The 57314-nt window shown below is 62.1% G+C and carries 51 protein-coding genes (1 of these 51 running past the window's edge); 28 read left to right on the forward strand and 23 right to left on the reverse strand.

The features are described 5' to 3' along the window. Nucleotides 1-456 precede the first annotated feature (456 nt). A complete protein-coding gene (locus tag AC19YY_RS09180) occupies nt 457-1950 on the reverse strand; it encodes a CoA-acylating methylmalonate-semialdehyde dehydrogenase (protein WP_432755002.1) in 1494 nt (497 codons plus the stop codon). Nucleotides 1951-2024: 74 nt separating this feature from the next. After that, complete coding sequence (gene aptA / locus AC19YY_RS09185; protein WP_029297539.1) at nt 2025-3374, reverse strand: omega-aminotransferase AptA; 1350 nt, start codon at nt 3372-3374, stop codon at nt 2025-2027. Between the two features lie 125 nt (nt 3375-3499). Between aptA and AC19YY_RS09190 the strand changes: the two genes are divergently transcribed. The 6 genes from AC19YY_RS09190 (at nt 3500) to AC19YY_RS09215 (ending at nt 9573) form a co-directional block, all read left to right on the forward strand. Further along, a complete protein-coding gene (locus AC19YY_RS09190; RefSeq protein WP_169957154.1) occupies nt 3500-4420 on the forward strand; it encodes a LysR family transcriptional regulator in 921 nt (306 codons plus the stop codon). Between the two features lie 86 nt (nt 4421-4506). Then, on the forward strand, nt 4507-5901 hold the full coding sequence (locus tag AC19YY_RS09195) for a uracil-xanthine permease family protein (protein WP_500604091.1): 1395 nt from the start codon (nt 4507-4509) through the stop codon (nt 5899-5901). An 87-nt stretch (nt 5902-5988) separates the two neighbouring features. Next, nucleotides 5989-6648, forward strand: coding sequence for a TetR/AcrR family transcriptional regulator (locus AC19YY_RS09200; RefSeq protein ID WP_169957152.1), 660 nt, complete (start codon nt 5989-5991; stop codon nt 6646-6648). Between the two features lie 13 nt (nt 6649-6661). Beyond that, nucleotides 6662-7243, forward strand: coding sequence for an IMPACT family protein (locus tag AC19YY_RS09205; protein ID WP_169957150.1), 582 nt, complete (start codon nt 6662-6664; stop codon nt 7241-7243). A gap of 46 nt (nt 7244-7289) precedes the next feature. After that, nucleotides 7290-7976, forward strand: coding sequence for an SDR family oxidoreductase (locus AC19YY_RS09210; RefSeq protein ID WP_169957148.1), 687 nt, complete (start codon nt 7290-7292; stop codon nt 7974-7976). Nucleotides 7977-8217: 241 nt separating this feature from the next. Further along, complete coding sequence (locus AC19YY_RS09215; RefSeq protein ID WP_169957147.1) at nt 8218-9573, forward strand: 8-oxoguanine deaminase; 1356 nt, start codon at nt 8218-8220, stop codon at nt 9571-9573. Here AC19YY_RS09215 and AC19YY_RS09220 read toward each other — a convergent pair whose 3' ends face one another. After that, a complete protein-coding gene (locus AC19YY_RS09220; protein WP_432754999.1) occupies nt 9574-10662 on the reverse strand; it encodes a calcium:cation antiporter in 1089 nt (362 codons plus the stop codon). A gap of 194 nt (nt 10663-10856) precedes the next feature. On the opposite strand from AC19YY_RS09220, the gene AC19YY_RS09225 reads away from it, so the two are divergent. Beyond that, complete coding sequence (locus AC19YY_RS09225; protein WP_170042552.1) at nt 10857-11810, forward strand: adenosine deaminase; 954 nt, start codon at nt 10857-10859, stop codon at nt 11808-11810. Nucleotides 11811-11841: 31 nt separating this feature from the next. Here the strand turns inward: AC19YY_RS09225 and AC19YY_RS09230 are convergent, their stop codons facing one another. Continuing rightward, nucleotides 11842-12540, reverse strand: coding sequence for an ArsR/SmtB family transcription factor (locus AC19YY_RS09230; RefSeq protein WP_169957143.1), 699 nt, complete (start codon nt 12538-12540; stop codon nt 11842-11844). 134 nt (nt 12541-12674) lie between these two features. Next, nucleotides 12675-13604: a transcription regulator VimR gene (gene vimR / locus AC19YY_RS09235; RefSeq protein ID WP_170058653.1), complete on the reverse strand. Its 930-nt coding sequence runs from the start codon at nt 13602-13604 to the stop codon at nt 12675-12677. A 122-nt stretch (nt 13605-13726) separates the two neighbouring features. Between vimR and AC19YY_RS09240 the strand changes: the two genes are divergently transcribed. Together AC19YY_RS09240 and AC19YY_RS09245 are read left to right on the forward strand one after the other, a co-directional pair. Beyond that, nucleotides 13727-14740, forward strand: a complete 1014-nt coding sequence (locus tag AC19YY_RS09240; RefSeq protein WP_169957140.1) for a zinc-binding alcohol dehydrogenase family protein — start codon at nt 13727-13729, stop codon at nt 14738-14740. A gap of 149 nt (nt 14741-14889) precedes the next feature. After that, nucleotides 14890-15069, forward strand: coding sequence for a hypothetical protein (locus tag AC19YY_RS09245; RefSeq protein ID WP_032859764.1), 180 nt, complete (start codon nt 14890-14892; stop codon nt 15067-15069). Nucleotides 15070-15077: 8 nt separating this feature from the next. Here the strand turns inward: AC19YY_RS09245 and AC19YY_RS09250 are convergent, their stop codons facing one another. After that, complete coding sequence (locus tag AC19YY_RS09250; protein WP_169957139.1) at nt 15078-16271, reverse strand: multidrug effflux MFS transporter; 1194 nt, start codon at nt 16269-16271, stop codon at nt 15078-15080. A gap of 86 nt (nt 16272-16357) precedes the next feature. After that, nucleotides 16358-16555, reverse strand: coding sequence for a heavy-metal-associated domain-containing protein (locus tag AC19YY_RS09255; RefSeq protein ID WP_169957137.1), 198 nt, complete (start codon nt 16553-16555; stop codon nt 16358-16360). Nucleotides 16556-16702: 147 nt separating this feature from the next. Between AC19YY_RS09255 and AC19YY_RS09260 the strand changes: the two genes are divergently transcribed. The 3 genes from AC19YY_RS09260 to cueR all read left to right on the forward strand — a co-directional run bounded on the left by AC19YY_RS09260 (nt 16703) and on the right by cueR (nt 19763). Further along, entirely contained in the window at nt 16703-17083 is a 381-nt protein-coding gene (locus AC19YY_RS09260) for a hypothetical protein (protein ID WP_169957135.1), read from the forward strand. An 80-nt stretch (nt 17084-17163) separates the two neighbouring features. Next, complete coding sequence (locus AC19YY_RS09265) at nt 17164-19365, forward strand: heavy metal translocating P-type ATPase (protein WP_169957134.1); 2202 nt, start codon at nt 17164-17166, stop codon at nt 19363-19365. Beyond that, a complete protein-coding gene (gene cueR / locus AC19YY_RS09270; protein ID WP_169957133.1) occupies nt 19362-19763 on the forward strand; it encodes a Cu(I)-responsive transcriptional regulator in 402 nt (133 codons plus the stop codon). Before AC19YY_RS09265 ends, cueR begins: the two co-directional genes overlap by 4 nt. Before the next feature lie 54 nt (nt 19764-19817). Here cueR and AC19YY_RS09275 read toward each other — a convergent pair whose 3' ends face one another. Both AC19YY_RS09275 and AC19YY_RS09280 read right to left on the reverse strand, forming a co-directional pair. Then, nucleotides 19818-20714 carry a PA4780 family RIO1-like protein kinase gene (locus tag AC19YY_RS09275; protein ID WP_076961462.1) on the reverse strand — a complete coding sequence of 299 codons (897 nt, stop codon included), beginning with the start codon at nt 20712-20714 and terminating at the stop codon, nt 19818-19820. A gap of 174 nt (nt 20715-20888) precedes the next feature. Then, the gene (locus AC19YY_RS09280; RefSeq protein WP_500604092.1) at nt 20889-22166 is read right to left on the reverse strand and encodes an acetyl-CoA C-acetyltransferase; all 1278 of its coding nucleotides are present in this window, start codon (nt 22164-22166) and stop codon (nt 20889-20891) included. A 106-nt stretch (nt 22167-22272) separates the two neighbouring features. On the opposite strand from AC19YY_RS09280, the gene AC19YY_RS09285 reads away from it, so the two are divergent. The 4 genes from AC19YY_RS09285 to AC19YY_RS09300 all read left to right on the forward strand — a co-directional run bounded on the left by AC19YY_RS09285 (nt 22273) and on the right by AC19YY_RS09300 (nt 28388). Continuing rightward, the gene (locus AC19YY_RS09285; protein WP_432754993.1) at nt 22273-23625 is read left to right on the forward strand and encodes a 3-oxoacyl-ACP reductase; all 1353 of its coding nucleotides are present in this window, start codon (nt 22273-22275) and stop codon (nt 23623-23625) included. Nucleotides 23626-23627: 2 nt separating this feature from the next. Next, nucleotides 23628-24476, forward strand: a complete 849-nt coding sequence (locus AC19YY_RS09290; protein ID WP_500604093.1) for a MaoC family dehydratase — start codon at nt 23628-23630, stop codon at nt 24474-24476. Nucleotides 24477-24788: 312 nt separating this feature from the next. Then, nucleotides 24789-26537 (forward strand): collagen-like triple helix repeat-containing protein, encoded by a 1749-nt coding sequence (locus AC19YY_RS09295; RefSeq protein WP_500604094.1) that lies wholly within the window; start codon nt 24789-24791, stop codon nt 26535-26537. Nucleotides 26538-26705: 168 nt separating this feature from the next. Next, nucleotides 26706-28388 carry a ShlB/FhaC/HecB family hemolysin secretion/activation protein gene (locus AC19YY_RS09300; RefSeq protein WP_170058647.1) on the forward strand — a complete coding sequence of 561 codons (1683 nt, stop codon included), beginning with the start codon at nt 26706-26708 and terminating at the stop codon, nt 28386-28388. A 370-nt stretch (nt 28389-28758) separates the two neighbouring features. Here the strand turns inward: AC19YY_RS09300 and AC19YY_RS09305 are convergent, their stop codons facing one another. From AC19YY_RS09305 to AC19YY_RS09315, 3 genes are read right to left on the reverse strand one after another with little or no spacing between them, the layout of a single operon-like run. Further along, nucleotides 28759-28947, reverse strand: a complete 189-nt coding sequence (locus AC19YY_RS09305) for a Flp family type IVb pilin (RefSeq protein WP_169951996.1) — start codon at nt 28945-28947, stop codon at nt 28759-28761. Between the two features lie 44 nt (nt 28948-28991). Continuing rightward, entirely contained in the window at nt 28992-29384 is a 393-nt protein-coding gene (locus AC19YY_RS09310) for a response regulator (protein ID WP_169951998.1), read from the reverse strand. Nucleotides 29385-29439: 55 nt separating this feature from the next. Next, entirely contained in the window at nt 29440-29628 is a 189-nt protein-coding gene (locus AC19YY_RS09315) for a Flp family type IVb pilin (RefSeq protein WP_038445716.1), read from the reverse strand. A 326-nt stretch (nt 29629-29954) separates the two neighbouring features. Between AC19YY_RS09315 and cpaB the strand changes: the two genes are divergently transcribed. The 8 genes from cpaB to AC19YY_RS09355 are packed head-to-tail and all read left to right on the forward strand — an operon-like array spanning nt 29955 to nt 37384. Next, the gene (gene cpaB / locus AC19YY_RS09320) at nt 29955-30902 is read left to right on the forward strand and encodes a Flp pilus assembly protein CpaB (RefSeq protein WP_169952000.1); all 948 of its coding nucleotides are present in this window, start codon (nt 29955-29957) and stop codon (nt 30900-30902) included. A 15-nt stretch (nt 30903-30917) separates the two neighbouring features. Next, nucleotides 30918-32120 carry a type II and III secretion system protein family protein gene (locus AC19YY_RS09325; protein ID WP_169952002.1) on the forward strand — a complete coding sequence of 401 codons (1203 nt, stop codon included), beginning with the start codon at nt 30918-30920 and terminating at the stop codon, nt 32118-32120. Continuing rightward, nucleotides 32117-33310: a CpaE/TadZ family protein gene (locus AC19YY_RS09330; RefSeq protein ID WP_169952004.1), complete on the forward strand. Its 1194-nt coding sequence runs from the start codon at nt 32117-32119 to the stop codon at nt 33308-33310. The genes AC19YY_RS09325 and AC19YY_RS09330 overlap by 4 nt, the downstream gene beginning before the upstream one ends. Beyond that, on the forward strand, nt 33307-34578 hold the full coding sequence (locus tag AC19YY_RS09335) for a TadA family conjugal transfer-associated ATPase (RefSeq protein WP_169952006.1): 1272 nt from the start codon (nt 33307-33309) through the stop codon (nt 34576-34578). The genes AC19YY_RS09330 and AC19YY_RS09335 overlap by 4 nt, the downstream gene beginning before the upstream one ends. 10 nt (nt 34579-34588) lie before the next feature. Continuing rightward, a complete protein-coding gene (locus tag AC19YY_RS09340; RefSeq protein WP_500604095.1) occupies nt 34589-35470 on the forward strand; it encodes a type II secretion system F family protein in 882 nt (293 codons plus the stop codon). 1 nt (nt 35471) lies between these two features. Next, on the forward strand, nt 35472-36359 hold the full coding sequence (locus tag AC19YY_RS09345) for a type II secretion system F family protein (protein ID WP_169952010.1): 888 nt from the start codon (nt 35472-35474) through the stop codon (nt 36357-36359). Nucleotides 36360-36369: 10 nt separating this feature from the next. Next, complete coding sequence (locus AC19YY_RS09350) at nt 36370-37092, forward strand: tetratricopeptide repeat protein (protein WP_169952012.1); 723 nt, start codon at nt 36370-36372, stop codon at nt 37090-37092. Nucleotides 37093-37111: 19 nt separating this feature from the next. Continuing rightward, nucleotides 37112-37384 (forward strand): DUF3613 domain-containing protein, encoded by a 273-nt coding sequence (locus AC19YY_RS09355; protein WP_169952014.1) that lies wholly within the window; start codon nt 37112-37114, stop codon nt 37382-37384. Nucleotides 37385-37627: 243 nt separating this feature from the next. Here the strand turns inward: AC19YY_RS09355 and AC19YY_RS09360 are convergent, their stop codons facing one another. Further along, a complete protein-coding gene (locus tag AC19YY_RS09360; RefSeq protein ID WP_170042540.1) occupies nt 37628-38410 on the reverse strand; it encodes a response regulator in 783 nt (260 codons plus the stop codon). A gap of 126 nt (nt 38411-38536) precedes the next feature. Then, complete coding sequence (locus AC19YY_RS09365) at nt 38537-39010, reverse strand: prepilin peptidase (RefSeq protein WP_169952018.1); 474 nt, start codon at nt 39008-39010, stop codon at nt 38537-38539. Between the two features lie 72 nt (nt 39011-39082). Between AC19YY_RS09365 and AC19YY_RS09370 the strand changes: the two genes are divergently transcribed. Both AC19YY_RS09370 and AC19YY_RS09375 read left to right on the forward strand, forming a co-directional pair. Further along, nucleotides 39083-39520 carry a TadE/TadG family type IV pilus assembly protein gene (locus tag AC19YY_RS09370; RefSeq protein ID WP_169952020.1) on the forward strand — a complete coding sequence of 146 codons (438 nt, stop codon included), beginning with the start codon at nt 39083-39085 and terminating at the stop codon, nt 39518-39520. Beyond that, on the forward strand, nt 39517-42261 hold the full coding sequence (locus AC19YY_RS09375; RefSeq protein ID WP_500604096.1) for a PAS domain-containing sensor histidine kinase: 2745 nt from the start codon (nt 39517-39519) through the stop codon (nt 42259-42261). Before AC19YY_RS09370 ends, AC19YY_RS09375 begins: the two co-directional genes overlap by 4 nt. Here AC19YY_RS09375 and AC19YY_RS09380 read toward each other — a convergent pair. The 6 genes from AC19YY_RS09380 to pbpC all read right to left on the reverse strand — a co-directional run bounded on the left by AC19YY_RS09380 (nt 42258) and on the right by pbpC (nt 49432). Next, nucleotides 42258-44270, reverse strand: coding sequence for a pilus assembly protein TadG-related protein (locus AC19YY_RS09380; RefSeq protein ID WP_500604097.1), 2013 nt, complete (start codon nt 44268-44270; stop codon nt 42258-42260). The two genes, AC19YY_RS09375 and AC19YY_RS09380, sit on opposite strands and share 4 nt — an antisense overlap. 394 nt (nt 44271-44664) lie before the next feature. Continuing rightward, on the reverse strand, nt 44665-45222 hold the full coding sequence (locus AC19YY_RS09385) for a DUF4136 domain-containing protein (protein ID WP_170042537.1): 558 nt from the start codon (nt 45220-45222) through the stop codon (nt 44665-44667). A gap of 45 nt (nt 45223-45267) precedes the next feature. Then, nucleotides 45268-45870, reverse strand: coding sequence for a DUF4136 domain-containing protein (locus tag AC19YY_RS09390; RefSeq protein ID WP_029297619.1), 603 nt, complete (start codon nt 45868-45870; stop codon nt 45268-45270). 24 nt (nt 45871-45894) lie between these two features. Beyond that, nucleotides 45895-46644, reverse strand: a complete 750-nt coding sequence (locus tag AC19YY_RS09395; protein ID WP_170042536.1) for a methyltransferase — start codon at nt 46642-46644, stop codon at nt 45895-45897. Then, the gene (locus AC19YY_RS09400; RefSeq protein ID WP_133713881.1) at nt 46637-46945 is read right to left on the reverse strand and encodes a MazG-like family protein; all 309 of its coding nucleotides are present in this window, start codon (nt 46943-46945) and stop codon (nt 46637-46639) included. The genes AC19YY_RS09395 and AC19YY_RS09400 overlap by 8 nt, the downstream gene beginning before the upstream one ends. 156 nt (nt 46946-47101) lie before the next feature. After that, the gene (pbpC, locus tag AC19YY_RS09405) at nt 47102-49432 is read right to left on the reverse strand and encodes a peptidoglycan glycosyltransferase PbpC (protein ID WP_169952030.1); all 2331 of its coding nucleotides are present in this window, start codon (nt 49430-49432) and stop codon (nt 47102-47104) included. Between the two features lie 99 nt (nt 49433-49531). Here pbpC and AC19YY_RS09410 point away from each other — a divergent pair, with 99 nt between their 5' ends. Then, nucleotides 49532-49825, forward strand: coding sequence for a hypothetical protein (locus AC19YY_RS09410; RefSeq protein ID WP_057437585.1), 294 nt, complete (start codon nt 49532-49534; stop codon nt 49823-49825). Between the two features lie 156 nt (nt 49826-49981). Here the strand turns inward: AC19YY_RS09410 and AC19YY_RS09415 are convergent, their stop codons facing one another. The 3 genes from AC19YY_RS09415 to AC19YY_RS09425 form a co-directional block, all read right to left on the reverse strand. Next, complete coding sequence (locus AC19YY_RS09415; RefSeq protein WP_500604098.1) at nt 49982-54877, reverse strand: alpha-2-macroglobulin family protein; 4896 nt, start codon at nt 54875-54877, stop codon at nt 49982-49984. 135 nt (nt 54878-55012) lie between these two features. After that, on the reverse strand, nt 55013-55960 hold the full coding sequence (locus AC19YY_RS09420) for a LysR substrate-binding domain-containing protein (protein ID WP_170058638.1): 948 nt from the start codon (nt 55958-55960) through the stop codon (nt 55013-55015). Further along, the gene (locus tag AC19YY_RS09425; RefSeq protein ID WP_170058637.1) at nt 55960-56808 is read right to left on the reverse strand and encodes an EamA family transporter; all 849 of its coding nucleotides are present in this window, start codon (nt 56806-56808) and stop codon (nt 55960-55962) included. The genes AC19YY_RS09420 and AC19YY_RS09425 overlap by 1 nt, the downstream gene beginning before the upstream one ends. 480 nt (nt 56809-57288) lie before the next feature. Between AC19YY_RS09425 and AC19YY_RS09430 the strand changes: the two genes are divergently transcribed. After that, nucleotides 57289-57314: the beginning of a DUF6124 family protein gene (locus tag AC19YY_RS09430; RefSeq protein WP_170042570.1), read on the forward strand. The gene runs 274 nt beyond the window's last position; 26 of the gene's 300 nt are visible here — the first part of the coding sequence; the start codon lies at nt 57289-57291; its stop codon lies beyond the right edge, outside the window.

Consider the following 57314-nt stretch of genomic DNA (forward strand, 5'->3'; position numbering starts at 1 on the left):
CTCCACAAGCACCCACACGAATTGCTTGATTCAGTTGTTAAAGAGCGGTTGGTTAAGATCTTTCGTCTCAACCGAGGCGCGCATTCTACAGCAGCCTCATTTGCTGTCAAGTGATTATTTTCAGAAGTTTCGAGATTTTCCTCAACAACTTCAACCACTTGCGCCTTCGATCTCTCGTCAGCGGGAGGCGAATTCTACAGCGTTACACGCTGCTGTCAACACCTCTTTTTCAACTTCCTTTTGGCTTCGATGAACTGAAGCAACCTGCTGCCGAAAACTACATAACTCTTTGTTTACCAAGGAGTTTTCCGTTTCGACTGCGCCGGAAGTGGGGCGAATTATAGACAGATATAAATCGCCGTCAACCGTTACTTTCACAATTCTGTCATATCGCTCAAAAAAGCCCCGAAAACGCAAAGGCCGACCCCAAGGGGCCGGCCTTCTGCTCATCCAACCTTACAAACTAGGGAACGCGAACTGCGACGCCTCATGGCTGGCACGCTGCGGCCAGCGCTGGGTGATCGCCTTGCGGCGGGTATAGAAACGCACCCCATCCGGCCCATAGGCGTGCAAGTCGCCAAACAGCGAACGCTTCCAGCCGCCGAAGCTGTGATAAGCCACCGGCACTGGCAATGGCACGTTAACCCCTACCATGCCTACTTCAATCTCGTCACAGAACAGGCGCGCCGCCTCACCGTCACGGGTAAAGATGCAGGTGCCGTTGCCATATTCGTGATCATTGATCAGTTGCATCGCCGCTTCCAGGCTATTCACCCGGACGATGCACAGCACTGGGCCAAAGATCTCTTCCTTATAGATGCGCATTTCAGGTGTCACGCGATCAAACAGGCAGCCACCGAGGAAGAAGCCTTCCTCATGACCACTAACGCTCAAGCCACGCCCATCGACCACCAGCTCAGCACCCGAAGACACACCGTCTTCGATATAGCCGCTGACCTTGTCCCGCGCCTGCGCAGAAACCAGCGGCCCCATGTCCAGGCCACAAGAAGTACCCGCACCAATCTTCAGCGCCTTGATCTGCGGTACCAGCTTGGCGATCAGAGCATCCGCCACCTGGTCACCCACACACACGGCCACCGAGATCGCCATGCAACGCTCGCCGCAGGAACCGTAGGCTGCGCCCATCAAGGCACTGACCGCGTTGTCCAGGTCCGCATCCGGCATCAGCACCGCATGGTTCTTCGCCCCGCCCAGCGCCTGTACACGCTTGCCGCGCTTGGTCGCTTCGGAATAGATGTACTCGGCAATCGGCGTCGAACCGACAAAACTCAAGGCCTTGACCTCAGGCGCCTCGATCAGCGCATCCACCGCGCCCTTGTCACCATGCACCACGCTCAACACGCCTTTGGGCAAACCGGCTTCCTGCAGCAACTGCGCAATCAACAGCGTCGAGCTTGGGTCGCGCTCCGATGGCTTGAGGATGAAGCAGTTACCGCAGACGATAGCCAGTGGATACATCCACAGCGGCACCATGGCCGGGAAGTTGAACGGTGTGATACCCGCCACCACACCCAGCGGCTGGAAGTCGGACCAGGCATCAATGTTCGGGCCGACGTTACGGCTGTACTCGCCCTTGAGGATTTCCGGCGCCGAGCACGCGTACTCAACGTTTTCGATACCGCGCTTCAACTCACCGGCGGCGTCTTCCAGGGTCTTGCCATGCTCTTCGCTGATCAACTGCGAGATGCGGGCTTCGTTCTGCTCCAGCAATTGCTTGAAACGAAACATCACCTGGGCACGCTTGGCCGGTGGCGTATTGCGCCAGGCCGGGAATGCCGCCTTGGCCGAGTCGATCGCCTGTTGAATGGTTTCACGGCTGGCCAATGGCACCTGGTGAATCACCTGGCCAGTAGATGGGTTGTAGACGTCGGCGCTACGACCGCTATCGTTAACCAGTTCGCCGTTGATCAAATGCTGGATAAGGCTCATGCAAGGCTCCTGAAAAGTTGTCCACAGGCGCGACACGCGTCGCGCCCGACAGTTGTTCTATATAGAAGGAGAAATCAGTCGATCTTGTTCAGCACTTCGCCGACCGCATCGAACAAGCGATCCAGGTCCTGCGGCTTGCTGTTGAAGGTTGGGCCGAACTGCAGGGTGTCGCCGCCAAAACGCACATAGAACCCGGCCTTCCACAACGCCATGCCTGCTTCGAATGGGCGCACGATGGCATCCCCATCACGCGGGGCGATCTGGATCGCACCGGCCAGGCCGTAGTTACGAATGTCGATCACATTCTTGCTGCCCTTGAGGCCATGCAGCGCATTCTCAAAGTGCGGCGCGACTTCGGCCACGCTCTGCACCAGGTTTTCCTTCTGCAACAGATCCAATGCCGCCAACCCGGCTGCGCAAGCTACCGGATGTGCCGAGTAGGTATAGCCGTGTGGGAATTCCACCGCGTACTCAGGCGTCGCCTGGTTCATGAACGTCTGATAGATCTCGCTGCTGGCAATCACCGCCCCCATCGGAATCGCCCCGTTGGTGACTTGCTTGGCGATGCACATCAGGTCCGGCGTCACACCGAAGCTATCGGCACCAAACATCGAGCCGGTCCGGCCAAAGCCGGTGATCACTTCGTCGAACACCAGCAGGATGTTGTGCTGGTCACAGATTTCACGCAGGCGCTTGAGGTAGCCCTGGGGTGGCACGAGCACGCCAGCCGAGCCTGCCATCGGCTCGACGAACACCGCAGCGATGTTCGAAGCATCATGCAACTCGATCAGCTTGAGCAACTCGTCAGCCAGGGCAATACCGCCCAACTCCGGCATGCCGCGGGAGAAGGCATTACTGGCCAGCAGGGTATGGGGCAGGTGATCAACATCCATCATCGCCTGACCAAAAATCTTACGGTTGCCGTTGACGCCGCCCAGGCTGGTACCGGCGATGTTCACCCCGTGATAACCACGGGCGCGGCCGATCATCTTGGTCTTGGTTGCCTGGCCCTTTAGACGCCAGTACGCACGCACCATCTTCACCGCCGTGTCGGCGCACTCGGAGCCGGAGTCAGTGAAAAACACATGATTCAGGTTGCCTGGGGTCAGGTCGGTAATCTTTTCTGCCAACTGGAAGGACAAAGGATGACCGTATTGGAAGCCTGGCGAGTAGTCCAGGGTGCCCAGTTGCTTGGCGACCGCTTCCTGGATTTCCTTGCGCGTGTGCCCTGCGCCGCAGGTCCACAGCCCCGACAGCGAGTCATAGACCCGACGCCCCTTGTCATCGATCAACCAACTGCCTTCGGCACCCACGATCAGGCGTGGGTCGCGCTGGAAGTTACGGTTGGCGGTGTAAGGCATCCAGTGGGCATCCAGCTTCAATTGGCTGGCCAGTGTGGATGGGGCGTTTTCGGGCATGTTCATCAGCAAAACCTCGCAGGGCAAAAGGCAGCGTCGGGATTGAAAAGCGTTGTTGCAGCTAAATTGCCACGGGGATAAAGTCTAGGAAATGCAACTCTTCTAACCTTCAGTCAGGCATTCACTAAACTATGAGCAGCCGTCGACCCGACCCGCTAGCCCAAGTCAGCGACTTCGATATCCGCCTGTTGCGCATCTTCCGCAGTGTGGTGGAGTGCGGAGGCTTCTCGGCGGCGGAAACCGTGCTGGGCATCGGCCGTTCGGCCATCAGCCAGCAAATGAGCGACCTCGAACAGCGCCTGGGCCTGCGCCTGTGCCAGCGCGGGCGCGCCGGTTTCTCCCTGACGGAAGAAGGCCGCGAGGTCTACCAGTCCGCACTGCAACTATTAAGTGCGCTGGAGAGTTTCCGCACCGAGGTCAACGGCCTGCACCAGCACCTGCGCGGCGAACTGATCATCGGCCTGACCGACAACCTAGTGACCCTGCCCCATATGCGCATCACCCATGCCCTGGCGCAGTTGAAAGAACGCGGCCCGGACGTGCAGATCCAGATCCGCATGATCGCCCCCAACGAAGTGGAACAAGGTGTGCTCGACGGACGCCTGCATGTCGGCGTGGTGCCCCAGGCCAGCGCACTGTCGGGCCTGGAGTACCAACCCCTGTACAGCGAGCGTTCGCTGCTCTACTGCGCGGTGGGCCATCCGCTGTTTTATGCGGACGATAAGCAACTGGACGACCACCGCATCAATAGCCAGGACGCCATCGCACCAACCTTCCGCCTGCCCGCCGATATCCAGGCCCATTATCAGGCGCTCAACTGCACCGCCAGTGCTTCCGACCGCGAGGGCATGGCCTTCCTGATCCTCACCGGGCGCTATATCGGCTACCTGCCCGACCACTACGCCAGCCTGTGGGTGCAACAAGGCCGACTGCGTGCGCTGAAACCGCCTACACGTTTTTACGATTTAAGCCTGGCTTCGGTCACCCGCAAGGGCCGCCGCCCCCATTTGGTGCTGGAAAGCTTTCTCGACAGCCTGGCCGCGACCCGCTGATACGGGCCCCACACAAAACCTGAGCAAGTGGACAGCTTTTTGCAAGGCACAGGGACCATGAACCGTCAGCCCCGAGTCCACATGCCATGCCACCAGAATCCTCCAGCGCCAGCGACCTGATCTACGGCCTCAACGACCGTCCCAAACCACTGCCCGCATTGCTCGCGGCCCTGCAACATGTGCTCGCCAGCTTCGTCGGCATCATCACCCCGCCTTTGATCATCGGCTCGACCCTGGGCCTGGCCGCCCACCTGCCCTACTTGATCAGCATGGCGTTGATGGTTTCCGGTGTCGGCACCTTCATCCAGGCCCGTAGGCCGTTTGGAATTGGCGCGGGGATGATCTGCCTGCAAGGCACCAGCTTTGCCTTTCTCGGCGCAGTGTTATCGGCGGGTTTCCTGGTCAAGCAGCGCGGCGGCAGCCCGGAAGACATCCTGGCGATGATCTTTGGCGTGTGCTTTTTCGGCGCGCTGGTGCAGGTCGTGTTGAGCCGTTTTATCGGCCAACTGCGCCGGGTCATCACGCCGCTGGTAACCGGGATTGTGATTACCCTGATTGGCATCAGCCTGATCAAGGTGGGCATCACCGACCTGGGCGGCGGCTTCAATGCGCCGGACTTTGGCGCGCCAACTAACCTGGCCCTGGGCCTGTTCGTGGTGCTGACGATTATCCTGCTCAATCGCTCGAATACGCCGTGGGTACGCCTGAGCGCAATCATCATCGGCCTGCTATTGGGCAGCCTCGCCGCCTGGTTCAGCGGCAAGCTGGTGCCCCAGCCCCTGCCCGACCTGCCCTTGATCAGCCTGCCGACGCCGTTCCATTTTGGCTTCAGCTTCGACTGGAGCGCTTTCCTGCCGGTCGCGCTGATTTATCTGATCAGCAGCATCGAAACCGTGGGCGACCTCACCGCCAACTGCATGATCGCCCGCCAGCCCATCAGCGGCCCTTCCTATATAAGCCGGCTCAAGGGCGGCGTGCTGGGGGATGGCGTCAGTTGCATGATCGCCGCCACTTTCGGCGCGTTCCCCAACACCACCTTTGCCCAGAACAACGGCGTGATCCAGTTGACCGGCGTCGCCAGCCGCTATGTGGGCCTGTACATCGGCGTAGTGCTGTTTTGCCTCGGACTGTTTCCACTGATTGGCGCGGTATTGCAGCAAATCCCCAAGCCGGTGCTCGGCGGCGCGACACTGGTGATGTTCGGCAGCGTGGCCGCCGCCGGCGTGCGCATCCTGGCCCAAGCCCCGCTGGACCGCCGCAGCATGCTGATCATCGCCACCTCGTTTGGGGTCGGCCTGGGCATCGCCGCGCAACCGAACCTGTTACACCTGATGCCAACCCTGGTGCAAAACCTGTTCGATTCAGCCATCACCAGCGGCGGGCTGACGGCGATTGTGTTGTGCCTGATCCTGCCGGAATCCAAGGCGACAACGCCTGCCGCAAATCCACTCGTGGAAAACGACACGCTGGAACCGCTTTGACGCTTTTATCGTATCGGGACTTGTCTGAGGCTTGAGGGTGGGTTATCTGTGCAGCAATCGCATTCATCGATCTGCACGGAAACCTCCATGAGCCTCGAAGTTCCTGCCCACAACAGCCACGCCGGAAAACCCGCCAGCCGCATTCGGCAAAAGAACGAACAAGCGATCATCCAGGCCGCTGAAGACGAATTCGCCCGGCATGGCTACAAAGGCACCAGCATGAACACCATCGCCGCGAGCGCCGGGCTGCCGAAGGCCAACCTGCATTATTACTTCACCAATAAGCTGGGGCTGTATATCGCGGTGCTGAGCAATATCCTCGAACTGTGGGACAGCACCTTCAACACCTTGACCGCCGAGGATGATCCTGCCGAGGCGCTGACCCGCTATATCCGCACCAAGATGGAATACTCGCGGCGCCAGCCCCAGGCTTCGCGAATCTTTGCCATGGAGATCATCAGCGGCGGCGAATGCCTTACCGAATATTTCAGCCAGGACTACCGCGCCTGGTTCAGCGGCCGGGCTGCGGTATTCCAGGCCTGGATCGATGCCGGCAAGATGGACCCCGTGGATCCGGTACACTTGATCTTCCTGCTGTGGGGCAGCACCCAGCATTACGCTGACTTCGCGACCCAGATCTGCCGCGTGACCGGTCGCACCAAGCTGACCAAGCAGGACATGGAAGACGCCGGCAGCAACCTTATCCACATTATTCTCAAGGGCTGTGGCATCAAGCCTGCCCTCTGAACGAAGCGATCCAATGCCTTTCACCCTTACGGGCTTTTGCGAATTTCGCGAAGAAATCCGCAAAAGCCGCTTCATCACCTATGCCGCGCCGATTACCAGCCCGCAGGACGCCCAGGCGTTTATCGAGCAGCACAGCGACCTCAACGCCACGCACAATTGCTGGGCCTGGAAACTCGGTGGGCAATACCGCAGCAACGACGACGGTGAACCCGGCGGCACCGCCGGGCGGCCGATCCTGGCCGCCATCGAGGCCCAGGGGTTTGACCAGGTCGTGGTGCTGGTGGTCCGCTGGTATGGCGGTATCCAACTGGGTACCGGTGGCCTGGCCCGGGCCTATGGGGGCGGCGCGAATAAATGCCTGCAAAACGCCGAACGGGTCGAACTGATCAGCCGCGTGCCCTTGAGTTGCGCCTGCGGCTTTGCCGAGTTGACGCTGGTAAAGCTGCGTGTCGCCGAACTGGGTGGCCTGGTGGTGGAAGAAACCTTCACCGCCAACGGCGTGGAGCTGCAACTGGCACTCGGCGAAGCCCATATCGACACCCTGCAAACGCAGTTGGCCGACCTGAGCCGCGGACGAATCCTGCTACAACGCTGAACCTGATAAGGTTGTTCACTAAACTCCGACGCCAAAGGAAGCCTTCATGTCTACGCCAAAAACCGCACTGATCATCGGCGCCTCGCGCGGGCTGGGCCTTGGCCTGGTCAAGCAATTGCTGGCTGATGGCTGGCAAGTCACCGCCACCGTGCGCAACCCGCAAAAAGCCGACGCCCTTAAAAACCTGGGCCCGGTACAGATCGAGCAACTGGACATGGACGACCAACAGGCCGTCATCGCCTTGAACCAGCGCCTGAAAACCCAGACCTTCGACCTGCTGTTCGTCAACGCCGGCGTCAAGGGCCCGGCCAACCAGACCCCGGGCCACGCGACCCAGGCCGAAGTCGGCCAACTGTTTTTCACCAATGCCGTGGCGCCGATTAACCTGGCTCAACGCTTTGCCCCGCAGATTCGCCAGGGCAGCGGCGTACTGGCGTTCATGAGCTCGGTGCTGGGCAGCGTGACCATGCCCGACGCACCAGACCTTGCGCTGTACAAGGCCAGCAAGGCCGCCCTGAACTCCATGACCAACAGCTTCGTGTCGCAATTGGGCGAGCAGAAACTGACCGTCCTGTCGTTGCATCCGGGCTGGGTCAAGACCGATATGGGCGGCGAAGGGGCCGACCTGGACGTGGAGACCAGCGTGCGCGGCCTGATTGCCCAAGTGAACGCCTACACCGGCAAGGGCGGCCATCATTTCGTCAACTACAAGGGCCAGACCATTCCCTGGTAACCCCACCCTGTAGGAGCCGGCTTGCCGGCGATGGCGTCACTGAGAACATCGCAATATTGGCGGGCCTCATCGACGGCAAGCCGGCTCCTACAGGATAAATGGATGTCGGATGAGCGGTGGATAGACCCCACCGCTCACTCCACGTAGACTTCCCACCTCGCCTTTACCGGCGACCCTGGATCAGCAGACAGGGCAACACTGAGCTGGCAAACCTGAACCCATCATTCAGAGGAGCCGGCCAATGCCTGCGACCCGTACCTGGTTAAAAAACCCTCTCGCGATTTTCACTGCCAATGCTCTCGATGCCCGTGGCGGCCTGGTGCTGCAAGACGGCGTGATCGTTGAAGTACTCGCCCTCGGCCAACAACCAAGCTTGGCCTGCGAACACACCTTCGACGCCCGCGAGCACGTGATCCTTCCCGGCCTGATCAACACCCACCATCACTTCTACCAAACCCTGACCCGCGCCTGGGCCCCGGTGGTCAACCAGCCGCTGTTCCCCTGGCTGAAAACCCTGTACCCGGTCTGGGCGCGCCTGACCCCGGAAAAACTGGCCCTGGCCAGCAAAGTCGCGCTCGCCGAACTGCTGCTCTCAGGCTGCACCACCGCGGCCGATCACCACTACCTGTTCCCCGATGGCCTGGAGCAGGCGATCGACGTGCAAGTCGACAGCGTGCGCGAATTGGGCATGCGCGCCATGCTCACTCGCGGTTCGATGAGCCTGGGCGAAGCCGACGGCGGCCTGCCACCGCAACAGACGGTGCAACAGGGCGAAGTGATCCTCGAAGACAGCCAGCGCCTGATCAAGCGCTACCACGAGCGCGGCGATGGCGCGCAAATCCAGATCGCCCTGGCGCCCTGCTCGCCGTTTTCGGTCACCCCCCAAATCATGAGCGCCAGTGCCGAACTGGCCAACCAGCTCGATGTGCGCCTGCACACCCACCTGGCCGAAACCCTCGACGAAGAAGACTTCTGCCTGCAACGCTTCGGCCTGCGCACCGTGGACTACCTCGACAGCGTCGGCTGGCTCGGCCCCCGCACCTGGCTGGCCCATGGCATTCACTTCAACCCTGAGGAGATCGCCCGCCTGGGCGCGGCCGGCACCGGGATTTGCCATTGCCCAAGCTCCAACATGCGCCTGGCCTCCGGCATCTGCCCGACCCTGGACCTGATCGCCGCCGGCGCGCCGATTGGCCTGGGCGTGGACGGCTCGGCTTCCAACGATGCCTCCAACATGATTTTGGAAACACGCCAGGCCCTGTATATCCAGCGCCTGCGCTACGGCGCGGAAAAAATCACCCCTGAAGGCGTACTGGGCTGGGCCACCAAGGGTTCTGCGCAGTTGCTCGGCCGTAGCGATATCGGTGAACTGGCGGTAGGCAAACAGGCCGACCTGGCGCTGTTCAAACTCGATGAGCTGCGCTTCTCCGGCAGCCACGATCCTGTTTCGGCGCTGCTGCTATGCGGCGCCGACCGTGCGGATCGAGTGATGGTGGGCGGCAAGTGGCGGGTGATCGAGGGGCAAATCGAGGGCATGGACCTCAAGGGCCTGATCGCCGATCACAGCCAGGCGGCGCGGCAGTTGATCGCCGGCTGACTACACGCCCAGCAGCGACAACATGATAAAGGTCGCAAACAGCACAAAATGGGTCATCCCTTCGATGGCGTTGGTTTCGCCATCGTTGAGGTTGATCGCGCTGACAATCAGCGTGATAAACACCATCACGGTTTGCACCGGCGTCATCGCCATCTGAAACGGCTGGCCGGTGTACAGCGCCATGGCTTCCATCACCGGCACGGTCAAGATCACCGTCGACAACGAAGCACCCAGCGCGATGTTGACCACCGACTGCATACGGTTGGCCAATGCCGCGCGCAAGGCGGTCAGAATCTCCGGGGCGGCGGAAATCGCTGCCACCAGGATCGCCGTGATCACCGGCGGCGCGCCCGTGCCCTCCAGGCCAAGGTCCAGGGTCTTGGACATCACTTCGGCCAATGCGCCAATCACCACCACGCCAAACACCAGGGTTACGATGGAGAATGTCAGGTTGACCGACGAAGCCTGTTCTTCCGGCAACGGCTTGCGGCGTTTTTCCGGATAGCTGTAGCTGAAGAAGTAGCTGTGTGGCCCCACCTGCATGCGCAGGAACAAGGCGTACAACACCACCATCGCGCCAATGGTGAAGGCCGAGTAGATTTTCCAATCGGCCTCGGGGATAAATTCCGGTACCACCATGGATACGCCCATGGCGGTGAGGATCATCACGCTGTAGGTCCGCGCCGAATCATCGTTGTAGGACTGTTCCCCATGCTTGATGCCACCCATCAGCGCGGCCAAGCCTAAGATGCCGTTGATATCCAGCATCACCGCCGAGTAAATCGTGTCGCGCACCAGGGTCGGCGACGCCTCGTTGCTCATCATGATCGCCAGGATCACCACTTCCACCAGCACTGCCGCGAGGGTCAGGATCATGGTGCCGTAGGGGTCGCCGACCTTTTCAGCGAGAAGTTCGGCGTGGTGGGCCACGCGCATCGACGCCATGACGATAAAACCGATCAGCACCAGGCCACCGAGCAGTGCCGTCACCTGCCCACTGTGCAGCAGCCAGTGCTCCAGCGGGTAGGCCGCGATGGCGGCGATCAGCGCCAGCCACATGAATTTTTCTTGCTTGAGGGATGTGAGCATTGCGGGCCTTTTCGAGCGGCGATTCAGTCATTGATGGGGTACAGACTGCGGCGATTCGCTAACGTTTCGTTACACCTTAGTTCATTCACCCATTGCCGCAGGCACGAACAATGCTTACCGCTCGGTCAGGTTTTACCGATTATTTGCGCCCTGGCCTGTAGAATGCCGCCATTGCACCTGATGAGAACGCACACATGTACGACTGGCTCAACGCCCTGCCCAAGGCCGAACTGCACCTGCACCTGGAGGGTTCGCTGGAGCCCGAGCTGCTGTTCGCCCTGGCCGAACGCAACAAAATCGCGCTACCGTGGAATGACGTCGAAACCCTGCGCAAGGCCTACGCCTTCAATAACCTGCAAGAGTTTCTCGACCTCTACTACAAGGGCGCCGATGTATTGCGCACCTCCCAGGATTTCTACGACCTGACCTGGGCCTACCTGCTGCGTTGCAAAGCGCAGAACGTGATTCATACCGAGCCGTTCTTCGACCCGCAGACCCACACCGACCGTGGTATCCCGTTTGAAGTGGTGCTCAATGGCATCGCCAGCGCGCTCAAAGATGGCGAGCAGCAACTGGGCATCACCAGCGGCCTGATCCTCAGCTTCCTGCGCCACCTGAGCGAAGAAGAAGCCGAAAAAACCCTCGACCAGGCGCTACCGTTCCGTGATGCGTTTGTCGCCGTGGGCCTGGACAGCTCGGAAATGGGCCACCCGCCGAGCAAGTTCCAGCGCGTGTTCGATCGCGCCCGTGGCGAAGGTTTCCTGACCGTCGCCCATGCCGGTGAGGAAGGCCCGCCGGAGTACATCTGGGAAGCCCTCGACCTGCTGAAGATCCAGCGTATCGACCATGGCGTGCGCGCCATCGAAGACGAGCGCCTGATGCAGCGGATCATCGACGAGCAGATCCCCCTGACCGTGTGCCCACTGTCCAATACCAAACTGTGCGTGTTCGACGACATGGCCCAGCACAACATCCTCGACATGCTCGAGCGTGGGGTGAAGGTCACGGTGAACTCGGATGACCCGGCGTACTTCGGCGGGTATGTCACCGAGAACTTCCACGCGTTGCACACCTCGCTGGGCATGACCCAAGACCAGGCCAGCCGCCTGGCGCAAAACAGCCTGGATGCACGCCTGATCAAGCCGTAAGCAACCCAGGCAGGAGCCGGCTTGCCGGCTCCTACACAGCCGCTATCCGGGCAATTTCCAGGCGCCCGGTCTCGGTGACCTGCAGTGCGCTCGACTCGTTGATTGTCTTCAACCAGCGCGACTGCATGAACAATTGCAACAATCCCGCCCCCAGCGCCCCACCCAGGTGCGGCTGCTGCTCGCTCCAGTCAAAACAGTCGCAAGCCAGCGTCGAGTAACCCTGATGGGCCAAGGCCTGGGTAAAAATGCCGTGCTCGGCCAAATGCCGTGCGCCCAGGGGTGTCACATGGATCCGCTGTTCGTAGCGCTCGATCCACTTCGCCAGCAGCATGCGTTGATAAAGTGCCGCCGCCATTTCCCCGCCCAAGTGGTCATGGCACAGCCGCGCCTGGCGCAACGCTGCCGGCGCCAGCAACGCCGCCACCGGCCGGCTGGGCGCAATGCGCGCCACACTGGCAATTGTGGTACTGGCCAACGCATCGACTGCCGCGCCCACATCCGCCGCCGCCATGCGGAAGAAGCGTTTGCGCCCACGGGCTTCAATACGCAGCAATCCACCCGCCGCCAACCGCGCCAGATGCGCATTGGCCGATGACGCCGATAACCCAGCCAACATCGCCAGTTCTTCAGACGGCTTGGCCGAGCCGTCCATCAATGCCCAGATCATCGCGGTGCGCTTAGGGTCGGCCAGCAAGGTGGCGATCTGGCTGATGCAAGGTGCCTGTTCCATGTACTCACTCCCTGTTGAATCGTTGGTCTGCTCCATTCCGCGCAAAAGTATAAGTGTGTAAGCAGCAGATTCCGTGGCGTCTTACAGCCAAATCAGCTACAGCAACTGCCTGAAATTTCCTGAATCCCCTGGGGTTATTGCGTAGTCCCTCGCCGTTCAGGCAACTGCGCGCTCAACTTCCCACAACGTGCCACGAGCATTTCTCGCAGGAGATTGATCGGTTTACTCAATTGCGCGCGGTGGGCGCACAGCAGATTGAGCGGTGTGCGCTCACCCTGCAGCTCCGGCAAGAGCAACTGCAGGCGGCCGGCCAGCACGTCGGCGCTGACATCCAGCCAGGACTTGTAGGCAATGCCCACCCCGGCCACGGCCCAGCGCCGCACCACATCGGCATCATCACTGAAGCGGTCACCGGTGACGGTCAGGCTGATTTCCCGCTTGCCATCGCGAAAGCTCCAATGGTCGTGCACCCGGCTGCCGAGCATGTAAAGCAGGCAATTGTGCTGGGCCAACTCCTCCAGGTGGCGCGGCTCGCCATGGCGGGCCAGGTAGCCGGGCGCCGCGCACAGCACCCGGCGATTGTCCGGCGCCACAGGCAAAGCCACCAGGCTCGAGTCCTCGGGTTCGCCGTAGCGCAAGGCGATATCCACCGGCTGGCGGAACAGGTCGGCGATCCGGTCGCCCAGCAGCAGGCGCACGCTCAATTGCGGGTGCTCACGTTGAAATTCGTCGAGCCACGGCAATAGTAGGTTGCGTCCGAAGTCCGAAGGCGCCGACAGCTGCAAGACTCCGCTGACATGATCCTGACCGCTGGCCAGCAGGCGCCGGCCTTCATCCAGTTGGCTCAAGGCACCACGGGCGTACTGCAAGAAGCCCTCGCCCTCGGCGGTCAGGCGCAGGCTGCGGGTGGAGCGAGCCAGCAAGCGCGCACCCAATTGTTGCTCGATGCGTTTCAACGCGGCACTGGCTACCGCCGCCGACATATCCATGACCCGGGCGGCGGCAGACAAACTGCCCAAATCCGCCGCACGCACGAACAACTGCAAATCATCAAAACGCAGCATGAGCATCGCCCCGACTAATTATCAAAAATATATTGAAAGAGACTGCTCTTTTAGCGGGTTTTATCTGCAAGAGAAATAGCCAATGATCCACCTATTCCCTTCCACACACCCTGGAACTCGTCATGAAAGCCATCGCCTACTACGCCGCATTGCCAATCAACGACCCCAAGTCCCTGCAAGATATCCAATTGCCTGAGCCGGTGGCCGGCCCGCGCGACCTGCTGGTAGAAGTCAAAGCCATCTCGGTCAACCCGGTGGACACCAAGATCCGCCAGAACGTCGCCCCGGAAAACGGCGCGGCCAAGGTGTTGGGCTGGGACGTTGCGGGCGTGGTCAAGGCCGTCGGCAGCGAAGTGACACTGTTCAAGGCCGGCGACAAGGTGTTCTACGCCGGCTCCCTGACACGCCCGGGCGGCAACAGCGAGCTGCACACCGTGGATGAGCGCATCGTCGGCCATATGCCCAAGAGCCTGGGTTTTGCCGAAGCCGCTGCCCTGCCGCTGACCGCTATCACCGCCTGGGAACTGCTGTTCGAACGCCTGCAAGTCCCTGAAGGCAAGACCGATCAAGGCCAGAGCCTGCTGATTGTCGGCGCTGCCGGTGGCGTGGGGTCGATCCTCACCCAACTGGCGGCGCAACTCACCGCGCTCAAGGTCATTGGCAGCGCCTCGCGCCCGCAAACCCAGGCCTGGGCCAAGGACCTGGGGGCCGACCTGGTGGTCGATCACAGCCAGCCCCTGAGCGAAGAACTCAAGCGCGCAGGCCACCCGCAGGTGACCCACGTCGCCAGCCTGACCCAGACCGACCAGCATCTGGACCAGTTGGTCGAAGCCCTTGTGCCCCAGGGCAAACTGGCATTGATCGATGATCCCAAGTCGCTGGACGTGCTCAAGCTCAAGCGCAAGAGCCTGTCGCTGCATTGGGAGTTCATGTACACCCGGTCGATGTTCGAGACTGCCGACATGATCGAGCAACACAACCTGCTCAACCGCGTGGCCGAGCTGATCGACGCCGGCACCCTGAAAACCACGGTGGGCGAACACTTCGGCGTGATCAACGCAGAAAACCTGCGCCGCGCCCATGGGTTGCTGGAAAGCGGCAAGGCCAAGGGCAAGATTGTGCTGGAAGGCTTCTAAGACGCGGGCTCTGTCAGTGTCGTCCGCTATCGTTGTAGGTAACGGACGGCACCGCTAGTCAGACACTTGATCCTTGTCATATTTGTGAGCGTATTCGGGTTTATATTGGCCGCCTTTGCCACGCAATCTTTTACGTGAGGAAGTCAGCAATGAAGATCCTGATAAAAGCGTTAGCAAAATCCCAAGGCAACAAATGGCAGGTTCGCCTGGACCACGATGCCTTTACCTTCCGCAGTGAAGCCGAGGCCCGCGCCTTCGCCAATACCCTGCAAAACCGGATCCAGGCACCCCACCGCTTTCCCGAAAGCCAGCAGCGCGCTACTGGCTGAAAACGCCGTCAGACCTGCGCTTGCAAGGCTCGCTGCCGTTGCAGGCGCTGGGTCAACATGGCCACCACTACCGCCAACACCCCGCACAGGCTGATGACGATCGACATCGGCATGGCCGTGCCGTCGTGCAATGCGCCGACCAACGATGCCGCCCCCGCTGCCACCCCAAACTGAATGCAACCCAAAAGGGCCGATGCGCTACCGGCCCGCGCGCCCTGGCCGTTCATCGCGCACGCCGAGGTATTGGGCATGATGCAACCCAGGCTGGCGATACACAGGAACAGCGGCACCAGCAGCGGCCACAATGCCTGGGTATGCAGAGCACTGACCGCCAGCAACGCCAGCGCCGCCGCGAGGTACACCCACACCGTGCGGGTCAGCAGAAACGCCGGGCCGCGCTTGGCCAGCAGCCGCGCGTTGACCTGGGCCACCAGGATAAAACCCGCGGCATTGGTGCCAAACAGCCAGCCATAGTGCTCGGCCGGCACGCCGTAGAGCTTGATAAACACGAAAGGCGAACCCGCGATGTAGGCAAACATCCCGCCAATCGCGATGCCACCGGTCACGGCATAGCCCAGGTACACCCGGTCGGCCAGCAGGCGCCCGTACTGGCGCAACGCCCCGGACAATGGCTGCCGAGGCTGATGAGCCGGAAAGCTCTCCGGCAAACCGACAGCCACCGCCACCCCGGCGCCGACGCTAAATACCGTCAGAGCGAGGAAAATCGACTGCCAGCCCCACAAGCTGACCATTACCCCACCGAGCATCGGTGCCAGGATCGGTGCCAACCCGACCACCAGCATCAACTGCGAAAAGACCTTGGCCGAGCCCACCGCGTCGCACTTGTCGCTGACCACCGCCCGGGAAATCACCATGCCCGCACACCCGCCCAGGGCCTGGACGAAACGCGCACCGATCAGCCACTCCAGGGACGGCGCATAGGCGCACGCCAAGGAGGCCACGGTGAACAGGGTGACGCCGCTCAACAGCGGGATACGCCGGCCAAAACGATCCGCCAGCGGCCCATAGATCAACTGGCCGATCGCCAGGCCGGTGAAGTACACCGCCAGGGTCAGCTGGATATGTTTTTCGTCGGTACCGAACGCCACGGCCATGGCCGGGAAGCCCGGTAGATAAAAGTCGATGGCCAGCGGCGCAAATGCGCTCAAGGCCCCCAGAATAAGGATTATGCGAAGGTTCATCAGGCACCCGGAAGAGTCGGCAGCCCGACAGTCTAGCCGCGCTTGGGTGCCTTGAACATTACGTTAGCTCGCTACCTATTAAATAATCAGGCGAGCCTGGCGTTGTAGCCTTCTTCGGTGATCAGGCTGATCACCTCTTCCGGCGACAAGCGACTTACCACGCCGACTTCCTTGGCTTTCAGATCTACATTCACGCTAGCGGCCGGATCTCTGGATTGTACTGCTTGGGTCACGGCCCGAACGCAATGGCCGCAGGTCATTCCTTCAACGCTGAATATTTGCATGACATGACTCCTTGAGTGAGGTTTCGCCCAGTTTCATCCTTGCCACGATGGCAAGGTCAAGCGCTGAAAACAACTGCCGGGCTGGCATTCCCTGGCGGCGTCGGCCAAGCTGCAACCATCCACGATTTGAAACCCGGAGAATTCACCATGCGCTGGTCGTTTTTTGGCCTTGTGAGCCTGCTCAGCCTGTTCGCCACTGTCCCCCAGGCCAGCGCCGCCGAGGACTATGGGGTGCTGATCATTTCCAGGGAACGCCTGGAAGTGCCCACCAATTGCGAGATTGGCCTGTACGTCAATGATCAACTGGCCGGCCGGCTGTTCCAGGAGCAGGCCACCTCGTTCAACTTCCCCGCAGGCCGGGTCTCGCTGCGTCTCAAACTGTTGCCGGGCCAGGCGCCTGGCTGCCTGCCGGGACTGTTGGCGCCCAAGGCACAAACCATCGAGTTGAAAGCTGGCGACGTGCGCAAGCTGCGCATTGCCCAAGGCGCAGACGGCATGTACCTAAAGCCTGCAAAACTGGGCTATTGAACCACGCGGGATAATGGAGCTTGACCTTCCCCTAAGGTTAAGGTTGATCCTACAGGCAACTACTCCTGGAGGACTGCCCCATGAATGGATCCACCACCTTCGACCTGCCGATCAGCGGCATGACCTGCGCCAGTTGCGTCGGGCGGGTCGAACGCGCCCTGAACAAGGTGCCCGGCGTGCAAAGCGTCAGCGTCAACCTGGCCAATGAACGAGCCCACGTCGAGGTGGCGGGCCAGATGGACGCCGCCGTACTGATCGCCGCCGTGGAAAAGGCCGGCTATACCGCCACCTTGCCGCAGAGCGAAACCGCCACCCAAGCCAGCCAGGAACAGCGCCTGAAACGCGAACGCTGGTCACTGGTGATGGCCATTGTGTTGGCGTTGCCACTGGTGTTGCCGATGCTGGTGCAGCCCTTCGGCCTGCACTGGATGCTCCCGGCCTGGATCCAGTTCCTTCTCGCCACACCGGTGCAGTTCATCTTTGGTGCGCGCTTCTATGTCGCCGCCTGGAAAGCCGTGCGCGCCGGTGCAGGCAACATGGACCTGCTGGTCGCCATCGGCACCAGCGCCGGGTATGGCCTGAGTATCTATCAATGGCTCATCGCCCCGGCTGGGGTGGAACCGCACCTGTACTTCGAAGCCTCGGCGGTGGTGATCGCCCTGGTGCTGCTCGGCAAATACCTGGAAAGCCGCGCCAAACGCCAGACCGCCAGCGCCATCCGGGCCCTGGAGGCCTTGCGGCCGGAGCGGGCGATCCAAGTGATTGATGGCCGCGAGCAAGATGTCGCCATCAGCGCGCTGCGCCTCAACGACTTGGTACTGGTCAAGCCCGGCGAGCGTTTCCCGGTGGATGGCGAAGTGGTCGAAGGCCAAAGCCATGCGGACGAAGCCTTGATCACCGGTGAAAGCCTGCCGGTACCGAAACAGCCTGGGGATAAAGTCACCGGCGGTGCGATCAACGGTGAAGGCCGTTTGCTGGTACGCACCCTGGCCCTCGGCGCCGAAAGCGTGCTGGCGCGCATCATTCGCCTGGTCGAAGACGCCCAGGCCGCCAAGGCGCCGATCCAGAAACTGGTGGATAAAGTCAGTCAGGTATTTGTGCCGACCGTGTTGGTGATCGCCCTCGCCACCCTGATTGGTTGGTGGTTGTACGGTGCGCCGCTGGAAACCGCATTGATCAACGCGGTCGCGGTACTGGTGATTGCCTGCCCGTGCGCATTGGGCCTGGCGACGCCGACTGCGATCATGGCCGGCACCGGCGTTGCGGCCCGTCACGGGATTCTGATCAAGGATGCCGAAGCCCTGGAGCGCGCCCACGAAGTCAGCGCGGTGGTGTTCGACAAAACCGGCACCCTCACCTCCGGCGCGCCGAAAATCGCCCACCTGCATGCGGTAGATGGCAATGAGGCGTTGCTGCTGCAACAGGCCGGCGCCCTGCAACGCGGCAGTGAACACCCATTGGCCAAGGCAGTACTGGACGCGTGTAACGATCAAGGCCTGCCGGTTGCCGATGTCAGCGCCAGCCAATCCCTGACCGGGCGCGGCATTGCCGGCACTCTGGACGGCCGGCAACTGGCCCTGGGCAATCGGCGCATGCTCGATGAGACCGGCTTGAAGCCGGGGGACCTGGCCGCCAACGCCAGCGCCTGGGAGGCCGAGGGCCGCACCTTGTCCTGGCTGATCGAGCAAAGCCCACAGCTGCGGGTACTGGGCCTGTTTGCCTTTGGCGATACCCTCAAGGAAGGTGCCCTGCAAGCCGTGCAGCAGCTCAAGGCGCGCAATATCAGCAGCCACTTGCTGACCGGCGACAACCGCGGCAGCGCCCGCGTGGTGGCACAAGCGCTGGGCATCGACGATGTGCACGCCGAAGTGTTGCCTGCCGACAAGGCCGCCACCGTCGCCGAGCTGAAAAAGACCGGGGTAGTGGCCATGGTCGGCGACGGCATCAACGACGCCCCGGCCCTGGCCGCTGCGGATATCGGCATCGCCATGGGCGGCGGCACCGACGTGGCGATGCACGCGGCCGGTATCACCCTGATGCGCGGTGATCCGCGCCTGGTGCCCGCAGCGCTGGAAATCAGCCGCAAGACCTACGCAAAAATCCGGCAGAATCTATTCTGGGCCTTTGTGTATAACTTGATCGGCATTCCGCTGGCCGTGTTCGGCCTGCTCAACCCAGTATTGGCCGGTGCCGCCATGGCCCTGTCCAGCGTGAGCGTAGTCAGCAATGCGCTGCTGTTGAAAACCTGGAAACCCAAGGATCTGGAGGATCACCGCCAATGAACATCGGCCTAGCAGCCCGGCAAAGCGGCTTGAGCGCCAAGATGATTCGCTATTACGAATCCATCAACCTGCTCAAGCCGGCCCATCGCAGCGACAGCGGCTATCGCCTGTACGACCACGAGGACCTGCATACCCTGGCCTTTATCAAGCGCTCGCGGGACCTGGGGTTTTCCCTGGAGGAAGTCGGCAAGCTGCTGGAATTGTGGCAAGACCGGCAGCGCGCCAGTGCCGACGTCAAGGCGTTGGCTCGCCAGCATATCGATGAGCTGAACCACAAGATCCGCGAGCTGGGGCAGTTGCGCGATACCTTGCAGGACCTGATGGAGAACTGCCAGGGCGATCACCGGCCCGATTGCCCGATCCTCAAGAAGTTGGCGTCGGGCAGTTGCTGTAACTGAGTAAGGAGCGGGGGTACAAAAAATCCGGCCTGGGCCGGATTTTTTGTTGTCAGATCACTGCATCCACGGCGGCGGCGGTTCCTCCGCCGGTTTGCCCGGTGGCGCATCGTCCGCTGCGCGGATCGCCTGGCGCCGCTCTTCGTCGAGGCGTGCCGCTTCGATCTCGCGCATCACGCCGCCCACATCCGCCAACTCTTCCGGTTCGTCGAACTCGCCGGTCAATACGCTGGCCGGGTGCAAGGTGCCGGCTTCGTACAGCGCCCACATTTCCTTGGCGTACTTGGTAGCCTTCAATTCCGGGGCAAAGCGCCCGAAATACGAAGCCATGTTGCCCACGTCCCGCTCGAGCATGGTGAATGCGTGGTTGTTACCCGCCGCGTCCACCGCCTGCGGCAGGTCGATGATTACCGGCCCCGTCGGCGTCAACAGTACGTTGAACTCGGACAAGTCACCGTGCACCAGGCCGGTACACAGCATCAACACGATCTGCGAGATCAGGAATGCGTGATATTCACGGGCCTGATCCGGCTCCAGGACCACGTCGTTCAGGCGTGGCGCCGCATCACCGTATTCATCGGCCACCAGTTCCATCAGCAATACGCCTTCGAGGAAGTCGTAGGGCTGGGGCACACGCACACCGGCACCGGCCAGGCGGAACAAGGCCGCCACTTCGGCGTTTTGCCACGCGTCTTCGGTTTCTTTCTTGCCGAACTTGGAGCCCTTGGCCATCGCCCGGGCCTGCCGGCTGTTGCGGACCTTGCGGCCTTCCTGGTATTCGGCCGCCTGACGAAAACTTCGTTTATTCGCCTCCTTGTAGACCTTGGCGCAACGTAACTCGTTGCCGCAGCGCACCACATAAACAGCTGCTTCTTTACCACTCATGAGTGGGCGCAGCACTTCGTCGACCAGACCGTCCTCGATCAGGGGTTCAATGCGTTTAGGAGTCTTCATCAGCTTTTATTGTGGGTCCTTTATTACCAAACACGCGTATGGCACTCGTTATACGGCAATCCTCGCACAGCGGGGAGAGGGTAACGAGCCTTGATCTGCTAAAGAATGCATCCAATATGCCAGATTAATCCGACAAAGCCGCTATTGCTCAAGGCGTTCGGATGATAGCCGAGATCAGCGCTCAATGATCGCCGTCACGCCCTGGCCACCCGCCGCGCAGATCGAAATCAGCCCGCGCCCCTTGCCGGCCGCGTCCAGCAGCTTGGCCAGGTTGGCGACGATACGCCCACCGGTAGCGGCAAACGGGTGCCCGGCGGCCAGGGAACTACCTTTGACGTTCAGCCGGCTGCGGTCGATGGCGCCCAACGGTGCGTCCAGGCCCAGGTGGGTCTTGCAGTAATCGGCATCTTCCCAGGCCTTGAGTGTGCACAACACTTGGGCAGCGAAGGCTTCATGGATTTCGTAGTAGTCAAAATCCTGCAGGGTCAGGCCATTTCTCGCCAACAGGCGTGGGACGGCATACACCGGCGCCATCAACAGCCCTTCGGCGCCATTGACGAAATCCACCGCCGCCGCTTCGCCATCGCGCAAGTAGGCGAGGATCGGCAGGCCACGCTCCTTGGCCCAGGCTTCGCTGCCCAACAACACCAGGGATGCACCATCGGTCAGTGGCGTGGAGTTGCCGGCGGTCAGGGTGCCCTTTGCGCTGCGTTCAAAAGCCGGTTTGAGGCTGGCGAGTTTTTCCAGGGTCAGGTCTGGGCGCAGGTTGTTATCACGGGTCAGTCCCAGGAACGGCGTGAGCAAATCGTTATGCCAGCCTTCGGCGTAGGACGCGGCCATCTTCTGGTGGCTTTCCAGGGCCAGTTGGTCCTGCTCGGCGCGGGGTATCTGCCAAGTCTGCGCCATCAACTCGCAATGCTGGCCCATGGACAGGCCCGTACGCGGTTCGCCATTGCGCGGCAGTTCCGGCTTGAGGTGTTGCGGGCGAAGTTGTAACAGGACTTTTAATTTATCCGCCATGGATTTGCTGCGGTTGGCCTGCAGCAGGATCTTGCGCAGGCCCTCGTTCACCCCGATGGGCGCGTCGGAGGTGGTGTCGACACCGCCGGCAATCCCGCATTCGATCTGCCCCAGGGCAATTTTGTTGGCCACCAGCAACGCCGCTTCCAGCCCGGTGCCACAGGCCTGTTGAATGTCATAGGCCGGGGTTTGCGGCGACAGGCGCGAGCCCAGCACGCATTCGCGGGTCAGGTTGAAGTCGCGCGAATGCTTGAGCACCGCGCCTGCGGCCACTTCGCCCAGGCGCAGGCCGTGCAGGTTGTAGCGCTCGATCAAGCCTTCCAGGGCAGCGGTCAGCATGGCCTGGTTACTCGCCGTGGCGTAGGGGCCATTGGAACGGGCGAAGGGGATGCGATTACCGCCAATGATCGCGACACGGCGCAACTGAGTCATGGAAAGCTCCCTGTTAGGTGGTAGGTGCAATCCTGAGCCTAGACTAGGAACGACTGTCACCTATTGATGGTCCACCCTTTGAACCCCAGCAGCCGGAGAGCGTTCCATGTCTGACCGTTATATCGACTTCGCCAACTCAAGCCTCGGCCACCGCCTGGTCTCGGCCATTGGCCTGCCGTCCCCGGTACGCCTGGAGCGCTGGCAAGCCGGACGCCTGCGCCCGGTGGATGGCGCCCTGCTGTTGGGCGGCGGCCCGCTCGCGGCCCAGGTGCTGGGGTTTGCCAACAAACTCACCGAGGCCATCTACAGCTACGGGCCCGAGCCGCTGCAGGCCACGCCGTGGATCCCCGGGCACGGCCCCAAGCTCAAGGCGGTACTGTTCGATGCCAGCCACTTGCAGCACACCGACCAACTCAAGCAACTGCGTGAATTCTTCCAGCCGCTGCTGAAAAATCTCGATCACAGCGCGCACCTGGTGATTCTCGGCCGCGCCCCGGAAAGCCTCGACGAACCGTTTGCCGCCAGCGCCCAGCGCGCCCTCGAAGGTTTCAGCCGGTCCCTGGCCAAGGAGCTGCGCAACGGCGGCACCCTGCAACTGCTGTATGTCGCAGAAGGCGCCGAGGAGCAATTGGAAGGTGCGCTACGGTTTTTCCTTTCACCCAAAAGCGCCTATATCAGCGGCCAAGTGCTGCGCCTGAACGCCTGCACAACCCAGGTGCACGACTGGACGCGCCCGCTGGCCGGGCTCAAGGCCCTGGTGACCGGGGCTGCCCGTGGCATCGGCGCGTCGATTGCCGAAACCCTGGCGCGCGACGGTGCCGAAATTGTGTTGCTGGATGTGCCGCAAGCCAAGGCCGATCTCGACGCCCTCGCCGCACGCTTGGGCGGGCGTGGCATTGCCCTGGATATCTGCGCCGATGACGCCGCCACGCAACTGATCGACCACTTGCCGGACGGCATCGACATTGTGGTGCATAACGCCGGGATCACCCGCGACAAGACCCTGGCCAATATGACCCCGGAATACTGGGACGCAGTGCTGGCAGTCAACCTCAACGCCCCGCAAGTGTTGACCAAGGCCCTGCTCGACAGCGGCACCCTGCACGACAATGGCCGCGTGGTTTTGCTCGCGTCCATCAGCGGCATTGCCGGCAATCGCGGGCAAACCAACTACGCCGCGAGCAAGGCCGGGTTGATTGGCCTGGCCCAGGCCTGGGCGCCGCTGCTGGCGCAACGGGGTATCAGCATCAACGCAGTGGCGCCAGGCTTTATCGAGACCCAGATGACTGCACATATTCCTTTCGCCTTGCGTGAAGCCGGGCGGCGCATGAGTTCACTGGGCCAGGGTGGCTTGCCGCAGGATGTTGCCGAGGCGGTGGCCTGGCTGGGCCAGCCAGGGTCAGGCGCCGTCAGTGGCCAGGCATTGCGCGTATGCGGGCAAAGCCTGCTGGGAGCGTAACCATGCTGTGGCACACATTACCCAGCAGCCCGGCGCTGCCACCGCTGTATTGGCGCGCCGCGCTCAAGCGCAAGATCACCGGCACCACCTTGCCCACGTTTGGCCTGCATTGCCGGGTGCAGGTCAACCCCGAAGCGGTCGCGGCCTACCGCAAGGTCTGCGGGTTTGCCCAGAGCCCGCTGCTGCCGGCGACTTATCCGCACATCCTGGCGTTCGGCCTGCAGTTGCAACTGCTGACAGCACGGGAATTCCCCTTCCCGCTGCTGGGGCTGGTGCATTTGAGTAACCGTATCCGCGTGTTTCGCCCCATGGGCGGGGTCAGCGATGTACGGGTCAGCGTGCATACGCGCAACCTGCAACCCCATGCCAAGGGTGCGACTTTTGACCTGATCACCACCGTCGAAGATTCCCTGGGTCTGCTGTGGGAAGGTGAAAGCCGAATGCTCTGTCGCGGGATGAAACTCGCTGGCGAGGCGCCAGAGCAATCCCTGCCAGCGCCCAATTCGATCAGCGAACTGACCCGCTGGCAGGCGCCATCCGATATCGGTCGGCGGTATGCCCGGGTATCCGGCGACTACAACCCGATCCACTTGAGCGCCCTGACCGCCAAGCTGTTCGGCTTCCCCCAGGCGATCGCCCATGGGCTGTGGAACAAGGCTCGCACCGTGGCGGCCCTGCATGAACATCTGCCCACGGCGAATATCGAGATCTACGTTGAGTTCAAGAAACCGGTGCGCCTGCCTGGCGAGGTCATCTTGTTGAGCAGCGCCCCCGGCTCCAGCGGTGAGTTGCAATTCAAGGGCCGCAGCGATATAGAACACATGCTCGGCAAGTGGCAGCCGATTGCCTGAAACCGGGGTAATTTGCTGATTAATTGTATATATACAACCTAAGTTATAGCGGGCTAACGATAGCCCGCTAACTTATTCAAGTAGTTGATTTATAACACATCGACGCAAACAACAAACCGCCCCCTATACCCTTGGTATTAATCACCAAGATGCATACCAGCGCCTGTATATAAATCGTTAATACCAAGTTGAGCGTTGCGAGAAAGAGTACCGAAGACTGTTATAGCCACAACGGACGCATGTATTGCCTGCCAAAGAACAGGCGAACTTGCGAAACCAACAAAGGCTGTACCAGGTGCTAAGGAACTCATCATGAAAACTCAAGTCGTGTTGTGGAAGGCAAGTACTGCATTGGCCCTTATCTTGGCGATGAGCCTGGGAGGCTGCAGCAGTGGTGGTGGCGGTCATAAGAGCAGCGTTGCATCCTCCTCCCCGGATGCTGGCGCCGGTACCGGCGGTGGTGGTACGGGTGGTGGTGACGGTGGTGGTACTGGCGGCGGAACCGGCGGTGGCACTGGCGGTGGCGACGGTGGTGGTACTGGCGGCGGCACTGGTGGCGGCGACGGTGGTGGTACTGGCGGCGGCACTGGTGGCGGAACCGGCGGTGGCACTGGCGGTGGCGACGGCGGTGGTACTGGCGGCGGCACTGGTGGCGGAACCGGTGGTGGCACTGGTGGCGGAACCGGTGGTGGCACTGGCGGCGGCACTGGCGGCGGAACCGGCGGTGGTACTGGTGGCGGCACTGGCTCGACCACCAGCCCCCTGGTCACTGGCCAGATTGCAGCCAACCTGGGCGGCACCCTCGGCAATGTCGGTACAGCTATCGGTGGCATCGGCACCACTGTTGGCGGCGTTCCAGTAGTCGGCACTGCCGCAGGCGGCCTGGTGTCCAGCGTGGGCACCGCCGTGGGCAGCGTAGGCACCGGCGTCGGTACTGGCCTGGGCTCCCTGGGCACTAACAGCAACTCCCTGGGCGTTACCGTGGCCGGTGTGGCCAACGGCGTCGCCGACCTGGGCACGGGTGTTTCGAACACTGGCAAAACACTGTCGACCACCCTGGGCGGTATCCCAGTAGTGGGCGGCCTTACCGGCGGCGTCGGTGGGGCAGCCGGCGGCCTGGTGGATAAGGTTGGCCAGGCGGTCACCATGCTCGGCGATACCTTGAGCACCGCCAGCACCACCGGCCCACTGGGGTCGGTCACCAATACCCTGGGCGGCAAAGTGCTGGTGCCTGTGGTCTCGCTGGTGGAAAACACCACCGGCAACCTGGGTAAAGCCACCGGCCTGGGCAACCCGGTCAATGGCCTGCTGGACAAAGTCGGCTCTACCGTCACCGGCCTCGGCACCCAGGTGGCAGGCGCGGGTGGCGCTGGCAACCCGGTAACTGGTGCCTTGGGCAGCGTGCTCGGCGGTGTCGGAGCAGTAGCGGGCACTGCCGGTGGTTACGTCGCACCGTCTGCCGGGACCGGCAGTGGCAGCGCCCCTGCATCCGGTCTGCCTGAACTGGTGGGCGGCCTGGTGGCCAACGTCGGTAACGGCCTGAATGCGGGCAACACCAACGGCACCGTCAGTGCGGGGGGTGTGGCAGGCGGCGCACTGGGCAACACAGTGGCCTCGCTCGGCACAGTGATCGGTGGCAACGGCGTCGCCAACACGGCGGCAACCGCACCGGTGGCAGGCCTGGCAACCAATGTGGGCGCAGCGCTCAACCCTGTGACTTCGGGCGTCAGCAGCCTGACCCAAAACATCGGCACCTCCACTGGTATCGGTGCACCGGTCAACGGCCTGGTGACGCAAGTGGGCGGCGCAGTCAGCGGCCTGGGCGGCAACATCAGCGCGGCCAACGCCAACCCGGTCACCAATACCGTGGGCCAGACCGTCACCGCAGTCGGGGGCGTGGTGTCCTCGGTGGGCGGCCTGGTTACCGGCGGCACCAGTGGTAGCGGCGGGGGCCTGCTGGGCGGTCTGAACATCAATGCCAACGCCAACGCCACGGCGTCTGGTTCGGCCACCACAAACACCGGCGTAGGCGGCCTGCTCAACGGGCTGACCGGCAAATAGAAGAATTGCACCTGGCCATTAGACGGCCTCCCCTACAGCGCCTACGCTTGGTTGAGACGAGAGATTCCAATGGGTCTCTCGTCTTTTTTATTGGAACTCCCGAACCGTGCCCAAGAACCCGGCGGGACCCTGCGAAATGCCGCTGCAGTTTTGACCATGGAGTGTCCTATGCGCGTTTTGACGCCGTTGTTATTGCTCACCCTCAGCGCTTACGTCCACGCCGAGACCCTACCCAGCTTCCTCAACAGCAACGACACCATCCGCAACCTCCCCGTCCCCAACCTGCCGGCCGACGCCTACCGGCCCGTGACGCCGCAGACCCAGCTACCAGAGACCCCGGCGGCACAAGCGCAACCGCTGCTGATGGACACCAAAGTCACCATCCGCAAGCTGCAGATCGAAGGCGGCACGGTGTATCCGCTGCAGGAAGTCGCCCAGGTTTTCGAGCCGTTGATTGGCCATGAAACCAACCTCGCCCAACTGATCGAAGCGACCCGCAGCATCACCCGGCGCTATCAGCAGGACGGCTACCTGTTGTCCTACGCCTTCCTGCCCGACCAGCGCTTCGAACAGGGCCTGGTGCGCGTGGTGTTGGTCGAGGGTTATATCAAGGACTACCAGGTACAAGGCGACATTGGTTCGGTGTCGGCCTACGTCGACAAGTTGGCGCAAAAGCTCCAGGCCGAACGCCCGCTGACCCGCAAGACTTTCGAGCGCTACACCACCTTGATGGGGCGGATTCCCGGCGTGACGCTGCAAGCGCAAGTACCGCCACCGGGCACCACCGATGGTGCCGCGCACATGAATATCCAGGCCAGCCGCAAACCGTTCACCAGCAGCATGAGCATGACCGACGACAGCCGCGGGGGCCTGCAAGCCTTGATCGCCGGTACCAGCAATTCCCACACCTCAATGGGCGAACAAGTCAGCCTCAGCGGCCTGTTCCCGCCGGGGGACGACAAAGAGCATTACTACCGGCTCGACTACAGCCAGTTCATCAATGCCGAGGGCACGCAACTGAGCCTGTATGGCGCGCGCTATCGCAGCGACCCGAGCACCCATATCCGCCTCGACGGCGGCTTCTCGCTCAAGCCACACCGGGAAAACGACCGGTTCTCCATCGGCCTGAGCCACCCGCTGATCGCCTCGCCCAGCGAGTCCCTGACCCTCGGCACTCGCTTCTACGGGGTGAACGACAAGACTCGCTATCAACTGGTCGGTTACCCGCAACGCTTTGACGTGGAAACCGACCTGCGCGCGCTGGCCTTTGAAGGGGATTGGCGCAAGGCCGACAATCGCCAACTGCGCATCCTCAGCGCCGGCCTGTACCAGGGCGTCGACGGCCTGGGCGCAAAAACCCGCAGTGACTTCGAGGGCATAAAGTCCGACCTGGACTTCTTCCGCCTGCGCCTGTCCGGGGTGCAGAGCGACAAGTTCTTCGACAACTGGCAAGGCGTGCTCTCGGCGGCGCTGTACTGGAGCGACGACACCCTGCCCGACAGCGAACGGGCGGTGTTCGGTGGGCAGAACTTCGGGCGTGGCTACCCGGATGACCAGGGTTCGGGCGACAAGGGCTGGGGGGTGGCCTACGAGGTGAACTACAGCTACAACCGCGCTGGCGACTGGGTAAGGATCGTGCAGCCTTACGTCGTGCTCGACCGCGCCAAGGCCTGGTTCAACAACCTGCCGGTCAAGGACAGTGACATGTCATCCGCCGCCGTTGGCGTGCGCTTTGGCGATGCCAAGTACTACAACATTGCGTTGGAGGCGGCCAAGCCGATGTCGGATATGGCATTGGACAGTTTTAACCGGCGGCCGCGGTATACCTTGAGTTTTAGCTATCAGCTGTAGGAGCCGGCTTGCCGGCGATGCGGCGATGCGGCGACCCGACAAGCCAGCTCCCACAGGGAAATGCAGCTCTGCGCTGTAGCTCTGCTTTTGATCTTGATCTTGATCTCAGGCGCCCCGTCAAACCACGCTGGCCGCAGGCAGGTATTGCGCAGTGGGCACCCCGGCATGGATGCCGGGGTAGCTGCGACACGGCCATGGATGGCCGATCGCGGCGGGCCCACGGAGCAATGCATGACTGCGGGCATGCCGAGCCTAGGCGAGGCACCGAGTGGTGGGGCAAAAGCGCTTTGGTTACTTTCGCGCTCTTCGAAAGTGACCCGCCGTAAGGGCGGAACCAATAGCCGCCGTTACCGCAGCAACGGATATGCCCTCAGGTCAGAGCATCCCCCACCTTGCCAAAGAACGTCGCAATCTGCGGCCCCAGCAACTTCCCCGCCGCCAGCACCACCAGCGCAATCACCACAATCAAAATCACATACTCGATAGCCGTCGCACCGTCCCGGCGGCGCCAGAACAGCATCGACCACGCATACATCCTCAGCAGCAGGGCAAGCAACATAGGGCATCTCCTCAGCAGGGCGCTATGCACGGGCCAACTGTTCCCTACGCCCGGGGGAACAGATTGTTAAGGGTGTCGATCAACCGAACCAGGTAGATGGGTTTGCGAAACAGGTCCAGGACCTGCAAGCGCAGCATGTCACTGACATCATCCATTTCGGCATGGCCGGACATGACAATAACGGGCAGGTGCTGGCGTGACGTGTGCTCACGCAAGCGCTTGATCAGGGAGATGCCACTTTCCTCGGGCATGCGCAAGTCGGTGATAACCAGCGCGATATCAGGATGCAGTGTCAGTTGCTGCAATGCATCTGTGACGGAGGTGGCACAAAAACAAATAAAGCCCTCGTCTCCCAGCGATTCGGCCAGTTCGACGAGGGCATCTTCTTCGTCATCCACCAACAGGATCTGCTGGCGGCTCGCAACAACAGCGCTCATGAGCAATACCTTCCAAGACAATCACTGATGGGCATGCTCAAGGCACTGCTGCCAATCAGGTCAAGGCGGCTCCGACTTTAGCGAACATGGCCGCGATCTGAGGCCCAAGCAATTTACCGGCCGCCAGCACGACCAGCGCGATAACCGCGACAAGAATCACGTATTCAATCGCCGTCGCGCCCTCTTTGCGATGAAAGAACAGTTGGAGTTGGACGTAGAGCTTCATCATGAAGGTAAGGAACATATGACTTCTCCTTTGCGCTTGCTTGCGCAGATCGCGGTGCTGCACGGTGATTGCTGCGTGCCACTAGAGCATTGTCAACAAACCCCACATCAACAACTGTAAGAACGGATTAATCAGAAAGTAGTAGTCACAACCTTGGCGTCATGAACCCGTGTTTTAAGGAGCTGCGCGAGGGTTCCAAAATAAATCGCGGACGCTAATGGCATTTTGTCCTAGCTCGGCTACCGTCAAATAGCGAAATCGTTAGATGTTCATAGCTGCCTGGTTGCGAAATCAACTCGTTGGGAAAAACGGGCGCGTGGTGCAACAGGAAAGGGAGAGCCTTCATGAACAGTCGTGTCAGCATGATCCTGGCCGGGTTGTTATTAATCGGTGCGCTGTTTGCAGGCTATTGGGGACTGGTACTGAGTCGTCCGCCTGAGCCGGCAGCCACGCCCGCGCCATCTGGCGTTTCTGTGGAAAAAACCGTCGCCGCCGTCGAAGACCAGACCCGCCAACCCGTGGTGGTCCTGGCCCATGACGTGCCGCCCTATATCGCCCTGACCGCCGCCGACCTGACCCTGGAAAAACTGCGCACCGCCCCGGCCGGCAGCTTGACCAGCCTCGACCAGGCCATCGGCCGCACGCCCTTGAGAGCCCTGCGCGCCGGCACCTGGCTGGATGATTCCAGCTTCAATGCCGGAGGCCCGCTGGCCCGCATGATCCGCCCTGACGAACGCGCCCTGGCGGTGGCCGTCGATGAGGTCATCGGTGCGGCTGGCCAGTTGAGCCCCGGGGATTTTGTGGATGTGCTGCTGTTCCTGCGCCCGGAAGGCACCAACCCCGAGCCCACGTCACAGATCATCGTGCCGGCCCTGCGCCTGCTCAGTGTCGGCGATACCCTCGGCCCGACCAACGATGGCAAGCCCGCCGTTGCGCCGCCCACCACCGATGAAGAAAAAGCCCGCCAGGCACAACGCCAGGCAAGCCCACCGCGAACCGTAGTGCTGGCAGTGCCGGAACAGTTGATGAGCCGCTTGATGCTGGCCACCAGCGTCGGCGCCTTGCGCCTGGCGGTACGCAGTGCCGATGAACAATTGCTGAGCCAGTACTGGGCCGGGGACAACGAGGCCTTCGCCAAACTGCAAAGCGCCAATCGCGAGCTGTACCAGTTCACTCAACTGGCCATGCTCGGTGCGCCGAAAAGAGTCACACAGGCTGGAGGCGCCAACGAACCCCGGCGCTCCGGCATCGAGGTCATACGCGGTAACCAAGCGATCCAACAAAATCCCTGAGCAAGGATGCCTTGAATGCGCCATCGATTTGCACCTGCGTTCACGCAAATGGCCTGGGCACTGATGCTGTCCAGCCTGCCTGTAAGCCTGGCGTTCGCGGCTACCGACAGTTGCAGCGGCCTGGGCGCCCTGCCGGCCGTGGTCGAGGTCGGCGAAGGCCTGCAACAGACCCTGCAATCGCCTGTAGCGATCACCCGGCTGGCCATCGGCGACCCGAAAATCGCCGATGTACACCTCAACGGTGACCGCGCCTTCCTGCTCACCGGCGTTGCCTCGGGCGCCACCAGCCTGATGGTCTGGACCCACTGCTCCAGTGCGCCGCGCCAAAGCATGGTGTTCGTCAAGGGCAAGGCCAGCTCAAGCCTGACCAGCCAGGCCCTGGCGCCGTCCGACGACCCGTCCCTGCCGAGCCAGGTGCAGACCGATATCCGCTTTGTCGAAGTCAGCCGCACCAAGCTCAAGGAGGCCAGCACGTCGATTTTCGGCGGCACCCGCAACTTCCTGTTCGGCAGCCCGCGCACAGCCGGGATGAGCCTGCCCCTGGATAACGAGAGTTTTAACATCGGCATCGGCGGCGGGCGCTTTTCGGCGCTGATCAATGCCCTGGAACGCAGCGGTTTTGCCTACACGCTGGCGCGACCGAGCCTGGTTGCCATGAGCGGACACAGTGCGACCTTCCTTGCCGGTGGCGAAGTGCCGATCCCAGTGCCCAGTGCCGGCAGCGACACCATCTCCATCGAGTACAAAGAGTTCGGTATCCGCCTGACCCTGACCCCCACCGTGATCGACCGCACGCGGATTTCCCTCAAGGTCGCACCGGAAGTCAGCGAGCTGGATTACGCCAACGCCTTGCAGGTAGAAGGCATCCAGGTACCGGCCCTGACGGTGCGGCGTACCGACACCACGGTGTCCCTGGCCGATGGCGAGAGCTTTGTGATCAGCGGCCTGATCAGCAATAACAACCGCTCCACCATCAGCAAGTTTCCAGGCCTGGGCGATATACCGATCCTTGGTGCGTTTTTCCGTGACAGCAACGTCAGCCGCGAGGAAAAAGAGTTGCTGATGATCGTTACCCCGCACCTGGTCCAACCCCTGGCCGCCAACGCGCGCCTGCCGTCCCTGCCCGGGGAAAAACTGCGCAACTACGATCCCAACTGGTATCGCCTGTACTTCCTGGAAAACGGCAACTTCGACCGACGCACAGGACTTTCCCAATGAGCGATAGCCTGAGCCAGACGTTCCTGGCAATCACCCGCAACACCACCGACCTGGAATGGCTGCAAGGCGCCCTGGCGCCCCTGGGCCAAGTGGTCAGTGCCGGTGGTGGCAGCCTCGACGAACTGCTGGCCCTGGTGGACGTGACCTTCGCCAACCTGGTGTTCGTCGGCCTGGACCGCGAGCATGTAGTGGCCCAGAGCGCCTTGATCGAGGGCGCCCTGGAAGCCAAGCCGATGCTGGCCATCGTCGCCCTGGGCGACGGCATGGACAATCAATTGGTACTCAACGCGATGCGTGCCGGGGCGCGGGATTTTGTCGCCTATGGTTCACGCTCCAGCGAAGTCGCCGGCCTGGTGCGGCGCCTGAGCAAACGCCTGCCGCCAGTCGCCCACAATGCGCACCTGGGCGGCCTGACGGTGCTGTATGGCACCCAGGGCAATGCCGACGGCGCCCTGCTCGCCAGCCACCTGGCGATGGTGGTGCAAAAGAGCGGTCAACAGACCCTGCTGCTGGACCTGGGCCTGCCCCGTGGCGACAGCCTGGCGTTGCTGGGCCTGGAAAGCTCGTTCAACTTTGGCGATGCCCTGCGCCACCTGCGCCGCCTGGACACCACGCTGATCAACAGCGCCTTTACCGCCACCGAAGGTGGCCTGCGCATCCTCGCCTACACCGAAAGCGACGACCCCCTGGAACTGACCAGCGCCGCCGAGCTGTACATGCTGCTCAGTGCCTTGCGCCAACACTTCCAGCACATCGTGGTAAACCTCACCGGCCAGCGCGACAGCGAAGCCCTGCGCACTTTTGTCAGCCACTGCGACAAGCTCTTGTGGTGCACCGACCAGAATGTCCTCGACTGCCGACGCAACCTGGCGGTACTCAATCAGTGGCGGGAAAAGGGTATGAAGCTGGACCATGCACGGCTGCTGATCGACCGCTATCTCAAGGGCGCCGCACCGGACAGCGAGGCCCTGGAAAAGAGCTTCGGCCTGGAAGTCATCGCCGTGCTGCCATTGAGCCCGGAAGTGCGCCTGAACGCCAAGAACCAGGGGCAAACCTTGTTCAGCCTGGCGCCCAGGGAGACCCTGACGCAAAACCTGAAGGTCTTGGGCGAACGCCTGGCCAAGCGCTCCGAAGGTCTTGAAAAACCTTCCACCCGCTGGTTTGAGCGACTGCGGGGGACCATCAAATGAACGGCGAAAAGCTCTTCGGCGCGCCTGCCCGTGGTCTTGGCAGCGCCGTGGATCACGACGGCCTGAAACTGGTGCTGCACCGCTACATCATCGATGCCATCGAAGAGTCGGGGAAAAACCTGCTGGAAGGCTCGCGCCAATCCCTGGCGCAATTTGTCATCGACAAGGTGTCCGAATACATCACGCGCATGCACCTGGCAATTTCCCGTTATGAGATGGAGCGCCTGGCCGAGGAAATCGTCGATGAACTGACCGGCTTCGGCCCACTGGAAGTGCTGTTGCGCGACCCGTCAGTGACCGAGATTCTGGTCAACGGCCCACACCGGGTGTTTGTCGAACGGGACGGCCTGTTGCACCAGAGCGACCTGCGTTTTATCGACGCCCACCATGTAGAGCGGGTCATGCAACGCATCCTCGCGCCATTGGGTCGGCGCCTGGATGAATCTTCGCCGATGGTCGACGCCCGGTTGCCCGATGGCAGCCGGGTCAACGCGATCATCCCGCCGATTGCCCTGGACGGTCCGTGCCTGTCGATTCGTAAGTTTCGCAAGGACATGCTCAAGAGCAGCGACCTGGTAGCGATGCAGACCATCGACCAGTCGATTTTCGAGTTTTTCCAGGAGGCGGTGGGCAAGCGCTGCAATATCCTGATCAGCGGCGGCACCGGCACCGGCAAGACCACCTTGCTCAATATTCTCAGCCAGTTGATCAACCCCCACGAACGCCTGGTGACCATCGAAGACGTCGCCGAACTGCAACTGGGCCACCCCCACGTGGTGCGCCTGGAAACCCGCCCGCCCAATGCCGAGGGGCACGGTGAGGTGAAGGCCAGCGACCTGATCCGCAACGCCCTGCGGATGCGCCCGGACCGCATCATCCTCGGTGAGATCCGTGGTGTGGAAGTGCTGGATGTGATGACCGCAATGAACACCGGCCACGACGGCTCCATGAGCACCGTGCACGCCAACAACGCCCAGGACGCCCTGTTGCGCCTGGAAACCCTGGTGGGCCTGACCGGGCGGGTGGTCGCGGAGAAAACCCTGCGCCAGATGATCTGCGCGGCGCTGGATGTGGTGATCCAACTGACCCGCCTGCCAGACGGCCGGCGCTGCGTCAGTGAAGTGGTGGAAGTGGTGGGGGTGCGCGATGACGTGTATGTCACCAACACCCTGTTCCGCCATGACCGGCGCACCGGCTTCGGCTTCCTGCGCGAGGCCGTCAACCCGGCGGGTGACAAACTGCGCCGCGAATCCGCCCTGCCGCTATAGGAGCGTCACCATGACCGGCGCCATCCTGATGTTCAGTTGCGTGATCCTGATTGGCGTGTCGCTGCACCTGTTCCTCAGTGGCCTGCGCCAGGCAGAAACCGACCGCGTCCTGGAACGGCTCGCCGAAGGCCAACCGCTGCTGGCCGAAGAGCGCGGGCGTTGGGTCGGCCTGGAGCGCATGTTCCAGCGCGCGGGCCTGGGCAAACCCACCGACAGCCTGGGCCTGTGGGTGACCTGCTGGGTGTTGGGCGCCGTCCTGGGGTTCCTGGTGTGGAGCTGGGTCGGCCTGCTGAGCATGGTGTTGCTGCCGCCGCTGCTGCTGCGGCTGTACATCGCCTGGCGCTATCGGCGGCGGGTGAAGCGGATGATCGAACAACTGCCGCAAGTGCTCGACCATACCGTGCGTAGCCTGAAGTCCGGACGTACCCTGGCCGACGCCTTGCTGGGTGCGATCGACAGCACCGAGGAGCCCTTGAAGCCCGCCATGGCGCGTATCCAGCGCAATGTGCAACTGGGGGTCAGCCTGCCCGAGGCCGCCAGTGATTTTGCCGAGTTCTACGAGCAAGACGAGTTCCGCATGCTTGCCCTGGGCCTCAAGGTCAACCACCGCTACGGCGGCAATGCCAGTGACTTGCTGGAGAACCTGATCAAGGTGATCCGCGAACGGGAACAGGGCGCACGGCAATTGCGCGCCATGACCGGCGAGACGCGCGTTACCGCTTTTGTCCTGGCGGGCATGCCGATCGCCATGGTGGGCTATTTCATGCTGATCAACCCAGGCTACCTGCTGACCATGTGGAACGACGACAGCGGCCGCTACATGCTGCTGGCCGCGCTGACCATGCAGGTGCTGGGCTGCCTGACGATGTGGCGCATGTTGCGGAGTATTTGAGATGGTCCTGCTGATCAGTGCCTTGTTGTTTTTGGCTGCGCTCGCGCTGATCGCCGGCCAGTTGCTGGCCCAGCGTCGCCGCGAGCGCCTGGTCAACCAGCGCCTGCAAGGCCAACTGGTGCGCCGCGACCGGCTCGGCACCCTGCTCAGCCAGTTTGGCAGCAGCCAACTGGCCCAGCGCTCAGTGAGCATGGATAACGAAACGCAGATCCTGCTCAACCGCGTGGGCTGGCGCAAAGCCAATCAGCGCTCGATCTTCGCCGCCTGCCAGATTGGCGTGCCGCTGGTGCTGGCCGGGCTGATCCTGGTGGGTGAGGAACTGATCTTTCCCGGCGCCGACTCCCCGTGGATCGCGCCCCTGCTCGGCCTGGGCGTGGGCTACCTGATACCCAAGCGCATCCTCGCCAGCGCGGCCAAGGCCCGCCAGCAGCAAATCTCCCGTGAGGTGTCGACCTTCATCCCGCTGCTGCGCATTCTGTTCGAGTCGGGCATGGCGGTTGAACAGTCGCTGCGGGTATTGAGCGTTGAAGCTCAGCGCCTGCTGCCCGCGCTGACCCAGGAGCTGCGGCTGATCCTGGCACGGGTCGACTCCGGCCTGGAACTGAGCGAGGAACTGGGCAAAACTGCCCGGCTGCTGGCCGTGGACGAATTCACCGACACCTGCATCATTCTCCAACAACTGATCCAGCAGGGCGGCGGCGCCATGAAGTCGCTGCTGGCCCTCAAGCAACTGCTCGATGACCGCCGCTTGACCCGCTTGCAGGAATTCATCTCGAAGATGTCGGCCAAGATGTCGGTGGTGATGATGGTCTTCCTGTTTCCCGCTTTATTGATTGTGCTGGGGGGGCCGGCATTTATTGCGATCTCCCGGGCCCTGAGCAGTTTTTGAGGAGCGCTCGATGAAAGCACTGATTGCAGGCCTGGGCCTGCTGATGCTCGGCGGCTGTGCCAGTAACGGCCAGACGCCGTGGTCGGCGCTGATGACCCCGGGCAGTTGTGCCAAGCCCAGCGCCGAGCAGGAGCTGTCGCTGAACCTGGCCGACGACATGGCCAATGAAGGAAAGATGCACGCCAGCCTGGCCAACCTGCAAAGCCTGCCGGAGTCTTTGCCGCAAGTGCGCCAGCGCAAGGCCAAGGTCTACCGCCTGCTCGGGCGCAGTGAAGCGCAACCGCTGTACCGCAGCCTGCTGGGCACCTGCATGGCGGCCGAAGGGGAACACGGCCTGGGTCAACTGGCGGCGGCCCAGGGCGACAACGCCCAGGCCTTGGCCCATATGCAACGGGCGGCGCAACTGGCGCCCACCGATGAAAAAATCCGCAACGACCTGGGGGTGGTCTACCTCAACCAACGGCGCCTGGAAGAGGCGCGCTTTGAGTTCATGACGGCCATGGAGCTCAAGCAAAGCGATCAACTGGCGGCGGTCAACCTGGTGACCCTGCTGATCTACCAGGACAACTGGGGCCAGGCCGCACAACTGGCCAGCCAAGTGGGCCTGAGCCCCGAGCAGGTCACCGAGGCCCAGGCCCGGGCCGAGAAACTCAAGGCCGCCGGCACGCCGGCTGCCAAGGCCAAGGACCAGGTCGCAGCGGCCAGCGATGCACCGCCCGCACTAATCAAGTAAGCGCTTGAAGGAGCCGATGATGAAATTCCCCTACCTCGCCAGCCTGACGCTGCTGGCCCTGCCCCTGACGGTACTGGCCATCGAGCCTGGGCCCTCGTCCAAGGCCCAGCAGGAAACGGAGAACTGGCTGAGGCTGCAAGTCGACGGGCAAGCCGCCTCACCCACGGTACAGAGGGCAACGCCCGCCGAACGCGAACTGGCGATACAGCGTTTGCTGGAGAGCAAGAAATTCGCGATCCCCGAAAAATTCGACGAAGACAACGCAAGCGGGGGCTCGGGCAGTAGCAAATAAACCACAGCCACTGGAGAAATGTGGGAGCGGGCTTGCCCTGATGCAGATCAGTTAAGCGAACGCAATGCTCAAGACAGTGAAGATCAAATGTGGGAGCGGGCTTGCTCGCGAAAGCGGTGGGTCAGTCAACATCAATGTTTGCCGGGCCGACGTCTTCGCGAGCAAGCCCGTTCCCACAGGGGGATCTGCGCTTAACTGACTGGCATTAAGCTTGCCCGCTCCTACAGGGCTGTACGCAAAGCTTCAGTGCGCCGTCACCCGCTGGCGCAATGCCGAGTTGCTCGGTGACAGCGCCAACGCCAGTTGGGTGCGGTTGTGCATATGGGTCAAGCGCAACACCTGGGACACGTACAACTTGACCGTGTTCTCGGTAATACCCAGCTCGCAGGCAATCTGGTAGTTGGTCTGGCCCTTGCCCACCAGCCGCGCGACGTCCAGTTGCCGGGGCGACAACTGATTGAAGATCGCCGGCACCTCCAGGCGCTCGGCCTCCTCGCCTGACCCTTCGCCCTCGGCTTGCGGCGCCGGGCCGCGACGGACCTTGTCCAGGTCCTGGTACAAGTCATCGATGGACTCGGAAAGATATTGCAGCTTCTGGTTCAAGTTCCCCAGGTGCAGATTCTTGTGGCGCTCTTCCAGGGCAGCCTCCTGACGCTGCAAGCCTTCGAGCAACTCATTGAGGTTGATGGGCTTTTGGTAGTAATCGGAGATGCCCACGCGCAAGGCCTTGATCACGTCCTGCTTGTCCGCCCGGCCAGTGAGCATGATGGCTTCGAAGGCACGCTGCTTGCCGGCAATTTTCTGCAGGGCCTGCACCAACTCAATGCCGTCCATGTCCGGCATATGCAGGTCACACAGCACCAGGCCGATCTGCGGGTCTTCACTGAAGCGCTGCACGGCCTGCTGGCTGGAGCCACACGGGACACAGCGATAACCGCTGCTTTCAAGAAATTCGCAAAGCTCCTCCACAATCAGCGGTTGATCGTCGACCACGAGCACTTTTACTGCAGATGTAAGCTTGTTCACGCGCTACTCCATGCCTGGCAAGCCAAAGATTGACCTATCCGTTCCGAGGAACTTTCCTAATTACCGGTACAAATAAACGTAGACGTACTTTGCGACTATGTACATAGCGATATAGAGCGCCCGCGACTAATGGAGCCACGGCCAGGCCAAGGTAAAACCCACTAAAAGAAACGGTGCAAAGGGCAGTTTTTTTGACGGGTCCACCACCAGGTAACCCAGGCGCGCTCTAACGCCTTGACTAGCAAGCGGTAACAGCCGAGGCCCATAGACCAGCCATGCGACATTGGCCGCGCCGGCCCCGATCAGCGACCACAACAGGTAGGTCGAATTCGACGCCAGCGCCAACGCCGCGAGCATCTTCACATCCGCGGCCCCCAGGCGCCCGAGGGCGTAGCCGGGCAGCGTCAACAGCAGCGCCAGGATCAGCGCCCACAGCCCTTCAGACCGGGACGTGCCGAGCCAGGTGCTACCGCTCCACAGCAGATAGAGCAGCGCCAGCAACGCCACGCCCAGGGTCAGGCGATTGGCGATCTGTCGCTGGCGAATATCCTGCATTGCACACAACACCAACCAGACAACTACCACGAGGCCTTGGATCACGTAAAAACCGTCCCTTTTTGCCGATTGATTCTATGCTGATATCAGGTAGTAGCAGTCAGGGTAGTCGCAGTGATGAAAACCAGCCTCCCTAGAAAGCAAAAAGGCGCCGTCGCCATCGAATTTGCGGCGGTGTTCGTGATTTTTTTTGCCGTATTCTATGCCATGGTCAGCTATAGCCTGCCGCTGTTGCTGCTGCAGTCGTTCAACCAGGCTACCGCCGAAGCCGTGCGTCGCAGCGTGGCACTGGACCCCAGCACCCCCAACTACAATGCGGCGCTGATCCTGCGGGCGACCCAGACCGTGCAAAGCCAATTGCAGTGGATCCCCGCGACGTTCCAGTTCCAGGCGGCCCATATCAATCCGACCTACACCGCAGGCGTGTTGACCGTCGAGATCAACTACCCCTCGGCCAACCTGAAGAACGTGCTGCCGTTTATTGTGCTGCCGGGCATTGGCACGGTGCCCCGCTTGCCGACCACGTTGCACGCCCAGTCGAGCCTGCAATTTTGAACTCCGGTGACAAAATCTTCGGCAGGCTGCTGGGCCGCAGCAGCGCCCAGGCCCTGGAGACGCCCGCCAGCCCACCGGCGCAAGGCTTGCACCTGCGCCTGGACCCGCAAGGTCATGTGCTGGATATCAGCCGGGCATTGCACCCACAGTTGGCCCGTCACCTTGGCGCCCCGGCTCACCCGCTGTTGCGCGACCTGCTGTGCCTGCCTGGCGCATTGAGCATCGAAGGCACGCCCGCCGACTGGCAGCGGCACAGCCTGGACCTGGATTTCCAGGGTGCCGCCGATACCATCCTGCATACCCGTGGCTGGATCGAGCCGGACGGCGATGGCTGGATCCTGCGCCTGCTGGATATCAGCGACCTGCTGAACGGCCGGCAATTGGCCCAGCAGCGCGAACAGAACCACCAATTGGCCAGCCAGATGAGCGAGCAGCTGCGCGTCTGCAGCCTGACACGCCTGCCGCAAGTGTTCAGCGAGCACCTGCGCAACCTGGCCCAGCGCTGGCATATCCCGTGCGTGGCGATGGTCCTGCTCGACCAGCAGGACCAGGACTGGCTGGTCTACAGCGGCTACAGCGCCCACGACGCGCCGCAGTTGTGGGAACTGGGCCAACGCCTGGGTACCTGCCTGGACAGCCTCAACGGCAACACCGCGCTGAGCCTGAAAACCCTCCAGGGCCGCAGCGAACACCCGCGCCTGTACAGCGTGTTTGGCAGCGCCGAGGGCCTGCTGGTGCCCTATCGCGATAGCCAGGGGGTGGCCGCCTGGTTGCTGTGCGGGTTCTACAGTGGCCACCCCGACGTCAGCGAACGTGACTGGCTGAACCTCGCCGCCGCCCTCGCCGCCCCTTTGCTCAGCCGCCTGCGCGAGCAACGTCATCACCAACAACTGGAACGGGTGGAAGCCTTGCAAGGCCTGCTCGGTACCGGCTGGTGGGAATTGCTGGAAAGCGGTGAAGAAATCCTGCTGGCCCCACAGCTGATGCGCAGCCTGAGCCCGGAAGATGCACCGACCAAACAGGTACTGGCCAACTGGCTGGAACTGATCCACCCCGCCGACCGCCAGGAACTCAACAGCCGCCTGCAAGACCTGCAAACCCTGGGCAAACCCTTGTTGACCAGCGTGCGCCTGCTGCGCAGCGACGCCAAGCAGAACCCCATCTGGTACCGCGTCCAGGGCCAGGTGCTGGGTGCCGGCGAGCAGCGCCGCTGGATCGGCTTCATGCTCGACATCAGCGACATCAAGAACCAACAATTGCAGGCCGCCGCCGCCCATGCGCGCCTGGACAACCTGATCGCCAGCTCCCCGGCGGTGATCTACGTGCAGCGCTACGTCAACGGCGCGCTGCACCCGGCCTTCTTCAGCGATAGCCTGCTGCCGCTGCTGGGCTGGACCCTGGCCGAATGCACCCACGACACCTCCGTGGAATGGGTACACCCCGAAGACCGTGACCTGTACTTCGAACGCACCCGGCAGTTGCTGCGCGAAGGCAGCGTGCGCAGTCGCTACCGCGTGCGCGATCGCCAGGGCAACTACCACTGGCTGCTGGACGAAGCCAAGCTGCTGCGCGACGACCTCGGCTTGCCGGTGGAGGCCGTCGGCCTGTGGCTGGACGTCACCGAAGCGACCCTGGCGGCGCAACAGATCAAGGACAGCGAAGAGCGCTATCGCATCCTCGTCGAAGACTCACCGGCGATGATCTGCCGCTACCGCCCGGACCTGACCCTGACCTTCGGCAACACGCCCCTGGCCAACTACCTGGAATGCACGCCGGCCCAGTTGCCGGGGATCAACCTGGGCCACTGGTTATCTGAAGAACAGCGCAACGCCTTTGTAAAACGCATCGGCCAGTTGAGCCCGGAATTCCCCGTCAGTACGGCTGAAATCAGCCTGCAACTGCCGGGGCGCGAACATGCGTGGTGGGTCTGGTCGGACCGTGGCGTATTCGACGAACACGGCCAGTTGCAGGAAATCCAGGCCGTGGGCCGCGACAACACCGAAGTGCGTCGCTCCCAGCAGCAACTGACCCAAAGCGCAAAAATGGCCACCCTCGGCGAAATGGCCACCGGCCTGGCCCATGAGATCAACCAGCCGCTGAATGTGATGCGCATGGCCATCGTCAACGTGCTCAAGCGCCTGGGCAACGGCGACGTGCAGATCGACTACCTCACGGAAAAACTCCAGCGCATCGACGCCCAGGTCCAACGCGCCGCCCGGGTGGTGGACCACATGCGCGTGTTCGGCCGCCGCTCGGAGGTCGAGCAACAACCCTTCGACCCGGCCCAGGCGGTGGAAGGCACCCAGTCACTGCTGGGCGAAGGCCTGCGCGGCAAAGGCGTGGACCTGCGCATCACGCCGATGGACTTGGGCGTACAGGTCAACGGCCATGTCGACCAACTGGAACAGGTACTGATCAACCTGGTGGTCAACGCCCGCGATGCACTGATGGCACGCCACGAAAAAAACCACGACTTCCACCCCTGGATCGCCCTGTACAGCGAACACGACAGCCGCCATGTGCGCATCTGGGTCGAAGACAACGGCGGCGGCATCGATGCACGGCTGCTGGAGCGGATTTTCGAGCCGTTCTTTACCACCAAACCGATTGGCGTCGGCACCGGGCTGGGGTTGTCGGTGAGCTACGGCATTGTAGAAAACATGGGCGGACGCCTGAGCGTCGCCAACAGTGAACATGGGGCGCGGTTTTGTGTGGAGTTGCCGGTGGTGGGTGGGGGTTAGATCACGAGGTAGGCGCGGCCTGCTTGGCAACTTAGGTTGGCGCCTACATCTACTTTATTTAGATCGACGCCCAAGGCCAGTAATAGGGTGTTTATCAGCGAGTCCAGTAACGGTGTCAGTGTGGTTTTGATCGTACTGATCAACAGCGAAGTTACGCTGTTAAACACTGTTCCAAGACCCCCAATGATATTGCCTAGTAAGTTTTCATTCCCGGGCTGTGGACCGTACATATTTAGAACAAGACCCGCTGCCGTCCCCTTGGCAGGGTCCGTGAGCCCGCTGACGATATTGCTAGTGGTGTAAGCGTAATAAAACGGTGGCTGCGAAATTTCCGGCAGATCGGGGGACAGGTATGTATGGGCAAGGTTTTTACTCCCACCCACATCGATATTGGCAGATAACCCGATACCACCTCCCACGGAGGGAATGCGGGCATTGCAATCATTGAATATCAGAAAGCGGCGGCACGATTCAGTACCTATATCAACGACCTTCAATGGTTTCACAACCATCTGTGGGGGAGCTTGACTGCTGCCAAAAATGCTGGACAAACCGTCAACCTGGCCCAGTTTCAAATTAACCAGCGAAGTATTGGTGCTGGTTGTCAGGCTTTTGTTGGTAGGGCTTGCACAACTGTAGGCAGTTACCCAACTACTGGCGCTGGCAGCTTCTACCGCAATATCCACATGGACAGGCGGAGGCAGAATCTGCAGGTTGGGTGAAGTACACAGTGCACCCAAACCACATGTCAGCGCATTGATCGCGCCCACAATATCAAGATGTAGCAGTGCACCCACCGTGTTTGCCAGAGGCCCCGCCAATCCAGTCACGCCGTTCACCAAATCCAGGACCGTGTTCAGTACGGGCAAGTTGACCGAGAGCAGAACTCGTAGTTGAGACGTGCGCACATAGATCCGATTCGGACCGGTTTCAGGATTATGTCCTGCCGCTACAGCTTTAGCTGGATTGCCAACAGCAGATAATTGAGGCGGCTGTAAAACCTGAACCGTAGCGGTGATTTGCGCCACTCCAGGCAAGTCAATCGGGACACTTGCTAACAGGCCGTTTTTCTTGTTGGCCAGTTGCACAAAACCTTCGATCAGATCAAACACCCGCATGTTCACTGCCAGAGAGGCCACATCAGTGCCACTCGCAATCTGCAGAATATCGCCCAATACCACTTGAGTAGTACCCGCCGCCGTCTTGAGCGCTTTCAAGCCGACAATCGTCACATCTGTGGTCAGTGTGTTGGTGGGATCCAATACATTGATAGCACTTTGAATTAGCTGGCCTACACCAAGGGTATTGCCAAGAACTTCTGTATAGCCGACCGCTGTCAGGCCCAGGTCGAGCTTTAGCCGGTCCAAATAACTCAGCAGAGAGATATTGGTATTTATCAAACCATTCCACCCTGCCACTGATAGATTCAGCCCACCACCTAGCAACCCACCGAATAGAGCGTTAAGAACAGAGGCCTTTTTGTCGGTGTCCACAACCACTGCGGTGCTGCGGATTGTGAGTGCCGCCACAGGGGTCGCCAGCGCCGCAACCGCGGTCGCAGTCAATGTCGTACTGGCGTTATACGTACCGCTGAACAACCGCCATACGCCGTTGGCGATACCAGTAGTGATCGTGCGGGTGGCAACGACCCGGATGGCCTCGTTCTTGGTGGCATCGGCAGTGAAGACACGGGTGTTAAGAGCATTGGTCAGCAACGTCCCACACGTCACCGCCAGGGCGCGGCTGGTGTCGTTGGCGACGACGGTGAAACCATTGCGGGTGGCATTCTGCTTGGCGTAATCGACGGCGGTGGTGCTGCCGGAGCACTGCCCGCCGCGGTTGGCGGCTTCCAGGGCGGCGGTGTCGGCGATGGCTTGCAGCTTGCGTTTTTCCAGGTACAGGCGGCCGCTATCGACCACCAGCAACAGAAACACCAGAGCCAATGCCAGGGTGCCGGCGAATACCAGACCGATTGCGCCACGTTGGCCAGAACGAAGTCGGGGAGACATCGAGCACTCCTTTGCCGGCGAACTGCCGAGCGCTTACTCTCCTGTAGTCAACAGCAGTGTAGACAAGGCTTGCAAGGTACGCTGGCAAGTCGCCACTTTGGCGACTGACGGAAAGAAACACCGCTCGACGCTGGTTAGTCCGGCCGCTGCATGGCAGCGATGCGGGCACCTCGGTGTATCGAGTTGTACGGAGTCGATCCCATCGCAGCCTCGCCGAGGCTCGACAGCTCCCACAGGGGAGCCGCGACACCTGCACATTTGTCTTGGCAACACAGATCGAATGTGGGAGCTGTCGAGCCCCGGCGAGGCTGCGATGGGATCGCCTCGGTGTACCTGTTAAACCGCAGCGCCCGGATCGCCGTGATGCAGCGGCCCTACACGGACCGAGTACGACTTAGCGAGGCGGGTAGTTGGACAGCACTTTGGTCACCGTCGCCCGGATCGCCGCATTGCGGTCCTGGGGGTTGGGCGAGCTGCTCATCATCTGTTCGTCACTGCCGCGCCATACCAACTTGCCGTCCTTGCCGTCGAGCAGGTCGATCTGGAGGGTGGCGACCTTGTAGGTGACGTTGCGGGTTTCGTTGTACATCGGCGCACCCCAATAGCCATTCCACGGGCCGCCCCAGGCGCCACCGTAGTTGGTGGTGACTTGCTGCTGGCGATCCTCGACGATCAGGTAGGCCTGCACGTTCACATCAGCCTTGGCCCCCGGGGCCGCCGGGCGCAAGCCGCGCTGGTCGAGTTGGTCGGCCACCGCCTGGCGGATGCGCTGTTCAGTGAGGTCGCTCTTGATCCGTGGATCATCGGGGCGGTACTGCAACGCTGGGTCTTTCCAGGCCCAACTGCGGTAGGCGGCAAAGTCGCGACTGGCGTCAAAATCGTGGTTGACCTGGCTGGTCTGGCATCCGCCCAAAAGCACGGCAAAAGCGAGCAAAGCGATACGACGCAACATGGTAGTTCTCCAAAGGGCAAACCGAACCTGAGATGAGAATAGCTGTTAACTCGGAGGATACGCCGTCATGGCCTTCTGCACAGCCTGGCGCAACGCATCGCCGCGTTCACTCAGGCTGCCCTGGCTGCCCGTTTCGGCGCTGGCGCTCCATACCGGCTGGCCCGTGCGGGCGTCGAACAGGTTGACGCGCACCACCACCACTTGCACTTCATAGGTGCGCACGATCGGCACCGAGTTGTACATGCCATAGCCGTTGCCATAGCGGTTGTAGCCACCGTAGCCGTAGCCATAATCGTCCTGCACCTGGCGCAAGCGTTTTTCCAGATGCACATCGGCGCTGACCAGCAAGTCCGGCGCGCGCTGGTCATGTACCGGGCGCAGGCCGCGTTGGTCGAGGGCGCCGCTGACGGCTTCGGCGATCTGTGCAGGATCTGCCCAGGCCGAGCCCGCCGGCAACTGGCCGTTGCGCCAGGCCCAATTGCGATAGGCGCCGTAGTCACGCACCGGCGCCGGGTAGGCGCTGGCATCAAAGGTGTTGGCCGCCTGGGCAGGCGCCGGTGGCATGGGCTTGGAGGCCGCGACATACGGATTGTTGCTGGAGCAGGCACCCAGCCCCAGGCACAGCAGGATCAATGCACAGCGCTTCATTTCGATCTCCGCAGACTGGGCCGCTTAAACCGGACGGCAGATCCAGTGCAAATAACGCCCAAGTCCGGCAAAGCTTGGGTGACGACGGTGAGCGAGCTCCATCTCCAACAAGTCCTGCAAGTCGGCGCGGGCCTGGAACTCCACCGGCATATAGTCGTGGAAGACCCGCACCCCGCTCTGGCTTTCGACCTGCCACAGGCCTTCAAGTTGCGCCGCCAGTTCACGCGGGTCCAGGGGCTGTTGCGGGGTCAGGCTCTGTTTTTCGCCAGCCATGTCATTTTTGCGCATCTTGCGAAAGTGCCCCTTGAGCAAGTTGCGGTAAATCAGCGCATCACGGTTATAGAAGGCCAGGGACAACCAGCCGCCCGGCGCCGTCAACTGGTGCAGCACCGGCAGGATCCCATGGGGTTCGGCCAGCCATTCCAGCACGGCGTGGCACAGCACCAGGTCGTAGGGCTCGGTCAGTTGACCCAGCAGGTCCTGCCACGGCGCCTGGATGAACGTTGCGCTCTGCCCCGCCTCGGCGAACCGCTGGCGGGCACCTTCGAGCATCGGTTCGGCAGGCTCGGCCAAGGTCACCTGATGCCCGCGTTCGGCCAGCCACAACGACATATGGCCCAGGCCTGCGCCGATATCCAGCACGCGCAGAGGCCGGTCCGGCAGGGCCTCGGCCAAGTCGGCCTGCAACACCGCCAGGCGAATCGCACCCTTGGCACCGCCGTAGATCTTCTCGGCAAAGCGCGTGGCCAACTGGTCGAAATGGCGATCACTCATGGGTAAACCGCCGTTCGTTGTCGGCCAGCTTGGCGCTGACCACCTGGTTCATGTCCAGGCCCAGTTCGCCGCACAACAGCAGCAGATAGAGCACGATGTCCCCCACTTCCTGCCCGGCGTGGGCAAGTTTGTCGGCGGGCAACTGGCGGGACTGGTCTTCGCTCAGCCACTGGAAGATTTCCACCAGCTCGGCCATCTCGACGCTGGCGGCCATGGCCAGGTTTTTCGGGCTGTGGAATTGTTTCCAGTCGTTGTTATCGCGGATGCGATGCATGCGTTCGGTAAGGTGTTCGAGATTCATGGGGCGCTCCTGAAGGGGTATAGCTTCGGGCTCAAAGGCGGGGATGGCAAATAAATTTGCGGCGCTTGTCAGGGCGCTATCGCAGGCAAGCCCGCTCCCATATTTGGCGGTGTTTACAAATCAACATGGGGGAGCTGGCTTGCCTGCGATGGCGACCTAATCCACCACGCTGAACTCAACCCTGGCCGTCTGCCCCGCCTCATCGAGCACACTCAGTTGATAGCGCCCCAACTGCTCCAGGCTGGCATTGATACTGTCCTGACTGGCGCTGTCCCCCAGCGGTGCACCATTGAGGAACCACCAGCGCCGCCCACTGCCGCCCAACGCCGATAGCTTCAAGCGCAACTGCTGCTGGCTACCCGCCGGTAACCGCAACTGGTCCCCCTCACGTACACCCACCACCGACAACGGCGACGCTGCCGCCAGGGCCGGGGGTGGGCAATCCGGGTCTGGCGCGGGGATGCGCGCGTCACGCCGCTCGATCCTGGGCAACCATGGCTCCAGCGGGGCCGGCCACAGGGCTATGTCCCGCGAGACCGCGCCCGGGCAACTGGCCGCCACGCGCAGGCCCTTGGCATTGACCCACACGGTCTCCATCAAGCCGACACCCAAAGGTTGGTCCAGGGCCTGCAAGGTCGGCGGCGTGGTGTTGTCCAGCGTCCAGGCAAACCGCTGGCGCCGGCAATTAGGATCGCTACGGCTCATGGGCTGGCCCAGGGGCCAACAGATCGCCGCCACGCCGACATTCATCGGCACCGCCTTAACGGGCGCAGTAATGCCGCGCTGGCTGTCGCGGTTGGTCAACACATCGTGCACTTGCAGCATCAACGGCGCCGCCGAGGCCAGGCCGAACTGGCCGGGCACCGGGGTGCCGTCCGGGCGGCCGATCCACACACCAATCAAATAGCGCGGCCCGACGCCAATGGCCCAGGCATCGCGAAAACCGTAGCTGGTGCCGGTCTTCCAGGCCAACACCGGGCGCTGTACCAACTCGGCCCGCGGATCACGGTCCGGCCGCGCCTGGCCACTGAGGATGCGCCGCACGATCCACGCCGCACCCGGCGACAACAACGGGCGCTCCTTGAGCACATCATCAGGCTGCAAACGGATGGCCGCGCTCTTGCCGTCGCGGGCCAACGCGCTGTAGCCGCCGACCAGGTCCTCCAGGCGGCTGCCGGCGCCGCCCAGGATCAATGCCAGATTCGGCTCGGCCAGCGCCGGCAGCGCCAGGGGCATGCCGCCGATGCGCATTTCGCCGGCAAAGCGCTTGGGCCCGTAGGCTTCCAGAAGCTGCACCGCCGGTAGGTTCAGCGAACTGGACAGCGCCGTGCTGGCCGGTACCGCGCCGGTAAAGCCCATGGAGAAGTTGCCCGGCCGGTAATCGCCGTAGCGTCGCGGCACATCCTGCAACAGCGATTCGGAGTGAATCAGCCCCGCGTCCAAAGCCATGCCATACAGGAAGGGCTTGAGGGTCGAGCCCGGCGAGCGCAGGGCGCTGATCATATCCACATGGCCAAAGCGCCGCGCGTCGTTGATATCCACCGAGCCCAGGTAGGCGCGCACCGCCATGCTTTCCTCCTCAACCACCAGGATCGCCGCCGACGTGTGTTCCGGCAGCCGCGCACGCCAGCCCAGCAGCAGGTCTTCGAGACGCCGTTGCAGGGTCGCGTCGAGAGTGGTGCGAATCAGCGGCGGGCTGTCGGGACGGTTCAAGCGCCGCGCCAGCAGCGGCGCCAGGCTGGGTTCCAGGCGCGGCGCCAGCAACAGGGGTTCTTCCAGGGCTTCGTCGACCGCAGGTTGCGGCCATACCTGAAACTCGGCCAGGCGCCGCAGCACTTTGTCCCGGGCCTCCTGGGCGCGCTGCGGGTGGCGGTCCGGGCGCAGACGGCTCGGTGCCTGGGGCAAAACCGCAAGCAGCGCCGCTTCAGCGTGGGTCAGTTGTTGCGGCGACTTGCCCAGATACGCCCAACTGGCCGCCGCCACGCCCTGCAAGGTGCCGCCAAATGGCGCGCGATTGAGGTACAGGTTGAGGATCTGGTCCTTGGACAGGTGCCACTCCAACTGCGCCGTACGCCACAGCTGGCGCAACTTGCCCGGCAGGGTACGTGAATGGGGGTCAAGCAGGCGCGCCACCTGCATCGACAAGGTGCTGCCGCCAGATACCACCCGTGCACCGGTGAGGTTCTGCCAGGTCGCCCGCACCAGGGCCAGCGGGTTGACGCCGGGGTGCTGGTAGAACCAACGGTCTTCGTAGGTCAGCAGCGCATCGAGGTAATACGGCGAGACCTCATCGGTGGCCACCGGGTAACGCCACACGCCGTTGGCATCGGCAAACCGCCACAACGGCGTGCCGTCCTCCGCCAGTACCACGCGGGCCAGGTCATCCTTGGGCAGCGGCAGGGGCCAGAGGCGGTCGGCCAGCCACAGCAGGGCTATCACCACCAGCAGGCTACCCAGGGTAGCGCGTGCAACTATTCGCAAATTCAAACGGGCAAACCTCTATGCTTCTAGGGAACTCGCCCAAGGGATTGGCGACCAAAGGCTCAGGTCCGGCAGATACGCCCACCCTTTCATCAGGAAACTCATATGCAGGTAGAAAGCTTTTTCGAATGGCTGGGCCAGGCGCTCGGTTCGGTCATCCGCTTTATCGTCGACGGGCTCAGTGGCCTGTTCGGCGCCCTGACCAATGCCGGTGGCAACTTTATCGATGGCCTGTCGCGCACCCTGGGCATGGATACCTCGATCATCAGCATCATCACCCTGATCATCGGCCTGATGCTGCTGTACTCGGCAGTCCGGGCATTTATGCGGGCCTCGATCATCATGGGGATTATCTGGTTGATGCTGGGGTTGTGGCTGCTCAGTTGGGTTGTGCATTAAATACAGACCCTGTGGGAGCGGGCTTGTGTGGGAGCAGCGGTGCGACTTGCTCGCGATAACGGTGTATCAGCCACCGAATGTATGGGCTGAAAGATCGCTATCGCGGGCAAGCCCGCTCCCACATAAAGCTACCGCCAGTTCCTATAGGGGTTGGGCTTAACGGCCCTTGATCACCATATCGGCCGGGGTTTCCCCCACTGCCTGCCAGTTCGGCCGGTACATCGACTCCACTTGCGGCGGCGGTACGCGATAAGTCCCAGGCGTCACCGCACGGGCCAGGTACAGCAGGTGCGTGGTGCCATAGCCGTCCAGGTTCAGCGCGGCCACGTAGCGATCATCGCGATATTCCTGATGTTTGATCGACGCATTCTGCATCGACTCGCGCCACTCCTTGACCTGGCTGCTGGCGTTTTCCAGGCTGGCGGCGCTTTGCCCCAGGTTCTGGTTCTCCAGCTCCAGGCCAGCCGGCAACAGGTCAACTACCAGTGCATCCGGCACCCGCTGTTTGTTGGCGCTGACCGCAATGTGCACCAACACCAGGTCGCCGCTGCGCAGGTTTTGCAGGTTCAGCGGCTGGCCATTCATCCCCAGGTACTCGCGGCGAATACTCAGGTTTTCGCCACCCGCTGCCGGCGCGTGCTGTGGATAACCGGAGATGCTCAGTTGCTGGTAAATCGGCTCGCTGCCCGGGTTGTGCAGGGTCAGTGGTGAGGCCAGCAACGGCCCTTCCAGCTTCAGGCCGGACTGGCCGTTGTTCAGCTCGCGGGTTTCGCCGCCGCTGCTCAACTGCGCCGTCCAGTTGGTTTCCGGTTTGCCCAGCAAGCCACGCCCGGCCAGGAACAGCGAGTTGCGCTCCTGGGTCGACAGCCACGGGCTGGCCGCCATCTGGTCCGACAGCTCGAACAGGCGCTCTTCACGCTTGCCCTTGGCCAGGTCGTTTTCTTCCAGCAGGGCCAGGATCATCGCCTGATCACGCAGCGGGCTGCCGTAGTCGGCCAGCCATTCATTGGCTTTGCGCTTGACCGCCAAACCGGCCAGCAAGGCCTGGTCGGCACGCGGTTGGTCACCCATCTTCTGCAGGGCAATCGCCAACTGCACCAAAGGCAGGCCGGAGCGAGCGTCGCTGCGACGTTCGAACAAGCTGCGCAATGCCCCCAGCGGCGCCTGCTGACTGCGCGCCAGCACCAGCCCGGCATAGGCTTGTACGGCAAAACGCGTGTGGTCGGCGTTGTCGCTGTAGTCGACTTCAATCAGATTGCGTTCCTGCACATAGCGCAGCAGGCGTTCGCTGGCCTTTTTCAGCGCCTCGGGCGGTACGGCAAAACCCTGGTCGCGGGCGCGCAGCAGGAAGTCGGTGACGTACGCCGTCAGCCAGTATTCTTCCTCGCCATCGGCGCCCCACAAACCAAAGCTGCCGTTGTAGCGCTGCATGCCCAGCAGGCGCTCTATGCCCAGTTCGATCTTGCGCTTGCGCTCGGCATCCGGCTCGCCGGTCAACCCCAGGCGCGTCAGCACGGCGGCATCGGCATACAACGACGGGTACAGGCCGCTGGCGGTTTGCTCCAGGCAACCATACGGGTAGGCCTTGAGCGCACGAATCTGCTCGCCCAGGTTCAACGGCGGGCGGCTCGACAGGCTCAACAGCGCCTCACGCCCGGCCGGTTCAAACAGGGCCAGTTCGCTGTCCGGCAGGCTCCAGGCGTCGTCCTTGAGCACCGCGCGGTACTGCTTGAGCAGCGCCGGATACGCCGGGCGCACGCCCAATGTCCATTCGCGGGTAAACGCCGGCAGGTTCTCGCCCGGCAGGTCCAGGCCATTGACCGTGACCTTGATCTTGCCCTGGCCAAAACCGCCCAGCGCGCGCACCGGAATCTGCAAGGTGGTGCGCTGGCCCTGGGTCAGTTGCACGCTTTGCGATGGTTCGCCCAGCAGGGTCAGTTGCCCTTCGGCGGTCAGTTGCACATCGAGCTTCTGCGCCTTGCCCGACAGGTTGGACAGGTCCAGCGCCAGGCGCGTCTGGTCGCCGCCCGCGAGGAAGCGCGGGGCCGACAGCTCGGCAATCAACGGCGCGGCAATCACGGTCCTGGCTTCGGCCATGCCGTAGCGGTCATCGCTCCAGGCCTGGGCCATCAGGCGCAGCTCGCCGTTGAAGTCGGGGATATTGACGCTGACTTCGCCCTCGCCTTTCTCGTTCAAGGTCACCGGCGCGCTTTGCAGGGCGACGATGGTGACGCTGGTGTCCGGGCGCTTGCCGCCCTTGGCCAGCGCCGCGTCACCGCCAAAGGCCAGGCTGGCCAGGCGGCCCTGGCCGGCTTCGATCAACTGCCCATAGATATCGAACTGGTCCACGCCATACGCCTTGCGGCCGAACAGGCTGGAGTACGGATCCGGGGTCGGGTATTCGGTGATATTGAGGATGCCCACGTCCACCGCCGCCACCAGCACATGCACCTGTTTCGGCACGCTGCCATCGGCATTTTTTGCCGCGACCTTGACCGTCAGCGGCTGTTTGGGGCGCATTTTTTCCGGTGCGGTCAGGGTCAAGCCCAGTTTGCGCTGGGTACGGTCCAACGGCAGGTGCAGCAAGCCCACGGCGCGTTTAGGGGTGATGTTGGCCTTGCGCTCGCCGGGACGGATCACCAGCGCACTCACATACAGGTCATGACGCGACCATTTCGGGTCGAGCTTCACCGCAAAGCTCTTGCCTTCGGCCGGCACCTCGATTTCCTGCCACCACAACGGGCCTTCGCTGGACTCCACCAACAGGTAGCCCTTGCCGGCTGCCGGCGGGGTGACGGTGACGTTGGCCGTATCGCCATCGCCATACGCCGGTTTGTCCAGCGCCAGCTTGACCTGGTCCGGGCGCACGGCGCCGCCTTCGGTGTTGTCCTGGGCCTGGTAACCAGCCCAGAAACGCTTGCTGCTGATCAGCCCGGTCTGCGGGTCCTCGACCTCGACGCGGTACGGGCCCCACTCCACCTGGAAGCTGACCTTGGCGGTGTCGCCGGCCTTGATGTTGACGGTCTGCTCATCGAGGTTGAGGAATTTCTCGTTGTAGTGATAGCTCCAGCCGTCGTTGTCCGAGTAGTTCCAGTAGTAGTCGCGGCGCTCGCGGATCAGGCGGACCTTGAGGTTGTCGACGGCAAGTTTCTGGCCGTCCTGGTTGGCCAGCAGCACTTCGAATTCCGCCGGGCCATCGCCATCGGTTTCCTTGCCATCGAACAAGCCGCGCAGGCCCGGCAATTGCTCGGCCGGCCAGACCGGCTGCACCAGGCGCCGGGTGATCGGGCGCCCGCCCGATTCTTGCAGGCTGGCCTGCACGATCAGTTGCAGCGGCGACTTGGCCTCGCTCCACTTGCTTTCCAGGGTCAGTTTTTCCTGGCCCTGGGCGTCGAGCACGCTTTCGTCCAGTTCAAAATCCTGGCTCAGCTCTTCTTCCGTTACCGAGCCAAACTCGTAGCCCGGCAGGGCTTTGACCGCCTCGCGCAGCGGGCGCACATACACTTGCCCGCTCAGGCGATTGCCCGCCGCCGGGGCGCCGTAGAGGTAGCGGCCATTGACCTGGATAACGGCGTTGTCCGCCGGGCTCAACGGCGTGTCGCTGCCCTTGAGTTCCAGGGCCAGGCGCTCGGGCAGGAAGTCCTCGACGAGGAATTCATACAGCTGCGGCTTGCCGTCACCCAGGTCGAACACCAGTTGCCAGCGCCCGGTCGGCGCTTCGCCGGCCAACTGCAACTGGTATTGATAGAGGCCAGAGGCATCGGCGTCCCATACGAATTTGCGGCTGACCTGTTCATCCGGGCGGCGCACTTCGACACTCACGGGCTGCGGCTTGACGGCATTGCCGTCCTTGTCGCGCAGCAGGGCGTTGAGCAGCACGGTTTCGCCAGGGCGGTACAGGTCGCGCGGACCGAACACGAAGAATTGCAGCGGGTGCGCAGGCTGGCCGCCGATATCGAACTCGGCCAGGTCCAGCGCCGCGCTGTCGAGGCGCAACAGGCTGGTTTGCTCGCCCTGTTTGGCCAGCAATACCTGGGCCTTTTTCGGCAGCGGCAGTTCGGCGTGGCCGCCCTTCTCGGTCTTGCCCTGGCCCAGCACGCGGCCTTCGGCATCGAGGATTTCCAGCTCGACACCGTCCAGCGCCTTGCCGCCTTCCAGCGCCTGGGTAAACACATCCAGGCGGTTGGCGTAACGGTGCACCGACAGGCCGATATCACTGAGGGTGAACAGCGTGGCCGGCTGCGAATAGTTGTAGGTGCCCGAAGCGCGCATCACCGCCAGGTACACGCCCGGCTGTTGCAGTTGCTTGAGGCCGGCGATGGGTAGCAGCAGGGTTTCGCGGGTGTTGCGCGCAGGATTGAGGTCGAAGCGGCCGCCGTACACCAAGTCGGCCATGGGCAGCAGTTCGCGCGACTCATAGCTTTGCAGGCTGGTATTGCGGCCCCACTGGGCGAGAAACGCCGGCAGCGATTCGGGCTTGATACGGAAGAACTCGACGTCGATCTTGTCGACATTCAGCGCGATCACCGGCAAACCTTCGGCCAGGCGGGTGGGCAACAGGGTGCCACGGCTGGCGAAGCCGACGGTGGCTTGCAGGTCGCGGGTTTCCAGGCGGCTGACGTACTCGGCGGCGAGCTTGGCGTCATTGACCCCGCGCAGGCCGGCGTCCACGGTCAGCACCAACTTGCGCTGGGGCTCCAGGTGCCGCAGGCGCAGTTCCATCAGGTTGTCGAAAAGCTCCCAGGCTCCATCGACCTTGCCGGATTTGCTGTCCACCAGGTGCAGCTTGTCGGCGAACTTCTGGTCCGGGTCCAGCGGGATCGAAAAACTCACCGACAAGGTGCTGGCGCCATCCAGTTGCACCTCAGACACGTCCACCACGCTTAACTCACGGCCGGCATAACGCTGCTTGAGCGTCGCCACATCCACCGTGGCCTTGGCCGGCGCCGTCACCGCTGGCGCAGAGGCCGCGGGGGCTGCGGGCTTGTCGGAAGAATCGCAGGCGCTCAGCAGGGCCAGCGCACAGGCCAGGAACAATCCTTTGTTAAGCATGGGGCACTCGTTGTCGGGGTGTCTGAGGGGTGAACTATATATCAGTGCCAGTGAAGCGGTTGTGGCAGTGATCACATTGACCGACGGAGGGCGGTTTGGTTCTGCGTGCAGGCCAAGTCAGGCCAAACCCTACCGCTAAAGTGCTCCAGCACCCGCTATTTGCGGGTGCCGAGTCCGAACCTCCCGCAGAAACTCACCCGCGCTGGCCTTGAGCCAATCAATCAACCGGGCGATGTCCGGCTCGGACTGTCGACCATTGCGGCAAATAACGTAATACGCCGCCGGCGACATCATCACGGGGCTGTTCAAGGCAACCAACGCCCCCTCTTCCAATTGGTCGTATACCAACGCCGTCCGGCCCAGAGCGATCCCACCCCCCTTGACCGCAAGGCTTATAGCCAGGCTCGAATCCGGAAACCGAGGCCCAGGGTGATACGGGGGCGCCGCCGCCCCCTGGAACGCAAACCAACTCTCCCACCCCGGACAGATCTGATCATCCGCCCGGTGAATCAATGGGTACCGGGCGATATCCGTCGGCGCAATATCGCCATGCTCGCGATAAAACGCCGGCGAGCATACGGGAAACACCGCATCGCGCATCAGCAACTCGACATGATGCTCCGGATAGTCCCCGCCCCCTATGACTACTGCGACATCAAATTGATGAGCTCCCAGGCTGGCAGGGTTCATATCTGCGCTGCTCAGCACCACGTCAAGATTGAACGAGGCGTCAGTATGCGAGCCATGCATTCTGGGAATCAGCCAGGTCGAACAGAGCGAAGAGGTGCACAAGAGGTACAACGGCTGGGCTGTGCGCGGATTAAGAGCCTGCAGCGCAGCCTCCAGCCCTTTGAAAAACCCATCAGTGACCGGCAACAAGGCCTGCCCTGCCGACGTCAGCTTGACGCCGCGCGAGTGCCGCTCAAACAACTGCACGCCCCACCACGCTTCCAGGCCTGCAACTTGATGGCTGATGGCACTGGCGGTGAGGTTAAGCTCAGACGCCGCACGCGCGAAACTGCCCGTTTGCGCGGCGCTGACAAAAGCCTGGAGCATCGCAGTGGGTGGAGGGCGCTGAGCCATCAGGTGCTCACTTTGATCAGGATGATCCCGCAAACAATGACGAACGCCGAAAGCATCCGTCGCCAGCCGAACCGTTCATGAAAGAACAGCGCGGCAATAATGGCGCCGATAATAACACTGGTTTCCCGCAGCGCTGAGACCTTGGCCACCGCATCCAGCGACAGCGCGAACAACACCAGGCCGTAGGATGCCAGGTAAAAAACACCCCCCAAGGCCCCCACTCGCCAATGACTGCCAATGGCCTGGACAAGTGCCGCACGCTCCTTGAAAAACGCCAGCAGCGGGATAGGAATGCTCTGGAATACCGTCAGGTAAATAATGTATTGCAGCACCGTTTCACTGGCTCTCACGCCCTTGGCGTCCACCACTGTGTAGGACGCAATAAACACTCCAGCGCCCACCGCCATCAGGATCGGCTTGAGCATGTGCGCGGTCATCCTGCGTACAAATGTCAGGCTGATGATCCCCAGGCAAATCAACAACACCCCCGCCATCGCATGGAACGACAGTTGCTCATGCAGCAGAAAGTAGGAAAACAACGCCACCAGCACCGGCGGCACACCGCGCATCACCGGGTAGACCTGACCGAAGTCGCCCGTCTCATAGGCCTTGATCAGAAACAGGCGATAGACCGTATTCAATATCACCGAAAGCAGTACATAACCCCAGACTTGCAGGCTTGGCACATTGACCAGCGGCAGCGCCGCCAGGCAGATCAGCAATGCTGTGCCATCGACCAGGGCCAGGGTCATGAAACGGCTGCTGCCGGCCCGGACAACAGCGTTCCAGGTGGCGTGCATGAAGGCGGAGATCAGGACCAGGGTGATCGCGATATCGGAGTTATCCATGGGGTTTTGGCTGTTCAGAGGAGAAGGCGGACATTTAACTCAGCCTCGCGTGCCGGCCGGAAGCGAAAGCTCATCAGCACAGCCATGACCCTTCATCATGCCGACATCGCCACCACAAACACTGAAGACCTCCTGTGGGAGCTGGCTTGTGGGGTCGCCGGGCTGGCATTTGGTCACGGTTTGTAAAGGGCCAGCAAGGCGTATCGCTTTAAATTGCAGGACGTTTCCTAGACAATCCTTGGCGCCTTGTGCCTGTTGGAATCGGTGACTAGTCTGCGGTCCGTCACTGCTTATCAGTGATCGGGTTTAGTCGCCCGGATCCTATATGGCGCATGGTCTCATGAAGTTTCATGGTGGCTGTGCGTAGGGCACCTTCGGGTGCGCCGGTTTGCCATATGGCCGGTCGACTAACCTGCGTACAGCCGCCACCCTTCGTTTAGTCGCGACGGATGTCAGCTCCAAACCATATGGAGTTACACCATGCATAAGATTGTCCCCGACCCACC

It is taken from the genome of Pseudomonas sp. MF09156, from assembly GCF_059862305.1.

Bases quoted from the DNA above. Each gene is read 5' to 3' on its own strand.
- AC19YY_RS09180 (WP_432755002.1), bottom strand. From the start codon at position 1,950: ATGAGCCTTATCCAGCATTTGATCAACGGCGAACTGGTTAACGATAGC.
- aptA (WP_029297539.1), bottom strand. From the start codon at position 3,374: ATGAACATGCCCGAAAACGCCCCATCCACACTGGCCAGCCAATTGAAG.
- AC19YY_RS09190 (WP_169957154.1), top strand. From the start codon at position 3,500: ATGAGCAGCCGTCGACCCGACCCGCTAGCCCAAGTCAGCGACTTCGAT.
- AC19YY_RS09195 (WP_500604091.1), top strand. From the start codon at position 4,507: ATGCCACCAGAATCCTCCAGCGCCAGCGACCTGATCTACGGCCTCAAC.
- AC19YY_RS09200 (WP_169957152.1), top strand. From the start codon at position 5,989: ATGAGCCTCGAAGTTCCTGCCCACAACAGCCACGCCGGAAAACCCGCC.
- AC19YY_RS09205 (WP_169957150.1), top strand. From the start codon at position 6,662: ATGCCTTTCACCCTTACGGGCTTTTGCGAATTTCGCGAAGAAATCCGC.
- AC19YY_RS09210 (WP_169957148.1), top strand. From the start codon at position 7,290: ATGTCTACGCCAAAAACCGCACTGATCATCGGCGCCTCGCGCGGGCTG.
- AC19YY_RS09215 (WP_169957147.1), top strand. From the start codon at position 8,218: ATGCCTGCGACCCGTACCTGGTTAAAAAACCCTCTCGCGATTTTCACT.
- AC19YY_RS09220 (WP_432754999.1), bottom strand. From the start codon at position 10,662: ATGCTCACATCCCTCAAGCAAGAAAAATTCATGTGGCTGGCGCTGATC.
- AC19YY_RS09225 (WP_170042552.1), top strand. From the start codon at position 10,857: ATGTACGACTGGCTCAACGCCCTGCCCAAGGCCGAACTGCACCTGCAC.
- AC19YY_RS09230 (WP_169957143.1), bottom strand. From the start codon at position 12,540: ATGGAACAGGCACCTTGCATCAGCCAGATCGCCACCTTGCTGGCCGAC.
- vimR (WP_170058653.1), bottom strand. From the start codon at position 13,604: ATGCTGCGTTTTGATGATTTGCAGTTGTTCGTGCGTGCGGCGGATTTG.
- AC19YY_RS09240 (WP_169957140.1), top strand. From the start codon at position 13,727: ATGAAAGCCATCGCCTACTACGCCGCATTGCCAATCAACGACCCCAAG.
- AC19YY_RS09245 (WP_032859764.1), top strand. From the start codon at position 14,890: ATGAAGATCCTGATAAAAGCGTTAGCAAAATCCCAAGGCAACAAATGG.
- AC19YY_RS09250 (WP_169957139.1), bottom strand. From the start codon at position 16,271: ATGAACCTTCGCATAATCCTTATTCTGGGGGCCTTGAGCGCATTTGCG.
- AC19YY_RS09255 (WP_169957137.1), bottom strand. From the start codon at position 16,555: ATGCAAATATTCAGCGTTGAAGGAATGACCTGCGGCCATTGCGTTCGG.
- AC19YY_RS09260 (WP_169957135.1), top strand. From the start codon at position 16,703: ATGCGCTGGTCGTTTTTTGGCCTTGTGAGCCTGCTCAGCCTGTTCGCC.
- AC19YY_RS09265 (WP_169957134.1), top strand. From the start codon at position 17,164: ATGAATGGATCCACCACCTTCGACCTGCCGATCAGCGGCATGACCTGC.
- cueR (WP_169957133.1), top strand. From the start codon at position 19,362: ATGAACATCGGCCTAGCAGCCCGGCAAAGCGGCTTGAGCGCCAAGATG.
- AC19YY_RS09275 (WP_076961462.1), bottom strand. From the start codon at position 20,714: ATGAAGACTCCTAAACGCATTGAACCCCTGATCGAGGACGGTCTGGTC.
- AC19YY_RS09280 (WP_500604092.1), bottom strand. From the start codon at position 22,166: ATGACTCAGTTGCGCCGTGTCGCGATCATTGGCGGTAATCGCATCCCC.
- AC19YY_RS09285 (WP_432754993.1), top strand. From the start codon at position 22,273: ATGTCTGACCGTTATATCGACTTCGCCAACTCAAGCCTCGGCCACCGC.
- AC19YY_RS09290 (WP_500604093.1), top strand. From the start codon at position 23,628: ATGCTGTGGCACACATTACCCAGCAGCCCGGCGCTGCCACCGCTGTAT.
- AC19YY_RS09295 (WP_500604094.1), top strand. From the start codon at position 24,789: ATGAAAACTCAAGTCGTGTTGTGGAAGGCAAGTACTGCATTGGCCCTT.
- AC19YY_RS09300 (WP_170058647.1), top strand. From the start codon at position 26,706: ATGCGCGTTTTGACGCCGTTGTTATTGCTCACCCTCAGCGCTTACGTC.
- AC19YY_RS09305 (WP_169951996.1), bottom strand. From the start codon at position 28,947: ATGTTGCTTGCCCTGCTGCTGAGGATGTATGCGTGGTCGATGCTGTTC.
- AC19YY_RS09310 (WP_169951998.1), bottom strand. From the start codon at position 29,384: ATGAGCGCTGTTGTTGCGAGCCGCCAGCAGATCCTGTTGGTGGATGAC.
- AC19YY_RS09315 (WP_038445716.1), bottom strand. From the start codon at position 29,628: ATGTTCCTTACCTTCATGATGAAGCTCTACGTCCAACTCCAACTGTTC.
- cpaB (WP_169952000.1), top strand. From the start codon at position 29,955: ATGAACAGTCGTGTCAGCATGATCCTGGCCGGGTTGTTATTAATCGGT.
- AC19YY_RS09325 (WP_169952002.1), top strand. From the start codon at position 30,918: ATGCGCCATCGATTTGCACCTGCGTTCACGCAAATGGCCTGGGCACTG.
- AC19YY_RS09330 (WP_169952004.1), top strand. From the start codon at position 32,117: ATGAGCGATAGCCTGAGCCAGACGTTCCTGGCAATCACCCGCAACACC.
- AC19YY_RS09335 (WP_169952006.1), top strand. From the start codon at position 33,307: ATGAACGGCGAAAAGCTCTTCGGCGCGCCTGCCCGTGGTCTTGGCAGC.
- AC19YY_RS09340 (WP_500604095.1), top strand. From the start codon at position 34,589: ATGACCGGCGCCATCCTGATGTTCAGTTGCGTGATCCTGATTGGCGTG.
- AC19YY_RS09345 (WP_169952010.1), top strand. From the start codon at position 35,472: ATGGTCCTGCTGATCAGTGCCTTGTTGTTTTTGGCTGCGCTCGCGCTG.
- AC19YY_RS09350 (WP_169952012.1), top strand. From the start codon at position 36,370: ATGAAAGCACTGATTGCAGGCCTGGGCCTGCTGATGCTCGGCGGCTGT.
- AC19YY_RS09355 (WP_169952014.1), top strand. From the start codon at position 37,112: ATGAAATTCCCCTACCTCGCCAGCCTGACGCTGCTGGCCCTGCCCCTG.
- AC19YY_RS09370 (WP_169952020.1), top strand. From the start codon at position 39,083: ATGAAAACCAGCCTCCCTAGAAAGCAAAAAGGCGCCGTCGCCATCGAA.
- AC19YY_RS09380 (WP_500604097.1), bottom strand. From the start codon at position 44,270: ATGTCTCCCCGACTTCGTTCTGGCCAACGTGGCGCAATCGGTCTGGTA.
- AC19YY_RS09385 (WP_170042537.1), bottom strand. From the start codon at position 45,222: ATGTTGCGTCGTATCGCTTTGCTCGCTTTTGCCGTGCTTTTGGGCGGA.
- AC19YY_RS09390 (WP_029297619.1), bottom strand. From the start codon at position 45,870: ATGAAGCGCTGTGCATTGATCCTGCTGTGCCTGGGGCTGGGTGCCTGC.
- AC19YY_RS09395 (WP_170042536.1), bottom strand. From the start codon at position 46,644: ATGAGTGATCGCCATTTCGACCAGTTGGCCACGCGCTTTGCCGAGAAG.
- AC19YY_RS09400 (WP_133713881.1), bottom strand. From the start codon at position 46,945: ATGAATCTCGAACACCTTACCGAACGCATGCATCGCATCCGCGATAAC.
- AC19YY_RS09410 (WP_057437585.1), top strand. From the start codon at position 49,532: ATGCAGGTAGAAAGCTTTTTCGAATGGCTGGGCCAGGCGCTCGGTTCG.
- AC19YY_RS09415 (WP_500604098.1), bottom strand. From the start codon at position 54,877: ATGCTTAACAAAGGATTGTTCCTGGCCTGTGCGCTGGCCCTGCTGAGC.
- AC19YY_RS09420 (WP_170058638.1), bottom strand. From the start codon at position 55,960: ATGGCTCAGCGCCCTCCACCCACTGCGATGCTCCAGGCTTTTGTCAGC.
- AC19YY_RS09425 (WP_170058637.1), bottom strand. From the start codon at position 56,808: ATGGATAACTCCGATATCGCGATCACCCTGGTCCTGATCTCCGCCTTC.